The organism is Streptomyces sp. N35 (assembly GCF_016464295.1).
Taxonomy (GTDB): Bacteria; Actinomycetota; Actinomycetes; order Streptomycetales; family Streptomycetaceae; genus Streptomyces.
Genome location: NZ_JAEIMH010000068.1, coordinates 1 through 51,270 on the forward strand (window position 1 = coordinate 1; position 51,270 = coordinate 51,270).

52 protein-coding genes, 1 pseudogene and 1 riboswitch are annotated in these 51,270 nt (G+C 70.2%); of the genes and pseudogenes, 29 read left to right on the forward strand and 24 right to left on the reverse strand.

The annotated features are described in order from the left end of the window. The 3 genes from JAO81_RS30395 to JAO81_RS30405 all read left to right on the forward strand — a co-directional run. Positions 1-456 (forward strand): transporter substrate-binding domain-containing protein (locus JAO81_RS30395; protein ID WP_199551175.1); only part of this gene is annotated, 456 nt, incomplete at its 5' end. Between the two features lie 37 nt (positions 457-493). Beyond that, a complete protein-coding gene (locus JAO81_RS30400; protein WP_199551176.1) occupies positions 494-1,435 on the forward strand; it encodes an amino acid ABC transporter permease in 942 nt (313 codons plus the stop codon). Then, positions 1,432-2,199: an amino acid ABC transporter ATP-binding protein gene (locus tag JAO81_RS30405; protein ID WP_307813865.1), complete on the forward strand. Its 768-nt coding sequence runs from the start codon at positions 1,432-1,434 to the stop codon at positions 2,197-2,199. Before JAO81_RS30400 ends, JAO81_RS30405 begins: the two co-directional genes overlap by 4 nt. 124 nt (positions 2,200-2,323) lie before the next feature. On the opposite strand, the gene JAO81_RS30410 is transcribed toward JAO81_RS30405, so the two are convergent. Further along, complete coding sequence (locus tag JAO81_RS30410) at positions 2,324-3,085, reverse strand: trans-aconitate 2-methyltransferase (protein ID WP_199551177.1); 762 nt, start codon at positions 3,083-3,085, stop codon at positions 2,324-2,326. A gap of 125 nt (positions 3,086-3,210) precedes the next feature. Between JAO81_RS30410 and JAO81_RS30415 the strand changes: the two genes are divergently transcribed. Continuing rightward, positions 3,211-3,819: a CGNR zinc finger domain-containing protein gene (locus JAO81_RS30415; RefSeq protein ID WP_165335084.1), complete on the forward strand. Its 609-nt coding sequence runs from the start codon at positions 3,211-3,213 to the stop codon at positions 3,817-3,819. On the opposite strand, the gene sodX is transcribed toward JAO81_RS30415, so the two are convergent. Beyond that, positions 3,744-4,169, reverse strand: a complete 426-nt coding sequence (sodX, locus tag JAO81_RS30420) for a nickel-type superoxide dismutase maturation protease (RefSeq protein WP_199551178.1) — start codon at positions 4,167-4,169, stop codon at positions 3,744-3,746. The two genes, JAO81_RS30415 and sodX, sit on opposite strands and share 76 nt — an antisense overlap. 175 nt (positions 4,170-4,344) lie before the next feature. Here sodX and sodN point away from each other — a divergent pair, with 175 nt between their 5' ends. Beyond that, on the forward strand, positions 4,345-4,740 hold the full coding sequence (sodN, locus tag JAO81_RS30425) for a superoxide dismutase, Ni (protein ID WP_187811750.1): 396 nt from the start codon (positions 4,345-4,347) through the stop codon (positions 4,738-4,740). 119 nt (positions 4,741-4,859) lie between these two features. Here the strand turns inward: sodN and JAO81_RS30430 are convergent, their stop codons facing one another. Then, positions 4,860-5,996: a serine hydrolase domain-containing protein gene (locus JAO81_RS30430; RefSeq protein ID WP_199551179.1), complete on the reverse strand. Its 1,137-nt coding sequence runs from the start codon at positions 5,994-5,996 to the stop codon at positions 4,860-4,862. Positions 5,997-6,174: 178 nt separating this feature from the next. Here JAO81_RS30430 and JAO81_RS30435 point away from each other — a divergent pair, with 178 nt between their 5' ends. Then, positions 6,175-6,666, forward strand: coding sequence for a GNAT family N-acetyltransferase (locus tag JAO81_RS30435; protein WP_199551180.1), 492 nt, complete (start codon positions 6,175-6,177; stop codon positions 6,664-6,666). A 159-nt stretch (positions 6,667-6,825) separates the two neighbouring features. Here the strand turns inward: JAO81_RS30435 and JAO81_RS30440 are convergent, their stop codons facing one another. Then, positions 6,826-7,671: an ABC transporter permease subunit gene (locus JAO81_RS30440; RefSeq protein WP_199551181.1), complete on the reverse strand. Its 846-nt coding sequence runs from the start codon at positions 7,669-7,671 to the stop codon at positions 6,826-6,828. Beyond that, positions 7,668-8,618, reverse strand: coding sequence for an ABC transporter ATP-binding protein (locus JAO81_RS30445; protein WP_199551182.1), 951 nt, complete (start codon positions 8,616-8,618; stop codon positions 7,668-7,670). The genes JAO81_RS30440 and JAO81_RS30445 overlap by 4 nt, the downstream gene beginning before the upstream one ends. 133 nt (positions 8,619-8,751) lie before the next feature. On the opposite strand from JAO81_RS30445, the gene JAO81_RS30450 reads away from it, so the two are divergent. After that, entirely contained in the window at positions 8,752-9,975 is a 1,224-nt protein-coding gene (locus JAO81_RS30450; RefSeq protein WP_199551183.1) for a sensor histidine kinase, read from the forward strand. A gap of 50 nt (positions 9,976-10,025) precedes the next feature. Then, positions 10,026-10,646 (forward strand): response regulator transcription factor, encoded by a 621-nt coding sequence (locus JAO81_RS30455; protein ID WP_199551212.1) that lies wholly within the window; start codon positions 10,026-10,028, stop codon positions 10,644-10,646. Here the strand turns inward: JAO81_RS30455 and JAO81_RS44095 are convergent. Beyond that, positions 10,613-11,375 (reverse strand): annotated as a pseudogene (locus JAO81_RS44095) (aminoglycoside N(3)-acetyltransferase). The gene JAO81_RS30455 and the pseudogene JAO81_RS44095 overlap by 34 nt on opposite strands. 188 nt (positions 11,376-11,563) lie before the next feature. Here JAO81_RS44095 and JAO81_RS30465 point away from each other — a divergent pair. Beyond that, positions 11,564-12,406, forward strand: a complete 843-nt coding sequence (locus JAO81_RS30465) for a hypothetical protein (RefSeq protein ID WP_199551185.1) — start codon at positions 11,564-11,566, stop codon at positions 12,404-12,406. 50 nt (positions 12,407-12,456) lie between these two features. Here the strand turns inward: JAO81_RS30465 and JAO81_RS30470 are convergent, their stop codons facing one another. Continuing rightward, positions 12,457-13,608, reverse strand: coding sequence for a serine hydrolase (locus tag JAO81_RS30470; protein ID WP_199551186.1), 1,152 nt, complete (start codon positions 13,606-13,608; stop codon positions 12,457-12,459). A 207-nt stretch (positions 13,609-13,815) separates the two neighbouring features. On the opposite strand from JAO81_RS30470, the gene JAO81_RS30475 reads away from it, so the two are divergent. After that, positions 13,816-14,505, forward strand: a complete 690-nt coding sequence (locus JAO81_RS30475) for a hypothetical protein (RefSeq protein ID WP_233416135.1) — start codon at positions 13,816-13,818, stop codon at positions 14,503-14,505. A gap of 113 nt (positions 14,506-14,618) precedes the next feature. Here JAO81_RS30475 and JAO81_RS30480 read toward each other — a convergent pair whose 3' ends face one another. From JAO81_RS30480 to JAO81_RS30490, 3 genes are all read right to left on the reverse strand, one after another. Next, complete coding sequence (locus tag JAO81_RS30480) at positions 14,619-15,851, reverse strand: RNA polymerase sigma factor (protein WP_199551187.1); 1,233 nt, start codon at positions 15,849-15,851, stop codon at positions 14,619-14,621. A 49-nt stretch (positions 15,852-15,900) separates the two neighbouring features. After that, complete coding sequence (locus JAO81_RS30485) at positions 15,901-16,317, reverse strand: YciI family protein (RefSeq protein WP_199551188.1); 417 nt, start codon at positions 16,315-16,317, stop codon at positions 15,901-15,903. Positions 16,318-16,428: 111 nt separating this feature from the next. Then, positions 16,429-16,689 (reverse strand): hypothetical protein, encoded by a 261-nt coding sequence (locus tag JAO81_RS30490; protein ID WP_233416136.1) that lies wholly within the window; start codon positions 16,687-16,689, stop codon positions 16,429-16,431. Between the two features lie 97 nt (positions 16,690-16,786). On the opposite strand from JAO81_RS30490, the gene JAO81_RS30495 reads away from it, so the two are divergent. From JAO81_RS30495 to JAO81_RS30510, 4 genes are all read left to right on the forward strand, one after another. Further along, on the forward strand, positions 16,787-17,014 hold the full coding sequence (locus JAO81_RS30495) for a hypothetical protein (RefSeq protein ID WP_165335703.1): 228 nt from the start codon (positions 16,787-16,789) through the stop codon (positions 17,012-17,014). Between the two features lie 71 nt (positions 17,015-17,085). Beyond that, positions 17,086-17,319 (forward strand): hypothetical protein, encoded by a 234-nt coding sequence (locus tag JAO81_RS30500; RefSeq protein ID WP_165335702.1) that lies wholly within the window; start codon positions 17,086-17,088, stop codon positions 17,317-17,319. A gap of 190 nt (positions 17,320-17,509) precedes the next feature. After that, complete coding sequence (locus tag JAO81_RS30505; RefSeq protein WP_199551189.1) at positions 17,510-18,100, forward strand: N-acetylmuramoyl-L-alanine amidase; 591 nt, start codon at positions 17,510-17,512, stop codon at positions 18,098-18,100. 130 nt (positions 18,101-18,230) lie between these two features. Beyond that, positions 18,231-19,175 (forward strand): 1-aminocyclopropane-1-carboxylate deaminase/D-cysteine desulfhydrase, encoded by a 945-nt coding sequence (locus tag JAO81_RS30510; protein WP_374194371.1) that lies wholly within the window; start codon positions 18,231-18,233, stop codon positions 19,173-19,175. Between the two features lie 73 nt (positions 19,176-19,248). Here the strand turns inward: JAO81_RS30510 and JAO81_RS30515 are convergent, their stop codons facing one another. Next, on the reverse strand, positions 19,249-20,841 hold the full coding sequence (locus JAO81_RS30515; protein ID WP_199551190.1) for a Na+/H+ antiporter: 1,593 nt from the start codon (positions 20,839-20,841) through the stop codon (positions 19,249-19,251). Between the two features lie 63 nt (positions 20,842-20,904). Between JAO81_RS30515 and JAO81_RS30520 the strand changes: the two genes are divergently transcribed. The 6 genes from JAO81_RS30520 (at position 20,905) to JAO81_RS30545 (ending at position 25,255) form a co-directional block, all read left to right on the forward strand. Beyond that, positions 20,905-21,165: a UBP-type zinc finger domain-containing protein gene (locus JAO81_RS30520; protein WP_165335699.1), complete on the forward strand. Its 261-nt coding sequence runs from the start codon at positions 20,905-20,907 to the stop codon at positions 21,163-21,165. 352 nt (positions 21,166-21,517) lie between these two features. Next, on the forward strand, positions 21,518-21,931 hold the full coding sequence (locus tag JAO81_RS30525) for an anti-sigma regulatory factor (protein ID WP_093608316.1): 414 nt from the start codon (positions 21,518-21,520) through the stop codon (positions 21,929-21,931). Then, a complete protein-coding gene (locus JAO81_RS30530) occupies positions 21,928-23,007 on the forward strand; it encodes an RNA polymerase sigma factor SigF (RefSeq protein WP_199551191.1) in 1,080 nt (359 codons plus the stop codon). The genes JAO81_RS30525 and JAO81_RS30530 overlap by 4 nt, the downstream gene beginning before the upstream one ends. Positions 23,008-23,067: 60 nt before the next feature. Next, positions 23,068-23,571 (forward strand): hypothetical protein, encoded by a 504-nt coding sequence (locus JAO81_RS30535; protein WP_374194372.1) that lies wholly within the window; start codon positions 23,068-23,070, stop codon positions 23,569-23,571. Positions 23,572-23,712: 141 nt separating this feature from the next. Then, complete coding sequence (locus tag JAO81_RS30540; protein WP_199551192.1) at positions 23,713-24,681, forward strand: diacylglycerol kinase family protein; 969 nt, start codon at positions 23,713-23,715, stop codon at positions 24,679-24,681. A gap of 316 nt (positions 24,682-24,997) precedes the next feature. Then, on the forward strand, positions 24,998-25,255 hold the full coding sequence (locus tag JAO81_RS30545) for a WhiB family transcriptional regulator (RefSeq protein WP_052576829.1): 258 nt from the start codon (positions 24,998-25,000) through the stop codon (positions 25,253-25,255). A gap of 224 nt (positions 25,256-25,479) precedes the next feature. Here JAO81_RS30545 and JAO81_RS30550 read toward each other — a convergent pair whose 3' ends face one another. Then, complete coding sequence (locus JAO81_RS30550) at positions 25,480-26,946, reverse strand: sensor histidine kinase (protein ID WP_199551217.1); 1,467 nt, start codon at positions 26,944-26,946, stop codon at positions 25,480-25,482. Positions 26,947-27,342: 396 nt separating this feature from the next. Further along, on the reverse strand, positions 27,343-28,017 hold the full coding sequence (locus JAO81_RS30555; protein ID WP_199551193.1) for a TetR/AcrR family transcriptional regulator: 675 nt from the start codon (positions 28,015-28,017) through the stop codon (positions 27,343-27,345). Between the two features lie 93 nt (positions 28,018-28,110). Here JAO81_RS30555 and JAO81_RS30560 point away from each other — a divergent pair, with 93 nt between their 5' ends. Beyond that, positions 28,111-28,875, forward strand: a complete 765-nt coding sequence (locus tag JAO81_RS30560; protein ID WP_199551194.1) for an SDR family oxidoreductase — start codon at positions 28,111-28,113, stop codon at positions 28,873-28,875. A 25-nt stretch (positions 28,876-28,900) separates the two neighbouring features. Here JAO81_RS30560 and JAO81_RS30565 read toward each other — a convergent pair whose 3' ends face one another. Then, complete coding sequence (locus tag JAO81_RS30565; protein WP_199551195.1) at positions 28,901-29,956, reverse strand: SIS domain-containing protein; 1,056 nt, start codon at positions 29,954-29,956, stop codon at positions 28,901-28,903. Positions 29,957-30,477: 521 nt separating this feature from the next. Between JAO81_RS30565 and nagB the strand changes: the two genes are divergently transcribed. Then, on the forward strand, positions 30,478-31,263 hold the full coding sequence (gene nagB / locus JAO81_RS30570; protein ID WP_199551196.1) for a glucosamine-6-phosphate deaminase: 786 nt from the start codon (positions 30,478-30,480) through the stop codon (positions 31,261-31,263). A gap of 200 nt (positions 31,264-31,463) precedes the next feature. On the opposite strand, the gene JAO81_RS30575 is transcribed toward nagB, so the two are convergent. From JAO81_RS30575 to JAO81_RS30590, 4 genes are all read right to left on the reverse strand, one after another. After that, positions 31,464-32,939 carry a glycoside hydrolase family 3 protein gene (locus JAO81_RS30575; RefSeq protein ID WP_199551197.1) on the reverse strand — a complete coding sequence of 492 codons (1,476 nt, stop codon included), beginning with the start codon at positions 32,937-32,939 and terminating at the stop codon, positions 31,464-31,466. Positions 32,940-32,949: 10 nt separating this feature from the next. Further along, a complete protein-coding gene (locus tag JAO81_RS30580; RefSeq protein WP_165336897.1) occupies positions 32,950-33,780 on the reverse strand; it encodes a carbohydrate ABC transporter permease in 831 nt (276 codons plus the stop codon). Next, positions 33,777-34,763, reverse strand: coding sequence for a carbohydrate ABC transporter permease (locus JAO81_RS30585; RefSeq protein WP_199551198.1), 987 nt, complete (start codon positions 34,761-34,763; stop codon positions 33,777-33,779). Before JAO81_RS30585 ends, JAO81_RS30580 begins: the two co-directional genes overlap by 4 nt. Positions 34,764-34,987: 224 nt before the next feature. Then, on the reverse strand, positions 34,988-36,271 hold the full coding sequence (locus tag JAO81_RS30590) for an extracellular solute-binding protein (protein ID WP_199551199.1): 1,284 nt from the start codon (positions 36,269-36,271) through the stop codon (positions 34,988-34,990). 322 nt (positions 36,272-36,593) lie between these two features. Between JAO81_RS30590 and JAO81_RS30595 the strand changes: the two genes are divergently transcribed. The 6 genes from JAO81_RS30595 to JAO81_RS30620 all read left to right on the forward strand — a co-directional run bounded on the left by JAO81_RS30595 (position 36,594) and on the right by JAO81_RS30620 (position 43,339). Further along, entirely contained in the window at positions 36,594-37,382 is a 789-nt protein-coding gene (locus tag JAO81_RS30595; RefSeq protein WP_233416144.1) for a GntR family transcriptional regulator, read from the forward strand. A 184-nt stretch (positions 37,383-37,566) separates the two neighbouring features. Continuing rightward, entirely contained in the window at positions 37,567-39,660 is a 2,094-nt protein-coding gene (locus JAO81_RS30600) for a carbon starvation CstA family protein (protein ID WP_199551218.1), read from the forward strand. A gap of 56 nt (positions 39,661-39,716) precedes the next feature. Then, positions 39,717-39,911, forward strand: a complete 195-nt coding sequence (locus JAO81_RS30605; protein ID WP_199551201.1) for a YbdD/YjiX family protein — start codon at positions 39,717-39,719, stop codon at positions 39,909-39,911. A gap of 166 nt (positions 39,912-40,077) precedes the next feature. Further along, a complete protein-coding gene (locus JAO81_RS30610; RefSeq protein ID WP_199551202.1) occupies positions 40,078-42,291 on the forward strand; it encodes a carbon starvation CstA family protein in 2,214 nt (737 codons plus the stop codon). Further along, entirely contained in the window at positions 42,291-42,470 is a 180-nt protein-coding gene (locus JAO81_RS30615) for a YbdD/YjiX family protein (protein ID WP_199551203.1), read from the forward strand. The genes JAO81_RS30610 and JAO81_RS30615 overlap by 1 nt, the downstream gene beginning before the upstream one ends. A 128-nt stretch (positions 42,471-42,598) precedes the next feature. Further along, entirely contained in the window at positions 42,599-43,339 is a 741-nt protein-coding gene (locus tag JAO81_RS30620; RefSeq protein WP_199551204.1) for a class I SAM-dependent methyltransferase, read from the forward strand. 32 nt (positions 43,340-43,371) lie between these two features. On the opposite strand, the gene JAO81_RS30625 is transcribed toward JAO81_RS30620, so the two are convergent. The 4 genes from JAO81_RS30625 to JAO81_RS30640 form a co-directional block, all read right to left on the reverse strand. Further along, positions 43,372-44,397 (reverse strand): ribonucleotide-diphosphate reductase subunit beta, encoded by a 1,026-nt coding sequence (locus tag JAO81_RS30625; protein WP_199551205.1) that lies wholly within the window; start codon positions 44,395-44,397, stop codon positions 43,372-43,374. Further along, complete coding sequence (locus tag JAO81_RS30630) at positions 44,397-46,823, reverse strand: ribonucleoside-diphosphate reductase subunit alpha (protein WP_199551206.1); 2,427 nt, start codon at positions 46,821-46,823, stop codon at positions 44,397-44,399. Before JAO81_RS30630 ends, JAO81_RS30625 begins: the two co-directional genes overlap by 1 nt. Before the next feature lie 135 nt (positions 46,824-46,958). Then, positions 46,959-47,091, reverse strand: a riboswitch (cobalamin riboswitch). Between the two features lie 80 nt (positions 47,092-47,171). Next, entirely contained in the window at positions 47,172-47,675 is a 504-nt protein-coding gene (locus JAO81_RS30635) for a GNAT family N-acetyltransferase (RefSeq protein WP_199551207.1), read from the reverse strand. Between the two features lie 42 nt (positions 47,676-47,717). Further along, a complete protein-coding gene (locus tag JAO81_RS30640) occupies positions 47,718-47,954 on the reverse strand; it encodes a hypothetical protein (protein ID WP_199551208.1) in 237 nt (78 codons plus the stop codon). A 93-nt stretch (positions 47,955-48,047) separates the two neighbouring features. Here JAO81_RS30640 and JAO81_RS30645 point away from each other — a divergent pair, with 93 nt between their 5' ends. Next, positions 48,048-49,013: a helix-turn-helix domain-containing protein gene (locus tag JAO81_RS30645; protein WP_199551209.1), complete on the forward strand. Its 966-nt coding sequence runs from the start codon at positions 48,048-48,050 to the stop codon at positions 49,011-49,013. Positions 49,014-49,043: 30 nt separating this feature from the next. Here the strand turns inward: JAO81_RS30645 and def are convergent, their stop codons facing one another. After that, the gene (def, locus tag JAO81_RS30650; RefSeq protein WP_199551210.1) at positions 49,044-49,685 is read right to left on the reverse strand and encodes a peptide deformylase; all 642 of its coding nucleotides are present in this window, start codon (positions 49,683-49,685) and stop codon (positions 49,044-49,046) included. 90 nt (positions 49,686-49,775) lie between these two features. Next, a complete protein-coding gene (locus JAO81_RS30655) occupies positions 49,776-50,756 on the reverse strand; it encodes a hypothetical protein (protein ID WP_165335849.1) in 981 nt (326 codons plus the stop codon). Between the last annotated feature and the right edge of the window lie 514 nt (positions 50,757-51,270).

Here is a 51,270-nt window from a genome sequence, read left to right on the forward strand (position 1 = left end):
AAGGGCGAGACCCAGGGCATCAAGACCTGGGACGACCTGTGCGGCAAGACCATCGCCGTACAGCAGGCCACCTTCTCCCTGGACCTGGCCAACGACCAGGCCAAGAAGTGCAAGAAGGACGGCAAGCCGGCCCTCAAGGTCGAGGACTTCCCGACCAACCCCGAGGCCGAGACCCGGATGCGCGGCGGCGGCGCCGACGTCGTCTCCGCGGACTTCCCGATCGCCGCGTACAGCGTGAAGAACTCGGGCGGCGGCAAGAACTTCGAGATCGTCGGCGACCAGGTCGAGGCCGGCCCGTACGGCATCGCCGTGGCCAAGGGCAACGACCAGCTGCGCGACGCCCTCAAGGCCGCGCTCGACGCCGTCATCAAGAGCGGCGAGTACGACAAGATCATCTCGAAGTGGGGCGTTGCGGACGGCGCCGTCAAGGAAGCCGCCATCAACGGCGGCAAGTGACCGGTTCCGGCACCCGCTGGTTTGAAAGGCAACACCCGTGACTGCTGACGTCAACAAGACGGACGGCCCGGGCGGCGCCCGCGGCGGCGGACCGGAGGTCATCAAGGCCATCCCGGTCCGCCACCCGCTGCGCTACGTCTCGGCCCTGATCGCGCTGGGCATCCTCGTCGCGATCGTCTACGCGTTCGCCCAGTCGGACAAAATCAACTGGGGCGCGCTGCCCGACTACTTCTTCAACGACCGCATCCTCGACGGTGTCGTCGAGACGATGAAGCTGACGATCCTCGCGATGGTCATCGGCGTCGTCCTCGGTGTCCTGCTCGCCGTGATGCGGCTGTCGAAGAACCCTGTGACCAGCAGCATCGCCTGGTTCTACATCTGGTTCTTCCGCGGCACCCCGGTCCTGGTCCAGCTGTTCGTCTGGTTCAACCTGGGCCTGGTCTTCGAGTACGTCAACCTCGGTCCGTTCTACAAGGACCAGTGGTCGGACTTCATGACGCCGATGCTGACGGCGCTGCTCGGCCTGGGCCTCAACGAGGCCGCGTACATGGCGGAGATCTGCCGCGCCGGTCTGCTCTCGGTCGACGAGGGCCAGACCGAGGCGTCGCACGCGCTCGGCATGAGCCACGCCAAGACCCTGCGCCGCATCGTGATCCCGCAGTCGATGCGGGTGATCGTGCCGCCGACGGGCAACGAGGTCATCAACATGCTGAAGACCACCTCGCTGGTCTCGGCGGTGCAGTACCTCGACCTGTTCCGGGTCACCCAGCAGATCGGTGAACGCTCGACGGCCACGGTCGAGATGTACTTCCTCGCCGCCGCCTGGTACCTGGTGATGACCTCGATCCTGTCCGTGGGTCAGTACTACGTGGAGCGCTACTACGCCAAGGGCTCCACACGCTCGCTCCCGCCGACGCCGGTCCAGCGCCTGAAGGCCGCTCTGATCCCGTCGCGCAATCTGTCGGGAGGTCTCCGATGACCGCGGTTCCCATGGTCAAGGCCGAGAACGTCCACAAGTCGTTCGGCAGCGTCGAGGTCCTCAAGGGCATCGACCTCGAGGTCGCGCCGCGTGAGGTGTTCTGCCTCATCGGCCCGTCCGGTTCGGGCAAGTCGACGTTCCTGCGGTGCATCAACCACCTGGAGCAGATCTCCGGCGGCCGGCTCTCGGTCGACGGCCAGCTGGTCGGCTACCGCGAGAAGAACGGCAAGCTGTACGAGCTCAAGGACAGCGAAGTCGCCCTGCAGCGCCGGGACATCGGCATGGTCTTCCAGCGCTTCAACCTGTTCCCGCACATGACGGCGCTCGAGAACGTCATGGAGGCTCCGGTCCAGGTCAAGCGCGAGTCGAAGGCCGTGGCGCGCGAGCGCGCCCAGCGGCTGCTCGACCGCGTGGGCCTGGCCGACAAGGCCGGGAACTACCCGTCCCAGCTCTCCGGCGGCCAGCAGCAGCGCGTCGCGATCGCCCGTGCGCTCGCGATGGAGCCCAAGCTGATGCTCTTCGACGAGCCCACCTCCGCGCTCGACCCGGAGCTGGTCGGTGACGTCCTCGACGTCATGCGGGGTCTCGCCGAGGACGGTATGACGATGATCGTCGTCACCCATGAGATGGGCTTCGCCCGCGAGGTCGGCGACTCCCTGGTCTTCATGGACGAGGGCGTGGTCGTCGAGGCGGGCAACCCCCGCGACGTACTGACGAATCCGCAGCACGAGCGGACGCAGTCCTTCCTGTCGAAGGTGCTGTAGCTCTTTCCAACCGACAGGGGCGGGACGGGATTTCCCGTACCGCCCCCGTCGCTTCCCGGGTCTTCGCCCCCGCGGCATCCGAACTCCGTTCGGATCTGCTCAAACGCCGCAGGGCTGAAATCCGCTACTTGAGCGCAAGGACCAGCGCGTCCGCCGGCGAGGCCCACACCGTGCGGGCCTCGGCGAAGCCCATGTCCCGCAGTGTGCGGGCGTGCCAGTCGGCCGAGGGCATGTCGCCGTCCGCATGGTCGCCGTAGATCTCGAAGCGCTCGGCCGTCGGGGCGGCGAGGACCGGATCGGCGGCGGCGAGCTGCCACCACTCCTTCCAGTCGAGGACGCCCTCGGACTTGACCTGCCGAGCACGCGCGTTGCGGTGCGCGCTCTCCGCGGCGTTGATCCTCGGGGTCGCCGGGTCGGGCATGTGGTCGGCGTTCATGAAGACCCCGCCCGCGCGGACCAGATCCGCGATCTGCCCGTACAGGACGGCGAGTTCGGGGCTGTGCAGCCAGTGCAGGGCGGTCGCGGTGAGCACGGCGTCATAGCTGTCGTACGGGAGCTTCGCGGCCCAGTGCGGATCCTTGAGGTCCGCCCGTACGAAGGTGACGCGGCCGTCGCCCGCGAAGGTGCCCTCGGCGATGGTGAGCAGCGCCGGGTCCAGGTCCACGCCGGTGCTCTCCGCCTCGGGGAACCTCTTGAGGAGCCGGTCCGTAATACTCCCCGTACCGCATGCCAGATCCAGCACCCGCGCCTTCGGACCGACCAGGGCCTCCACCATGTCGAGCATGACCGAGAACCGCTCCTCGCGGTCCGGCAGGTACCACTGCTGCTGCCGGTCCCAGCTGTCCTGCCAGGCACGCCAGTCCGTGGTGGCGTGGGTGTCCGTCATGGTGCCCCTCCGTACGTCCGCCATGGTTCCCCTCCGTACGTAATACCCTGTACGTAAGCCCCCGAGCAGGGCTCCGCCCATTACTTCCGTACGACGAAGATAGACCGCATCCGTAAGGACTACAAGTGGAACTGACCTATTACGCGGACTACGCAGTGCGTCTCGTCAACAGCGAGGAGCCGGCCCGCGGCAAGGACGCGCTGACCAGCGTCGAGGCGGTCCGCGCGCTGTTCGGCGGCAATCAGTCGGCGGCGCGGCGCGCGACGGACGCGGACGTCACACGCTTCCGTTCGGTGCGGGGGCGGCTGCGCGCGGTCTTCGAAGCGGCCGACAGCGGGGACCAGACGCTCGCGGTCGACCTCCTGAACTCCCTGCTCCTGGAGTTCCCTGTGAGCCCGCAGATCTCCGGGCACGACCACCGCGACGACCAGGACAACCCGCTGTGGCACATGCATCTCGCCGATCACCCGTCGAACGCGACCGCGGGCTATGCGGCGATCGCCTCGATGGGGCTCGCCTTCCACCTCACCGAGCACGGCGTCGACCGCCTCGGCCTGTGCGAGGCGGCGCCCTGCCGCAACGCCTATCTCGACACCTCGACCAACCGCTCGCGCCGCTACTGCTCGGACCGCTGCGCGACCCGCGCCAATGTCGCGGCCTACCGGGCCCGCAAGCGCGAGGAGGCGGCGGCCCGCACGGACCGGGACGCGAAGACGGGACGCACCGCCGAGTAGAGCCAAAGGAGCAGCCGCCGGCCCTCGGCCCGCGGCCGGTAGCGCCCGAGCACCTTGGCGAGCACCAGCTCCTCGGGCACAGTCCCGTAATCCGTACTGTCCCCGCCGGCGAAGGAGTTGTCCCCGAGCACCCACCAGCCGCTCTCACGCCGTTCGACGGCACGCTTGACGACCAGCAGGTCCTGCTGGAACGGATGCCGGAGTACCACCACGTCACCGGGCCGGATGCGCACCCCGTACCGGATGAGCAGCTGGTCGCCGTGGTGCAGCGTGGGGACCATCGACGGCCCGTGCACCTCGGCGATCCCGAAGGGCACTCTGCCCTCGCCCACTCGCACCGACTCCCGCATCAGGCACCTCCCGCCAGCCGTGTCGCCGCCCACCTATCAGTGTGCAGTGGGATCGTCCACGGGTCCCAGGGTCACCCTGGACTTTTGACCTAAGCCGCCGGGGGCACCCGCGAATCTCACCTTCCCAGGGAGTAATCTCCCACTTGAGAAGACGATCACGAGGAAGGACAGCTACATGCTCTCCCGCCTGTTTGCCCCCAAGGTGAAGGTCAGCGCCCACTGCGACCTGCCCTGCGGTGTGTACGACCCCGCCCAGGCCCGTATCGAGGCGGAGTCCGTCAAGGCCGTCCAGGAGAAGATGGCGGCGAACGACGACGCCCACTTCCAGGCTCGCGCCGTTGTCATCAAGGAGCAGCGCGCCGAGCTCGCCAAGCACCACGTGTCGGTGCTGTGGAGCGACTACTTCAAGCCCCCGCACTTCGAGAAGTACCCGGAGCTGCACCAGCTGGTGAACGACACCCTCAAGGCCCTCTCGGCCGCGAAGGCGTCGACCGACCCGGCCACGGGCCAGAAGGCGCTGGACTACATCGCCCAGATCGACAAGATCTTCTGGGAGACCAAGAAGGCCTGATCCCAGGCCTGTTCGCCATGGTCTGCGATCGGTGCACCATCGCAGGTCGGCGGATGCACGATGCACGTGAGGGACCCGGCCGCGTCATGCGGCCTGGTCCCTTGCGTCACGGGTCCGCGTCAGGCCGGTGCTGCCCGGACCACCGAGCGCAGCAGCGCCCAGTTCTCCGGGGCCGCGCCGCCCGGGTAGGCGTACCGGCGGCGGGTGTACGCGTAGGCGTAGCCCTGACGGGGGTCGGCGAAGGCGAGGGAGCCCGACGCGCCGCTGTGGCCGAAGGCACCGGCTCCGACGGAGGCGAAGTGGTGGCCGATGCTGCTGAACCCCAGGCCGAACGACTTCGGTGAGTCGCTCACCAGGTCGGTGCCCGAGGAGTGGATCCGGGCGAACTCCGCCGCGGTGCCGGGCTTCAGAAGCGGTGCGCCCGAGCCCAGGCCGAACGCCGCCGCGGCGTACATGCCGGCCAGACCGCGCGCGGATCCCACACCGCCCACCGACGCCTGGCCCTTCGCGCGGACGAGGCGGGAGTTGGGGAAGTCGTACAGCTCGGCATGGCCGGGCGCGTGCTGGTTGTAGGCGATGCCGGCCAGGCTGTACGGGCTGTGCGCCTCGGCGTCGGCCTCGGCCCGCTGCTCCGGCGTCAGGAGCATCGGCAGGGTGGTGAGGTAGCGCGGCTCCTCGGACTCGGGCAGGCCCAGCCACAGGTCCAGGTCGTACGGGGCGCGAATCCGTTCCTCGTACCACTCCTGCAGGGTGCGCCCGGTCACGCGGAACACCACCTCTCCGACGAGTGCCCCGATCACGAAGCCGTGGTAACCGAAGAACCGGCCCGGCTGCCAGAAGGGGCGCTGCCCGGCCAACAGGGCCGCGATCGCCCGGTCGTCGGCCAGCTCCTGCGGGGTGAAGCCGGCGTCCAGACCGATCAACCCGGCCCGGTGGGACAGGAGTTCCCGCAGGGTGATCGCGCCCTTGCCCTCGGCCGCGAAGTCCGGCCAGTACGAGGCGACGGTGCGGTCCAGCTCGAGTACGCCGTCCTGGACCAGGAGGGCCGTCACCAGATACGCCGCGCCCTTGGTGGACGAGAAGACACCGAGCAGCGACTCCGCGCCGACCGAGTCCGACCACAGGTCCACCACACGCTCACCGCCCCGGTGGACCGCCAACTGGGCGCCCGGGTCGTGCTCCTCGTCCTCGAGGAAGGCGCTGAACGCCTCCCGTACGCCCTCGAAACCGGCGGCCACCGTGCCGTGGACTGCCATACACCCTCCCGGGCTGCCGTGCCGATCTTGCGTCCGCGGTGCCCATTCGACCCGTCCCCCTGCCCTTGGGCAAGCCTTTCCCGGACAGTGATCGCGAGGAGACCGCGTACCGCCCGGGGCTCGCGGATGCGCGCACGGCCATGGACCGGGGCCGGACCGGTCGGGGAGCATGGCGCGCATGGCGACCTGGAGCATCAGCGCGGAGCCCGTCACCGGTGCCGGGATCGACGAGGTGATGCGGGAGTACTTCACCGAGATGGGGCAGCGGGTCCTCGGCCGGGCGGTCAGTGCGGCCGAGATACAGGCCGTCATCGCCCGCGATCCGCACCGCGATCTCGCCCCGCCCGACGGGGAGTTCCTGGTGGCGCGGGGCGGCGAGGGCGAGCTCCTGGGCTGTGTGGGGGTGCGGCTGCTCCCGGTCAGCCCGGGCACGGCCGAGCTCAAGCGGATGTACGTACGTCCGGCCGGACGGGGAGCGGGTCTGGGCCGCGGGCTCCTGGGCGCCGTCGAGGAGGCCGCCGTGAAACTCGGCGCCACCCTGATGGTCTGCGAGACCAACACCCAGCTGACCGAGGCCCGGACGCTGTACCTGCGCAACGGTTACGAGGAGACGGCGCCCTACGTGGGCCACGGCCGCGCGGACCACTGGTTCGCCAAGGCCTTGGCCTGACCGGCCCTGTCGCTCACCGCTCCGTCTCCTCACACCCACCCACCGCTCCGTCGACTCACAGCCGCCCGCTCACCGCTCCGTCGGCTCGGACACACCCGCTCACCGCTCCGTCGGCTCACAACCGCCCGCTCACCGCTCCGTCGGCTCGGACACACCCGCTCACTGGTCCCGGCGCCGTACCGCCACCATCGCGACCACCACGGCCGCCACGGCCCATCCCGCGTACACGCTCCATGCGCCGGCCGTCGTCCAGGGAAACTCCCCCGCCGTGTAACCGGGATCGGCGAGCCGCATCCATGCCTGGTACGGCGTCGCATGGCCGAGGAGCGCCGACAAATAGCGGCCGTCGGTGAGGAACATCGGGAGGATCAGCAGGACCGTCAACGTCGCGATCATCGTGGACGCCGTCTGCCTGATCAGGGCGCCGAGCGCGAAGCCCGCGAGCGCGCAGACCGGGGCCGACAGCGCCGAGCCGAGCAGGACTTGCAGCGCCCCCGGATGGCCGATGTCGATACCCGCCTCGCGCGCGCCGAGGATCGCCTGCGTACCGAAGAAGGATGCGGTCGCGAGCAGCAGACCGAAGACCGTCGAGACCGCCGCGAGCACCGCGGCCTTCGCGGCGAGGACCGCACCACGGGCCGGGACGGCCGAGAAGGTCGTGCGGATGGTGCCGGTGCTGTACTCACCGACCACGGTGAGCGCCCCGATCGCACCGAGGGCGAGCATCATCACCACGGCGGCGTTGGAACTGAAGGCGTGCTGCAGCGGGATGCCGTCCTGGATGAACTGCGCGCGGTCGGCCGCAGTCCGCGCGGTCCAGTAGGTGTACGTGTCGTAGGCCACGCCCAGGTTGAACCCGAGGACGGCCAGCGCCGTCACCCCGTAGGCGATCGGAGTGGAGCGCAGCGAGCGGGTCTTGATCCACTCGGCGGCGGTCAGATCCCTGAAGCGGGGCCGGAATTCGGTGGCCGGGGGCACCGTGTTCAGAGAAGCGAGGGCGGTCATCGGGTCTCTCCTGCCAGGTGCCGGGCGCTGGACGCGTGCGTGAGCGCATCCATGGCGCCGTACTCGACGCTGTCCGCTGTCAGTTCCATGAACGCCCGCTCCAACGAGGCGTTCTCCGTGGCCAGGTGGTGCAACAGGATGCGGTGGTCGAGCGCGATGCGGGCGACCTCGGGAGCCGTCACCCCGGTGATCTCCAGCCTCTCCCCGTACGAGGTGACGGCGGCGTCCGCCGCGGTCAGCAGGCCGATGAGCTCGGCGGCCTGCGGGGTACGGACCGTGACATGGGCCCGGGTGCCGCGGGCCGCGAAGTCCGTGAGCGGCTCAGCGGCGATGAGTGCGCCGCGGCCGATCACGACCAGGTCGTCGGCCGTGTGCTCCATCTCGGACATCAGATGGCTGGAGACGAAGACCGTACGGCCCTCGTCGGCGAGGCGCCGGAACAAACCGCGCACCCAGCGGACACCCTCCGGGTCCAGCCCGTTGAGCGGTTCGTCGAACAGCAGCACCGGCGGATCGCCGAGCAGGGCGGACGCGATGCCCAGACGCTGCTTCATCCCGAGCGAGTAGCCACCGATCCGCCGCCGGGCGGCGTCCGTGAGCCCGACCTCCGCGAGCACCTCGTCGACGCGGCGGCGCGGGATCCGGTTGGACCGCGCGAGCGCCTCGAGCTGCGCACGGCCGCTGCGGCCGCCGTGGACGTCGTGGGCGTCGAGCAGCGAACCGACGTGCCGCAGTCCGCGCGGCCGGTCGGCGAAGGGCGTGCCGTCGACGGTCACCGTGCCGCTCGTCGGGGCGTGCAGCCCGAGGATCATGCGCAAGGTGGTCGACTTGCCGGCCCCGTTCGGACCGAGGAAGCCGGTCACGCGGCCGGGCCTGACGGTGAACGTCAGGTCGTGGACGGCGGTCTTGCCGCCGTATCGCTTGGTGAGTTCGCTGACCTCGATCATGGGGACCACGGTGCCGGGTCGAAGGCCCGCCGGTCGTCCGGCTGCCGGTGACAATCGAGGGTCCGGATGTCACCCCAGGTTGTACAGCCCCGGCCCGATGCCCCGCCGACGATCATGTCGCTACGCTCACGGGATGCACCCGACCTCTGCCCCCACCGCACCGCTCTTGCGGCGGATCCGCCCGGAGATATGGGCCGTGGTCCTCTGGTTCGCGACGCTGGGATTCGGGCTGCTCACCTTCTTCCCGCTGCCCGGAGAAGCCGTCATCGACGGCGAGCCGCGGCTCGTCTTCTCGCCCGGCCCTCTCGGCTGGACGCTGCTCGCGGTCATGGCGTGCGCGGTCACCTCGGGCGCCCGCCTGCTGCGCGGCCGGCCGCTGTTCGGATACGCGCTGTTCCTGCTCGGCCCGGCAGGAGCGGCCGGATTGCTCGGCATGAACGAGTTCGATCTGGTGTCGTTCCTCGCACCGGCCTTCGCGTTGTACCTGGTCGCGCGCATCCACCCCCGCCGCAGCAGCGTCATCGCGGCGGCCTTCGCGCTGGCCGTGCTGTTCTTCCCCTTCGGCGTCCGTGTGGCGACACGCGGCAACGTCGAAACGGCCCAGCTGCTCTCCGTCGCCCTTCTCGTGCTCGTCGCCTGGGTCGTCGGCGACTCCCACCACCAGGCCCGCGCCCACGCCGCCGCCCTCCAGACGCAGGCCGCCGCACAGGCCGTGACCGCCGAACGCCTGCGCATCGCCCGCGAGATGCACGACACGGTGGCGCACAGCATCGGCATCATCGCGCTCCAGGCGGGCGCGGCCGCACGCGTGGTGCACACCCAGCCGGACCGGGCGAGTGAGGCGATGCGCACCGTGGAGGAGGCGGGCCGCGAGACCCTGGCGGGTCTGCGCCGGATGCTGGGCGCCCTGCGCGAGCCCGAACTGTCCCCCAGCCTCTCGGCTCCGCTCGACCAGGGGGTACCCCCACCTTTGCAGGGCCTGTCGGACCTCGACCGCCTGGCCGAGTCGACCTCGGCGGCGGGCGTGCGCACTGACGTGACCTGGCAAGGTGCCCGTCGCCCGCTGCCGCCGGACATCGATCTGGCCGCGTACCGCCTCGTCCAGGAGGCCGTCACCAATGTCGTACGGCATGCGAAGACGCAGGCTTGTGAGGTGCGTGTGGAGTACGGAAACGGCGAACTCGCCCTGGAGATCACCGATCGCGGCCGGGGGCCCGGCGGCCCCGGCGGAGGGTTCGGGCTCATGGGGATGCGCGAGCGGGTGGCGCTCCTGAACGGGGAGTTCAGCGCGGGGGCCCGCACGGGCGGCGGTTTCCGGGTCGCGGCCCGGCTGCCCCTGCCCGGGGCGGCGGCGTGATCCGGGTCGCGCTGGTCGACGACCAGCCACTGGTGCGCGCCGCGCTGCAGATGGTGATCACGGACGCGGCGGATCTGGAGCTGGTAGGCGAGGCCGGCAACGGCGCGGAGGCGGTCAAGCTCGCCGTGGACGCCGCCCCCGACGTGATCGTCATGGACATCCGTATGCCGGTGATGGACGGCATCGAAGCCACCCGGCAGATCGTGGCGGGCCCGTCCGCGGCGCAGATCATCGTCCTGACGACCTTCGACGACGATGGGTACGTGTACGGCGCGCTGCGGGCCGGGGCGGCCGGCTTCCTGGTGAAGGACATGGCCCTGGAGCAGATCCTCGACGCGGTACGGGTGGTGGCGTCCGGTGACGCGCTGCTCGCCCCGGCCGTCACGCGCCGGCTGATCACGGACTTCGCGGCGGCGGGCCCCAAGAGCGCACCGGTGGGCGAACAGGCCGCCGCCGTACGCCGGTTGAACGCCATCACGGACCGCGAACGCGAGGTCCTCACCCTGATCGGCTCGGGCCTGACGAACACGGAGATCGCCGAGGAACTGACCCTCTCCCCCGCCACGGCGAAGACTTACGTGACCCGCCTGCTGTCCAAACTGGACGCCCGCGACCGCGTACAGCTGGTGATCCTGGCCTATGAGGCGGGGCTTGTGGGTCCCTCGGTCTGAGCCGCGTCCGCCAGCAGCTCCGCGAGCCGGCCGGCCGCGAACGGCACGAGGTCCGCAACGGGGAGCAGCCGGCACTCGGCCGCGCCGACCGTGACCGGTGCGATGCCCGCGTGGGCCTCGAACTCCGCGCCCACCTGGGGAAAGAACCGGCCATTGTCATTGCCGACGTCCGTCGTCTCCACCCACACCCGTTCGCCGTCGACGGCCATCGGGAAGCGGCGGACCTTCAGCCGTGGCGCGGGCGTCAGGGACTCCGCGTAGTGCAGGAAGGTGTTGCGGTCGTGCCCGACGCCGACCAGGAGGATGTGTCCGCCCAGGTCGTGCAGCCGGCCGAACGGCGAGGTGCGTCCTACGGCGAAGCCGAGGGACTGGTCGCGGACGATCTCGTGCGCCCGGTAGCGCACGCACCACTTCGGCGACGGCGCCCATCTCGGTCGTCTCCAGGCCCGGGTGGAACAGCGGCACCGCGGCACGCCGCGCGGCGGCCTCGGGTCCGGGCACCCCCGACAGCTCGGGGCAGGGGTCGGCGACCTGCCAGGTGAAGGCCGGTGTCACCAGCGTCCCGGTCGGTCCGAGCACCCGGCGCAGACTCTCCACCACGGCCGGGCCACCGCCCTCGACCGTCCCGAGGCTGGACAGCGACGCGTGCACGATCACGTGCATGCCCTCGTCCAGACCGGTCTTGCGCCAGCCGTCGGCGAGATGGTCGGTGGTCAGCGTCGTGCCCATGGTGTTCCGTTTCCTTGCCGTGGGCCGGAAGGGCCCGGCTGCCCGAAGATAACCCGGCACCACGACAGACCGGAAGATCGAATTCCGTTCCACCGGACCTGCGCAGCCCCCCTGTGGCGCGGTCCAGGGCCGGAGATAACTTGAAGCGGCACAGCCGCACCCCGTCGCCCCAAAAACCCTGGACCCTCATGCCGCCCGCCAAGCCCCGCATCCTCTACGTCACCGACCTCGCCTACCCGGCCCGCGGGCGGCGCTACTGCGACGAGGACATCGCGCTGACGGCGCGGCTGCGCGAGCACTTCGACCTCGCGCTGTGCCATCCGCTGGACGCCACCGCCCTGGCGGACGGCTTCGACGCGGTCGTCGTGCGCAACAGCGGCCCGGTGCTCAACCACCTCGCCGAGCGGGAGGCGTTCGTGCACGCCACCCTCAGGAACGGCGTCCGCGTCTACAACACCCCGGACGGCCAGGGCGACATGGCCGGCAAGGACTACCTCGTCAACCTCACCGCCGAGGGCATGCCCGTGATCTTCACCGTCGACCGGGCCGAGGACGTCCGTCTGCTGCCGGCCGCGGACGCCTACATCGTCAAGCCGAAGCTGGGCGCCGACTCGCTGGGGCTGCGCACGGTCGCCCCCGACGAGCTCGCGACGCTCCCGTACGAGGAGGGGATCCTGGTCCAGCCGAAGATCCCGTTCCAGTACGAGGTGTCCTTCTACTTCATCGACGACCTCTTCCAGTACGCCCTGTACGCCCCCGACCCGGAGCGGCGGTGGGAGCTCGTGCCGTACGAACCCACCGCCGCCGACCTGGAGTTCGCCGGGAGCTTCATCGCCTGGAACACGCTGACCTCCGGCATCCAGCGCGTCGACGCCTGCCGCGCGCCCGACGGTGCGCTGCTCCTCGTGGAGCTGGAGGACCTCAATCCGTACCTCTCCCTCGACCGGGTCGACGAGGCCACACGGGAACGGTTCGCGACGACGATGACCGCGTCGGTCCGGAGCCTGCTCCGGGAGTACGGCGCGCACTGAACGCACGACCTGCTCGTTGCATGGTCCGCCGCTCGAACGGAACGGCTCCGTCAGGCCGTAGCCGCCCGGAACACCGCCTCGCCCAGGCGCAGGTTCTCCGGCGCGGCGCCTCCCGGGAACGCCCACAGCCGCCGTGCGTACGCATAGATGAGCCCGGTCGACGGGTCCGCCCAGGCCTCCGCGCCCGCGGCGCCGCAGTGGCCGAAGGCGTCGGCGCCCAGGTACGGGTAGCGGACCTGCTGCGCCTCGAAGCCGACGAGGAAGTGCCGGTCCTCGCCGGTGACGACATCGGCGCCTTCCGTCCCGGTCCCGGTGAACTGCTCGAGCGTCTGCGGCTTGAGGAGCGCGGGCCCGCCGCCGAGTCCGGTCAGCGCGGCCGCGTACATGCCGGCCACGCCCCGCGCGTTGCCGATTCCGCCGGCCGACGCGGGGCCCTTGGCGCGCACCACGGGCGAGTTGCCGTAGACCGTGATGTCGGGCGTGCCGTCGATGTTGAACGCGGTCCGCATCGCCTGCGGCGGCGCCGACCTGCCCAGCTCGGCGGCCTGTTCCGGGGTCGGCCGCATCGGCAGCACATCACGCGTACGGGCCGCGTCCTTCTCGGGCAGGCCCAGGTGGAAGTCGAGATCGTACGGAGCCCGCAGCCGCTCCTCGTAGATCTCCTGCACGGTGCGCCCGGTGGCGCGGCGCACCACTTCGCCGACCAGCGCGCCGATCACCAGCGCGTGATAGCCGTACGCCGTGCCGGGCTGCCACAGCGGGCGCTGCCCGGCGAGACGGGCGGCGAGCGCCTGGTCGTCGGCGAGCTCCTCGACGCTCGCTCCGCCCGGGACGCCGATCACGCCGGAGCGGTGCTGGAGCAGTCCCCGCAGGGTGAGCGCACCCTTGCCCTCGGCGGCGAACTCCGGCCAGTAGTGGGCGACTTCGCGGTCCAGGTCGAGCACACCGTCCTGGACGAGCAGCGCGGTGACCAGATAGGCCGCACCCTTGGTCACCGAGTACAGCGGCGCGAGCTCGTCCCCGGTCTCCCCCGCGTCCGTCGCGGCCCACAGGTCGACCACGCGCCGCCCGCCGTGGTGGACGACGAGCTGGGCGCCGGTGTCGGCGGGCTCACGTGCCACGACGGCGGCGAACTCCTCCCGTACAGCCTCGAATCCCGCCGCGACCTCGCCCGCCACATGAGCCCGAGCCGTGTCCGCCATGTCTCCCCCTCGCTTCGTCCGCTTCGTTTCGTACGGGGTCAACTGGGCGCACGGCCTGGACATTCCCCGTCCTGTCACTCACAAGGCGCCGGCACCTTGCGCGCGGCGCCCCTCCTCTCGTACGCGAGAGGAGGGACTCAGGAGGGACTCCCTGTAACCGCGGGGAACCCCCGCACGTCCCACGGCCCGTCCCTACACTCCTGCACCATGCCGACACCGATACCCCAGCCGTCCCCGGACGCCCTTGTGGTGCGGACCACCAACAGCGCGAGCCTTGCCGTGCCGATCGCGCTGGTGGTGATCGCCGTGGGGCTGCTCGGTGTGGCGGGTGCGGTGAGCGTGATCGTCGGCGAGCAGCGCAGGCCGCCGCCCGCCGCGGGCTATGTGGGCGTCGTCCTGATGCTCGGCTTCGTCGCGCTCGGCATGCTCGCGCTGATCGCCACGTACAAGGGGCGCAACGCCCGTGCGCTCTTCGACGGGACCGGCTTCTGGTGGGACGACGGCACGGCGCGCGCCCTGATCCCGTGGGACGGCCTGACCGGTGCGGCCGTGCACTGGAGCCGCCTCGGCCGCGGCACCAAGCTGTACTCCCTGGAGCTGTACCCGCGGGGCCCGGTCGACCGGGACGATCCGGTCCTTTGGCCACTCGTACGCTGGGGGCACCCCCACGCCCTTCAGGCACAGGGGGAGGACCCGCCCGGGCCCGATCTGCCGCGGGTGCGCTATCAGTTGCCGTTCCGGGCGGGGGCGCGCGATGCGGTGATGGCGGGGCTCCGGCAGCATGCGCCCGCGCTGTGGCTCGGTGAGCTCCGCCGGCCCGCGGGCCACATCGGGCGCCCGGACCGGCGGGGGCACAGGACGCGGATGCAGGCCCGGCAGGGGCAGGGGCAGGGTTAAGAGCTGAATCCGGCAGGGGCAGGGGCAGGGGCAGGGCTAAAGCCTGAATCCGGCAGGGGCAAGGGGCAGGGTTAAAGGCTGAATCCTGCAGAGGCAGCGCCTGGGAGGGGCCCTCAAGGCAGCAGGCGGGCGGCCCTGGCCCGCAGATAGCGCCTCTCGGGCCGGCTCAGCGTCCCTTCGGCGGCGGCTCCGTAGGCGGCCCGCGCGCCGTCCGGGTCACCGGACTTCTCCAGAAGGTGCGCCCGTACCGCATGAAAGCGGTAGTGCGACCCCAACACCTCGTCCAGAGCCGCGAGTTCACCGAGTCCGGCGTCGGGCCCGCGCACCATCGCCACCGCGACCACCCGCCCCAGCTGGGCCATCGGCTCGGGCGCCTGGCGGACGAGCAGGTCGTACAGGGCGAGGATCTGCGGCCAGTCCGTGTCCTCGGCCCGCTCCGCCTCGTCGTGCAACGCGGCGACGGCGGCCTGGAGCTGGTACGGCCCCGCGGGGCCCTGCGCGAGCGCTTCCTCGACCAGTTTCAGCCCTTCGACGATCGCCGGGCGGTCCCACAGCGAACGGTCCTGCTCGTCCAGCGGGATCAGTTCGCCGTGCGGTCCGCTGCGCGCCGGGGCGCGGGCGTCGGTGAGCAGCATCAGCGCGAGCAGTCCGGTGACGGCACCCTCGACGGGCAGCAGCCTGCGGACGGCTCGCGTGAGACGGATGGCCTCGCGGGCCAGGTCGGCGCGGTGCAGTGCGGTGCCGGAGGTCGCCGTATAGCCCTCGTTGAAGATGAGATAGAGGATCTTCAGGACGGCCGCAAGACGCTGATCACGGTCCTGCGGACCGGGCTGGCGGAAGGGCGCCCCTCGTATCGTCTTCTTCGCCCGGCTGATCCGCTGCGCCATCGTCGCCTCGGGCAGCAGATGCGCCCGCGCGATCTCGGCGGTGGTCAGACCGCCGACCGCGCGCAGGGTGAGCGCGATCTGCGCGGCGGGCGACAGCTCCGGGTGGCAGCACAGGAAGAGCAGGGTGAGCGTGTCGTCCTCGGACGGCGCCCGCGACTCACCGGGCGGCGGCGCGGTCCAGGAGTCCGCCGGCGCGAGCCGCGCGGCCTCCTCCTCGCGCCGGGCCCGCGCCTGCTCGCTGCGCAGCCGGTCGGTGAGCCGGCGCGAGGCGACCCGGATCAGCCAGCCGCGCGGATTGTTGGGCGTGCCCTCGTCGGGCCACTGCTCGGCCGCCGCGAGCAGCGCCTCCTGTACGGCGTCCTCGGCGAGGTCGAAGTGCCCGTACCGCCGCACGAGCGCGCCGAGGACCTGCGGCGCGTTGGTGCGCAGCAGGTCCTCGACTCCGCGCTCCCGACTCACACATCACCTTGGGCTTGGGGTTCGGGTGTCCCGGGGTTTCCGGGGTTTCCTATACGTCGCCCCCGGCACCGGAGTCGATCGGCCGAATGACCACCGGATAGAAGGGCGCGCCCTCGGGCTGCGGACATTCGGTGATCCGCTCGGCGATCGCGGTGACCCGCTCGACCGACTCGCAGTCGAGGATCCAGAAGCCCGCGAGCAGCTCCTTCGTCTCGCTGTACGGCCCGTCGGTGACGACCACCTTGCCGTCGGCACCGCGGAAGACGGAACGCTGCTGCGCGGGCGAGGTCAGACCCTGCCCGTCGACCATCTCGCCCGACTCCGCGAGGTCGTTGTTGAGATCGGTCATGAACGCGTACATGGCCTGCAGATCCTTCTCGCTCCAGGCCGGACTGTGCTCGTTCGCCTGCCCGCTCATGGCGTCGTAGTCGGCCTTCGAGCCCTGCACCATCACGAGGTACTTCATGAGAGTCACTCCTAGTTCCCGGCCGCCCTGTCCGGGCGGCTTGCACAGGAGACGTCGGAGCGGGCGGGTGCCTCTCGACAGCCCGCCCGCATCTTTTTCAAGATTTTTCTGCTACGTGTGGTTCTCGGGCTCGGCGGCGGGCCCGGCCTCGACCTCCGCTTCGGCCGGGTCGACACCGGCCGAGCAGCGAGGGTTGTGACAGGGACCGGCCGAGTAACTGGGCACATAGGCGCCGAGCACCTTGCGGGGCTTGACGACCGTATCCACCGGCTGCTTGCAGACCGGACACTCGTCGCCGTCGCGATGCGCGCCGATGCGGCCCGTATCGCCGAGAGCGCGAGCTGCGGCCGTGCGCTCATCTCGTCTGGCCATGTTTCCAAGGTATTCCTGGGCCGGGGGTACGGCCAGAGGCCGCGGTCCGCGCGCGTCGACTCGCACAAATATTCGAACACATGATGGAATCGGATCCGTGACAGGACACCTCTTCCCCGATGACCTTCTGCAGGCCCAGATCGACTGGTACGCGGCGTGCCGACGCCTGGCGACCGCGTCCGGCAAGGACTACACGGTGCTGCGCCGCCGTCTGATCACGCTGTCCCGCCAGATCGCCGCCCACCCGTACTGGGCCACGCCCAGGGGCGCCTCGCCGGCCGCCCGCATGGCGCTGAAGCAGGCCGCGTGGGACACGGCGACGTAAGACCCGGGAACCCCAAGATCCGCCCGGACGTTGACGGAACGGAAACCGCACCACGAGACAGGAGAAACACCATGGCAGGGTTCCTGGACCGAGCCAAAGAGCAGGCGCAGCGTGGTCTCACACAGGGCAAGCAGAAGATCGACGAGGTGCAGGGCCAGCGCGCGGGCGCGGACCTCCTGAAGAAGCTCGGTGCCGCTTACTACGCGGAGCGGCAGGGCACCGGCAGCCCCCAGGCCACGCAGCAGGCACTGCAGGCGGTCGAGGCGCACGTCGCGGCGAACGGTGACGCGTTCCTGCGCAGCTGACCCCCGCGCCCACCGACGGCCCGACGTGCCCGCGCACCGACGGCCCACCACACCCGCACAGTGACCGATTCAGCTCGCTCGGGTCTCGAACAAGTCGCCTTCGCAAGGGAGTTCCGGTACAAGCGTGCGCTACGAGGCGGCGCGCAACCGGGCGCTTTCGCCGTATGCGAGCCCTATGAACGGAGGCGGCATGGCCCCACCCATGTCCGCGAGCAGACTTCTGGACGCCCTGCGGGACGAAGGACTCACCGTCGTCGAGGTCGGTGACTGGCGGCACCACAACCGCAATCACAAAGGGCCCTGGGGCCCGGTGCACGGAGTGATGATCCATCACACCGTCACGAAGGGCAGCGAGCGCACCGTCCGCATCTGCCGCGACGGATACGCCTCCCTGCCCGGCCCGCTGTGCCACGGAGTGATCACCAAGAACGGCAAGGTCCACCTGGTGGGCCACGGCCGCGCCAACCACGCGGGCCCCGGCGACGACGACGTCCTGCGCGCCGCCATCGCCGAGAAGGGCCTGCCGCCGGACAACGAGGCGAACACTGACGGAAACCGCCACTTCTACGGTTTCGAGTGCGAGAATCTCGGCGACGGCGAAGACCCCTGGCCCGCCGCCCAGTTGGAGGCGATCGAGCGGGCCGCGGCGGCGATCTGCCGCCACCACCGCTGGACGGCCCGCTCGGTGATCGGCCATCTCGAATGGCAGCCGGGCAAGGTCGACCCGCGCGGCTTCACGATGCGTGCCATGCGCGCCCGTATCGCCGAGCGGCTGAAGTAGTCCAGCTGCCGCTGAAGCAGTCCGGCAGTCCCCGGGAGACTCCCCGCACCCCGGCCCAGGCCCACGCCCGGGCCCACGCCCACGCCCACGCCCACGAGCCGACCACTCCCGCACGCCTGACAATGAGCACGTGACCGCCCCCGACGAGCACGTGACCGCCCCCGACCTCGCCGCCCTGCAGCCCCGGCTCCCCTCCCCGCTGCAGCCGCTGGCCGACGAGCGCTTCACGCGCCGTGGCGTCACCCTGCTGCTCAAGCGCGACGACCTCATCCACGAGGCCCTGCCCGGCAACAAGTGGCGCAAGCTCGCGCTCAACCTCCGCGCCGCCCGCGGACGCCCGCTGCTCACCTTCGGCGGCGCCTACTCCAACCACTTGCGCGCCGTCGCCGCCGCGGGCCGCCTCCTCGGTTTCCCCACCGTCGGTGTCGTACGGGGCGACGAGCTCGCGGGCCGTCCGCTCAACCCGTCCCTGGCGCAGTGCGCGGCCGACGGTATGCGTCTGGTGTTCATCGACAGATCGACGTACCGACAGAAACACCAGCCGGGAACCCTCGCCCGCATCCTGACCGAGGCCCGGGCGCAGGACAGCTACGTCATCCCCGAGGGCGGCTCCAACTCCCTCGCCGTACAAGGCTGTACGGACCTCGGACACGAGCTGCGCGACAAGGCCGACGTCGTGGCGATCGCCTGCGGCACGGGCGGCACCCTCGCCGGACTCGCCGCCGGACTCGCCCCCGGCCGCGAGGCCCTCGGCATCCCCGTCCTCAAGGGCGGGTTCCTCACGGCGGAGATACGCCGTCTGCAGACGGAGACCTTCGGCGCCCCGACCGCCAACTGGCGCCTCGACGACCGCTTCCACGCCGGCGGCTACGCCCGTACGACCCCGGAACTCGACGCGTTCGCCGACGACTTCGAGCAGCGCCACGCCCTGCCCCTGGAACGTCTCTATGTCGCCAAACTGCTCCACGGCCTCACCGCCCTCACGGAGGAGGGCGCCTTCCCGCACGGCACCCGCCTCGCCGCGGTGATCACCGGCCGGCCCGGCCCGGAGGCCGTCGACCGCTCCTCGCGGTAGGCCGCCCGCTCCCGGGGGCCGCCGGCTCTCCCTCGCGGTAGGCCGCCGGCTACCCCTCGCGGTAAGCCGCCGGCTAGTCCTCCCGGTAAGCCGCCGCCTCCTCCAGATCCAGCCTGCGCAGCAGCGTCCGCAGCATCTCGTCGTCGATCCGCCGCTGGTCCCGCAGTCGCACGAAGACCTCACGCTCGGCGTCGATCATCTCGCCCGCGAGCCGCCGGTACGTGTCGTCGGCGCTCTCCCCCGTCACGGCGTTGACCGTGCCCAGGCGCTCCCACACCGCGTTGCGCCGCCGCTCCAGAACGGCCCGCAGCCGGTCGGCCAGCGCGTCCGGCAGGACGTTGCGTTCATCGGCGAGGAGGGCGTCGAGCCGCTCCTGCGCGGCCCGGGAAGCCTCGCTCTGGGCCTGCGCCTCCGCCAGCGTCTCGGCCCGGGCGTCGCGCCCCGGCACCTTCAGGACCTTGATCAGACCGGGCAGGCTGAGCCCCTGTACGACCAGGGTGCCGATCACCGTCGTAAAGGTCAGGAAGAGCACGAGATTGCGCGCGGGGAAGGGCGAGCCGTCGTCCAGGACATGCGGAATCGAGAACGCGATGGCGAGCGACACCACCCCGCGCATCCCGGCCCAGCCCACGATCAGCGGCCCGGTCCATCCGGGGTCCGGCTCCCGCTCCCGGATCCGCGTGGACAGCCACCGCGGGATGTACGTCGCCGGGTACACCCAGACGAACCGGGCGACGACCACGATCACGAACAGAGCCACCGCGTACCAGGCGGCGGTCAGCCCCTCGTACTCCCCCAGTTCCTTCAGGACCACCGGCAGTTGCAGCCCGATGAGAGCGAAGACGGCGGACTCCAGGATGAACGCGACCATCTTCCAGACGGCCGCCTCCTGGAGCCTGGTCGCGAAGTCGACCTGCCATGAGCGATGCCCGAGATAGAGCGCCACGACGACCACGGCGAGCACTCCGGACGCGTGCACCTCCTCGGCCGCCGCGTAGGCGACGAAGGGGATCAGGAGCGAGAGGGTGTTCTGCAGCAGCGCCTCGTTGAGGCACTTGCGCAGCCAGTGCAGCGGCACCATCAGGATCAGGCCGACCCCCACACCGCCGAGCGCCGCGAGCGCGAACTCTCCGATACCGCCCGCCCAGCTGGCCCCCTCGCCGACCGCCGCGGCGAGCGCCACCTTGTACGCGGTGATCGCGGTGGCGTCGTTCACCAGGGACTCGCCCTGCAGGATCGTGGTGATCCGCGAGGGCAGCCCCACCCGCCGGGCGATCGCGGTCGCCGCCACCGCGTCCGGCGGCGCGATCACCGCGCCGAGCACGAGCGCGGCGGTGAGCGGCAGGTCCGGCACGATCAGATAGATCGCGTAGCCGACGACCAGGGTCGCGAACAGCACGTAGCCCACGGAAAGCAGCACCACGGGACGCCAGTTGGCCCGCAGGTCGAGATACGAGCTCTCCACCCCGGCGGTGTACAGAAGCGGCGGCAGAAGCAGCGGCAGGACGATATGCGGATCGAGTTCGTACGCGGGCACGCCCGGCAGGTACGCCACGACGAGGCCGACCGCCACCAGGAGCAGGGGCGCCGGCACCGGAGTGCGGCGCGCGACCCCGGCGATCGCGGCGCTGCCCGCGACCAGCATCAGCAGTGGCAAGACATCCATGGTGATCCCGCGCCCGTCCATGATCGTGAGCCGCAGCCCTGACCTGCGTCGTAAGCTGCAATCATGAACGAGTGCACGCACGTTGAGCTGCTGCCCCACCCGGAGCCGCCGGCGCTGAGCGAGACCTGCCTCGAATGCGAGGCCGCCGGCAGCCACCCGGTGCAGCTGCGGCTCTGTCTGACCTGCGGGCATGTGGGCTGCTGCGACTCGTCTCCGTTCCAGCACGGCACCCAGCACTTCAAGGACACCGGGCACGCCGTGATGCGCACCTTCGAGCCCGGCGAGAGCTGGCGCTGGTGCTTCGCGGACGGTGCGATCGTGTGACGCCCGCAGGCGTACGCGGGGCGCGACCGCCGGGGTTCGACCGCGCGACGCGTGGGTACGTCAACCCGGCGCACTCTGTTGGCAATTGGGCCCGCAGACCCCTAGCCACTGTCCGTACGCATAGGCTTACTATGAGTGACACCAATGGGCCCCCGGGCGTAAGGGCCCCCGGGACAGGGAGCCTCGGAGCGCGATAGCGTCACCGCTGGACCTTGCGGCGCGTTACCCGTGCGACGCTGCGTATGGCCCGCCGCCCGTCGGCGGGCCGAGAGCCCGAAGGCGCAGGCCGCCGAGGAAGACCGAAGGCGCCTGCACCCTCGGCCCGACATGTTCGACCACCTTGGAGGTGAGGGTGTCCCAGATCGCAGGCGAGCCCGCGGCCCAGGACTTCGTCGAAGTCCGGCTTCCGGCTGCCGGTGCCTACCTGTCCGTGCTGCGCACCGCCACAGCAGGACTCGCGGCCCGATTGGACTTCACCCTCGACGAGATCGAGGACTTGCGGATCGCGGTCGACGAAGCCTGCGCGATCCTGCTCCAGCAGGCCGTGCCCGGTTCGGTCCTCAGCTGCGTCTTCCGTCTGGTCGACGACTCCCTCGAGGTCACGGTCTCGGCCCCCACCACCGACGGACGCGCCCCCGCGAGGGACACCTTCGCCTGGACGGTGCTCTCCGCGCTCGCGGGCAAGGTCGAATCCACGGTGGACGACGACAAGAACGTCTCGATCAGCCTGTACAAACAGCGCGGCGCGGGACCCGGGCCGGCGTGAGGGACGGGGACGGGCCGGTGCGAGGCGATGAGCGTGGCGCATGGGGTCTGCCATCCGATGGCAGCGAATCCGGCGCGGTCACCGGCGGGAGGCCCGGTCCTGCGGGGATCCGGGGCGCCGCCGGGAACCCCGGGAATCCCGAACAGCAGGCCCGGCCGCATCCGGACACGGAGGACGCTCCGCACGCGGAGCAGCAGGTGGCACGGAGCGACAGGGGCGAGCGCGGCGCGCTCTTCGGCCAGGCCGGGCGCGGGCCGGGGACACCTCCCGGCGGCAGCCGGGGGAGGGCGGGACACATGACTGGGCATCAGCAGCACGATCCGCAGGACCGCAGCGGCGCGAAGGCGCTCTTCGTCGAACTGCGCAAACTTCCCGCGGACAGCGCGGAGTACGCGGAGCTGCGCAACCGCCTCGTCCGTCAGCACCTCCCGCTGGTCGAGCACCTGGCACGGCGCTTCCGCAACCGCGGCGAGCCGCTCGACGACCTCACCCAGGTCGCGACGATCGGCCTGATCAAGTCGGTCGACCGCTTCGACCCGGAACGCGGCGTCGAGTTCTCGACGTATGCGACACCGACCGTGGTCGGTGAGATCAAGCGCCACTTCCGCGACAAGGGCTGGGCGGTCCGCGTACCGCGCCGCCTGCAGGAGCTGCGCCTCGCCCTGACGACCGCGACGGCGGAGCTGTCCCAGCAGCACGGGCGCTCCCCCACGGTCCACGAACTGGCCGAGCGGCTCGGTATCTCCGAGGAAGAGGTCCTCGAGGGCCTGGAGTCGGCGAACGCGTACTCCACCCTCTCCCTGGACGTCCCCGACACGGACGACGAGTCCCCCGCGGTCGCGGACACTCTGGGCGCGGAGGACGAGGCGCTCGAGGGCGTCGAGTACCGCGAATCCCTGAAGCCCCTCCTGGAGGACCTCCCCCCGCGGGAGAAGCGCATCCTCCTCCTCCGCTTCTTCGGCAACATGACCCAGTCCCAGATCGCCCAGGAAGTCGGCATCTCCCAGATGCACGTCTCCCGCCTCCTGGCCCGCACGCTGGCGCAGCTGCGGGAGCGGCTGCTGGTGGAGGAGTAACCAGCCCCTGCGGCGGTAGTCAGCCCCTGCGGCGCTTGAGCAGATCCGAACGAAGTTCGGATGCGGGGTCCGGGGCGGGGGCCCGGTTTCGGGGAGGGGCGGGGCGGGGAGAAAAAACCCGCCCCGGGGCCCCCGCCCGCCCCCGGGGCCCCCCAGCAGCCCCCCCCCCCCCAGCCGCCCCGCCCCCCGCGCCTGACCGCAGCCGCGGCCCTCGCCGCCCTGGAGGGCCTCGCCCTGATCGCCGGCGGCGCCTGGATGCTGATCCAGGGCCTCGCCGGCAACGTCGGCGACGCGACGCAGGCCGAGACCGGCGGCATCACCCTGATCGTCCTCGCGGCAATCCCCTTGCTCGCCGCCCGCGGTCTCCTCAAGCTCCGCAGCTGGAGCCGGGGCCCCGCGATCATCACCCAGATCCTCGCCCTCCCCGTCGCCTGGCAACTCCTCCAGGCCGACAGCATCGCCATCCCAGCCGGCATCGCCCTGGCAGTCGTAGCGGTCACGTCCTTGACCCTCCTGCTCAACCCGACGACGACGCAGGCACTGGGGATCGGCCCGAAGGCTTAGCCCCTGCGGCAGGGGATCGGCCCGAAGGCATAGCCCCCCGCGGCGCACCACCCGCACCCCCCACCACCCCGACCCGGGACGAACCCGGCATCCCAACCCCTCGGTATGGGCCAGATCAACTCCGCTAGGTACCCTTCCCGCATGCGTGCACTCCTCGTGGTCAATCCGGCGGCAACCACCACCAGTGCCCGCACCCGTGACGTACTGATCCACGCCCTCGCCAGCGAGATGAAACTCGAGGCGGTCACGACGGAGTACCGGGGCCACGCCAGAGATCTCGGACGCCAGGCCGCGGAGAGCAAGGACATCGAGCTGGTCGTCGCCCTCGGCGGCGACGGCACCGTCAACGAAGTCGTCAACGGACTGCTTCACAACGGCCCCCGTCCGGAGTCACTTCCCGGACTCGCGGTCGTCCCCGGCGGCTCGACCAATGTCTTCGCCCGCGCCCTCGGCCTCCCGAACGACCCGGTCGAATCCACCGGCGCCCTGCTCGACGCTCTGCGTACGGGAAGTCAGCGCACTGTCGGCCTCGGTCTGGCCTCCGGCACGGAAGGCACCGAGGACGAAGGAGTGCCGGCGCGCTGGTTCACGTTCTGCGCCGGCCTCGGATTCGACGCCAGCGTCATCGGACGAGTCGAACAGCAACGGGAACGCGGCAAACGCTCGACCCATGCGCTTTACGTACGGCAGATGGTCCGCCAGTTCCTCGACGAGCCCAACCGCCGGCACGGAACGATCACGCTCAGTCGCCCCGGCGAGGACCCCGTCAGCGATCTTGTGCTGTCGATAGTCTGCAACACCTCCCCCTGGACCTACCTGGGCAATCGCCCGGTCTACGCGTCCCCGCAGGCCTCCTTCGACACCGGCCTCGACGTGCTCGGCCTGAGCAAGCTGTCGACCCCGGCGATGGCCCGCTACGCCACCCAGCTGCTCACCTCGACCCCCGAGCGCGGCCCCCATGGCAAGCACGCGGAGCTGCTGCACGATCTGACGGACTTCACCTTGCAATCAAAGGCCCCACTCCCCTTCCAGATGGACGGTGACCACTTGGGGCTTCGTACGAGCGTCACCTTCACAGGCGTACGTCGTGCACTGCGTGTGATTGTGTGAGTGGAAGGGCCCAAAGTCCTTTCACTCGAACGTTTAGACCAGGGTCCACCCCATGGAAGTACGGCTGTGAGCTAGCCGACACCGAGGAATCAAAAAAAACTTTCCAGAAGGGGTTGTATCCGCCGTCGAGGTTTGCGAATCTCTTCTTGGCGCTCGACGCGGCTCGCAACATCAGCCCCACGGAGAGCCAGAACCCCTCCTCTCTCACAGGACCTACACCAGGAAACTGGTATCGGCCCTTCACTTGCGGGGGGATTCGTGAAAGCGTTCACATTCACAAGCAACCTGCCAGCAACACCTAGGAGATGGAGCAGCCATGGACTGGCGCCACAACGCCATTTGTCGTGAGGAAGACCCTGAGCTGTTCTTCCCCATCGGCAACACCGGTCCTGCGCTGCTGCAGATCGAGGAAGCCAAGGCCGTCTGCCGTCGCTGCCCCGTCGTGGAGCAGTGCCTGCAGTGGGCGCTCGAGTCCGGCCAGGACTCCGGCGTCTGGGGTGGCCTCAGCGAGGACGAGCGTCGCGCGATGAAGCGCCGCGCCGCCCGCAACCGAGCCCGTCAGGCTTCTGCCTGACGCTCCACCCCGAACGGACCTGAGCCCGGCGGCGCGTACAGCGAGTACGCATCTCCCGCCCCCGAGCCGCAGCGCGCAGTACCCTCAACGCGCAGAGCCGTTTGAAGCTGTAAGCCCCGGACCAACAGGTTCGGGGCTTTCTGCTGCCCAAGTGCCGTACGGGCGCGGCCCCTTGCCCCTTACGAGACCATGAAGTCGTACGGGAAAAGGGGCCGTGTCCGCGTCTAGCGCTGCGGGCGCACCGGGACGTCGAGCAGCACCTGGGTGCCGCGCTCCGGCGCCGGCTTCATGTCGAAGGTGCCGCCCAACTCGCCCTCCACCAGGGTGCGGACGATCTGCAGGCCGAGGTTGCCGGCACGCTTGGGGTCGAAGCCCTCGGGCAGTCCGACGCCGTCGTCCTGGACGGTGATCAGGAGGCGGGCGTCCTTACTGGTGCCGCCGCGTACCGCGGAGACCTCGACGGTGCCGGTCTCGCCCTCGCGGAAGCCGTGCTCCAGGGCGTTCTGCAGGACTTCGGTAAGGACCATCGAGAGCGGAGTGGCGACCTCCGCGTCCAGGATGCCGAAGCGTCCCGTGCGCCGGCCGGTGACCTTGCCCGGGGAGATCTCGGCGACCATCGCGAGCACGCGGTCGGCGATCTCGTCGAACTCGACGCGCTCGTCCAGATTCTGGGACAGCGTCTCGTGGACGATCGCGATGGATCCGACGCGCCGTACCGCCTCTTCGAGCGCCTCACGGCCGCTCTGCGAGTCGATACGGCGGGCCTGCAGCCGCAACAGGGCGGCCACGGTCTGGAGGTTGTTCTTCACCCGGTGGTGGATCTCCCGGATGGTGGCGTCCTTGGTGATCAACTCGCGTTCGCGGCGGCGCAGTTCGGTGACATCGCGCAGCAGCACGAGCGAACCGATCCGCGTCCCCTTCGGCTTGAGCGGAATCGCGCGGAGCTGGATCACACAGTCATTGCCCTCGACCTCGGTCTCGCGCGGAGCCCAGCCGCTGGCCAGCTTGACCAGGGCCTCGTCCACGGGGCCGCGGGACGGGGCCAGTTCCGCCGTGGCCTTGCCCAGATGCTGGCCCACCAGGTCCGCCGCCAGGCCCAGCCGGTGGTACGCGGAGAGCGCGTTGGGCGATCCGTACTGGACGAGGCCCTCCGCGTCGAGCCTGATCAGCCCGTCGCCGACGCGCGGTGACGCATCCATGTCGACCTGCTGCCCGGGGAACGGGAAGGAACCGGCCGCGATCATCTGGGCGAGGTCGGAGGCGCTTTGCAGGTACGTCAGTTCAAGGCGGCTCGGGGTGCGCACGGTCAGCAGGTTCGTATTGCGCGCGATGACGCCGAGGACGCGTCCCTCCCTGCGTACGGGAATGGACTCGACGCGGACCGGAACCTCCTCGCGCCATTCCGGATCGCCTTCGCGCACGATCCGGCCCTCGTCGAGCGCGGCGTCCAGCATGGGCCGGCGGCCGCGCGGCACGAGGTGCCCGACCATGTCGTCCTGATACGAGGTGGGGCCGGTGTTGGGGCGCATCTGGGCGACCGACACATAGCGCGTGCCATCGCGGGTGGGGACCCACAGGACGAGGTCGGCGAAGGAGAGGTCGGAGAGCAGCTGCCACTCCGAGACCAGCAGATGCAGCCACTCGAGGTCGGTGTCCCCGAGGGCGGTGTGCTGGCGTACGAGATCGTTCATGGAGGGCACGTGTGCGAGCGTACCTGGCCGCTTTGGCGCGTGTCCGAGGCGTCGGTCGGGGGCTGGCCCCGGGGCCGGCGCATCCCGTACGGGCCCGGAAAACACCCGCGGGCCGCGGCGCCTGGGAGGGACCCTCAACCCGCCCGGCACCGCAGCCCGGAGTTGCATCGGCCACCGGGTGTGCGGACCCACGGACCGAGTGGGGGTGCGCGCGCAGTCAGGGCAGAGAGCGCTGCACCCCACTCCGCTCTTCTGTGCGGGAAGAGCGGAAGCTTGTGGTTGCGTCAGGGGCCTGGGCCCCACCCCGCATTGTGGACTAGACCATTATCCGATGTCCATGCGTCGGGAGATGTTTGTTCTCGTCTCTTTCTCCAACGTCCCGTCGCAGGAAAAAGTTCACCCCGGCACGGATTCGGTCCGTGCGCCGGCGGGCGCGGAGGGCCAGGCGCGCATGGCCAGTTGGGCGACCTGCTCCAGTTCCTCGGCGCTCGCACCGTCGCGGGCCTGCTGCGACATGCCCTGGAAAACGGCGGCGACATGGCGGGCCAGGACCCGGGCGTCCGCATCCGGCGGCAGGTGGCCGGCCGCGATATCGGCCCTGATCCGGCGTTCGAAATCGGCCACATTGGCGTTGCGCTGCGCCCGCAGGGACTCCTCGACCTCGGAGTTGGTGCAGTTGGTGGCCGCGTGGATCACCAGGCAGCCGTGCGGATGCCCCGGCTCGGTGAACGCGGTCGCCACCTCGCGCAGCATCCGCTCGAACCCGGCGCGGGCGGTGGTCTCGGCTTCGAGGGCGCGGCCGGCGACCGACCCGTGGGTGCGCCCGTACTCGACGAGGACCTCGGCGAAGAGCGACCGCTTGTCGCCGAACGCGGCGTACAGGCTGGGCGGCCCGATCCCCATGGCACGCGTGAGGTCGGAGACCGAGGTCGCCTCGTATCCCCGCTCCCAGAAGATCTGCAGCGCCTTCTCGAGCGCCGTGGCCCGGTCGAAGGAACGGGGGCGGCCGCGGGGCTTCGAGCCGGCCCTGGGGCCGTCGGCCTGCTGCTTGTCGGCGTGCTTCTCCACCATGGGGTGAATTCTATAGCGGGCACTAGAAATCTTGCGGTGGCGTGGGCTAGCTTTCTTTCTGTAGCGACCACTAGCGAAAAGAGGGACGCAGTCATGAGCGTGCTCGCAGGCAGGCTTACGGGGAAGACGGCGCTGGTCACGGGCGGCAGCCGGGGCATCGGACGCGGGATCGCGGAGCGGCTCGGGCGGGACGGTGCACGGGTGGCGGTGCACTACGGGAGCAACGAGACGGCGGCCAAGGAGACGGTCACGGCGATCGAGGAGGCCGGAGGTTCGGCCTTCGCGATACGGGCGGAGCTCGGGGTGCCGGGGGACGCGGCGGAGCTGTGGGCGGAGTTCGACCGACAGGCGGAGGGGCTGGACATTCTGGTCAACAACGCGGGGATAGGGGTGAGCGAGCCCTTCGCGACGCTCCAGGAGGAGGAGTACGAGCGGGTGTTCGCGGTGAACGCCAAGGCGCCGTTCTTCGTCACCCAGCTCGGTGCGCGGCGGCTGCGGGACGGCGGGCGGATCATCAATGTCTCGTCGGGGCTCTCCCATGCGTCGGTCATGCCGCATCTGGTCGCGTACGCGATGACGAAGGGTGCCCTCGACGTCTTCACCCGCGATCTGTCCAAGGTGCTCGGGCCGCGCGGGATCACGGTGAACGCGGTGGCGCCGGGCATCGTCGACACCGACATCAACGCCGACTGGCTGCGCACCAGCGACGAGGCGTGGGCGAACGCCGCCTCGATGTCCGCGCTCGGCCGGGTGGGAGCGCCGTCGGACATCGCGGATGTGGTGGCCTTCCTCGCGTCGGAGGACGGGAGGTGGGTGACCGGGCAGTGGATCGACGCGACGGGCGGGTCGCTGGCGTAGGAGCGATTGGGTCCCGCGCTTCGGGTCAGTGGGTTTCGGTGACCTTGGCCAAGGCGCGGGGGGCGTCCGGGTCCTGGCCGCGGGCGATCGTGACCTCGTAGGCGAGGAGTTGGAGGGGGAGGATTTCCAGGATGGGCTGGAGCTCTTCGGCCAGGCCGGCGGTGGGCAGCTCGAAGCCGGCCGAGGCGGCGGCGACCTGTTCGCGCGGGCCGATGACGACCAGATCGGCGCCGCGGCCGCGGAGGCGGTCGAGGACGGGCTGCAGGGCTTCGCCACCCTTGCCGTCCGTGACGACCGCGATCACCGGGGAGATGTTGTCGACCATGGCGAGCGGGCCGTGCAGCAGGTCCGCGCCGGAGTACGAGAGGGCGGGGATGTAGCTGGTCTCCATCAGCTTGAGGGCGGCTTCCTTGGCGGTCGGATAGCCGTAGCCGCGGGACGTGATGACCATGCGTTCGGCGAAGCGGTAGCGCGAGGCCAGTTGCTTCACCTCGTCCCCGCGGGCGAGGAGTTCGGCGGCCAGGTCGGGCAGTACGGCCGCCTCGGCGCCGTCGCCGCCGCGCAGGCCCTCGACGAAGAGGTAGAGCGAGAGGAGGGAGGCCGTATAGGTCTTCGTCGCGGGGAGCGCCTTCTCGGGGCCGGCGAGGATGTCGATGTGGTGCTCGGAGACCGCGGCCAACGGGGAGTCCGGGTTGTTGGTCACGGCGAGCGTGATCGCTCCGGCGTCGCGGGCCGCCTTGGTGGAGTCGACCAGGTCGGGTGAGCCACCGGACTGGCTGACCGTGATGACCAGGACATCACGCAGATCGGGGCGGGCGCCGTAGGCCGTCGTGGTGGACATGGAGGCGAGGCCGCAGGGCAGGCCGAGCCGGATCTCGAGGAGGTACTTGGCGTACAGGGCGGCGTTGTCGGAGGTGCCGCGGGCGGTGAGGAGCACGAAACGGGGGCTGCGGGCGGAGATCTGATCGGCGACGGCGCGGATCCTCGGTGCGCCCTGCTCCAGAATCCGCCGCAGCACGGTGGGCTGCTCCGCCATCTCGGCCGCCATGATCCGGCCGGCCTGCTCACTGAGGGGCGACATGCTGGGTTACCTTCCCGGGTTGGCCTTCCCTCAGTCTGCGCCGGGCGGCGCGGGTGTGCTGCCTGGTGGGGGCCATCGGCCGGGGTTGCGCCGCGCTGCCCGCGCCCGGCTGCGCTGCGGAGGCCGGGGCGGCGGCGGGGTTCGCGACGGCGTGGCACGGCGGGGCGCGGGACCGTGGCCACCGCCGCGCCACCGCCTTGCCGCGCTGTGTCTCGCCCCGCTCCGACCCACCTCGCCAAGCCGCGCCTCGCCCTTCGCCCGCGCCGCCCTTCGCCCCGCGCCGCCCCGCGCCCCGCCCTTCGCCCTCGCCGCCCGCCCCCCGCCCCTCCCCGCTCCGCGCCCGGCGCCCGGCGCCCCGCCCAGCCTGGCCCCCCCGCCCCGCCCGGGCTGACCCGCGCCGGATTCTGCGTGCACGAGCGGAGCAGTTCCGGGGGCGGGGCGGGGTCGGCTCTGTTAGATTGGTCTATACCACAACGTCATCTCTTCTCCCTTCGCCCACTCTCCAGATCGGCAGGCCCAGCGTGGAAGTTGTCATCGTCAAGGACGCCAAGGCAGGCGGCGAGCTCATCGCGGGGGCCATCGTGGACCTGCTGGCCCGCAAGCCCGACGCGCTGCTCGGCGTGGCCACCGGCTCCACCCCGCTGCCCATCTACGACGCGCTGATCGCCCAGGTGAACGCCGGTGCGGTGGACGCCTCGAAGGCGCGGATCTGCCAGCTCGACGAGTACGTGGGGCTGCCCGCGGGACACCCCGAGTCGTACCGCGCGACCGTGCTCCGCCAGGTCGTCGAGCCGCTCGGGCTGCCCGAGACGCAGTTCATGGGCCCCGACGGCAGCGCCGAGGACGTGCAGGCCGCGTGTGACGCGTATGACGAGGCGCTGGCCTCGGCTGGTGGCGTGGATCTCCAGATCCTCGGGATCGGCACCGATGGGCACATCGGGTTCAACGAGCCCTGCTCGTCGCTCGCTTCGCGTACGCGGATCAAGACGCTGATCGAGCAGACCCGGATCGACAATGCGCGGTTCTTCGACAACGACATCGACCAGGTCCCGCACCACGTGATCACCCAGGGCATCGGCACCATCCTCGACGCCCGCCACCTGGTGCTGCTCGCGACCGGCGAGGGCAAGGCCGACGCCGTGGCACAGACCGTGGAGGGCCCGATCTCCTCGCTGGTGCCCGCCTCCGCGCTGCAGCTGCACCGGCATGCGACGGTCGTGGTCGACGAGGCCGCCGCCTCCAAGCTGAAGCTGGCGGACTACTTCCGCCACGCGTTCGACAACAAGCCGGACTGGCAGGGCATTTAAGGGACGTCCCGGGCCCGGCCCCTCTCAGGGCTGGGCCCCCGGGCCTCGCTTCGGGCTCCGCCCGGCCGCCCGCCACCCCGCACTCTGGACATACGAAGTGGGCCCCCTCCGCACCGGAGGGGGCCCGCCCCCCCCCCCCCCCCCCGCGCCGGGCCCCCCGCGCCGGGGGCCCGGGCTTTTGCCGTCGAGGACGCGGGCGGTCAGGCGCCGGTGAGCACTTCCGCCGCGGCGACCCCGCACACCCGGGCCGCGCCGTACGTCGCCACGTGCAGCGCACCGCGGGGCTCGGACTGCGGCACGCCCATCTCGACCACAACGGTGTCGGGCCGTGCGGCGATCAGCGCATCAAGGGCTGAGGCCATCCACGCGTGCCGGTGCTCGTCGCGGACCACGGCCACGATGCGGCGCGAGCCCGCGGCCGCGAGCAGCGCGTCGGCCGACACCCCGTCCCCGTAGGAGCCGGTCTCCGTGCCCGGGAGCCGGCGGCCCAGTTCGGCCGCCACGCCCCAGGGCGTCTCGTCGCCGACCGCGATGTTGGCCATCGGCGTGAAGGCCGCCACGTAGGCCGGAGCGTCGAGCAGCGGACCGGAGCCCGTCACCGTGAGCGCCCGGCGGGCGGCGACCAGGCCGATGTCCGTCTGCGGCGCGCGGTCCTCCCGTACCGAAGAAGCCGTCCACTCCCCCAGCGCTCGGACCCGGGCGGCCGCGTCCGCGAGGCGCTCCTCGGGGAGTTCGCCGCTGCGGACCGCCGCGATGAGCGCGTCCCGCAGGCGCAGCACCGTGTCCTCGTCCGCGAGACCGCCGCCCACGCAGATCGCGTCGGCGCCGGCGGCGATGGCGAGGACGCTGCCGCGTTCGATGCCGTACGTCGCGGAGATGGCCTGCATCTCCATGCCGTCCGTGACGATCAGACCGTCGAAGCCCAGCTCCTCGCGCAGCAGTCCGGTGAGGATGCGGCGCGAGAGCGTGGCGGGACGTTCGGAATCCAGCGTTGGCAGCAGGATGTGCGCGCTCATGACGGCCTTGGTGCCGGCGGCGATCGCGGCGCGGAACGGCGCCAACTCCCGTTCCCGCAGCACCTCGACCGACACGTCGATGCTCGGCAGCGCGTGGTGCGAGTCGACGCTCGTGTCGCCGTGGCCCGGGAAGTGCTTGGTGCAGGCCGCGACACCGGAGGACTGCAGGCCCCGGACGTACGCGGCCGTGTGCCGGGCCACCGACGACGGATCCGCGCCGAAGGAGCGGACGCCGATGACGGGGTTGTCGGCGTTGGAGTTGACGTCCGCCGAGGGCGCCCAGTTGAGGTTGACGCCGCAGGCCGCGAGACGGCGGCCGAGCTCGGCCGCGACGTCATGGGTCAGATCGGCGTCGTCGACCGCGCCGAGCGCATGGTTGCCGGGGAACGACGAGCCGCTGCGCACCTCGAGGCGGGTGACGTCGCCGCCCTCCTCGTCGATGGCGACGAGGACTCCGTCGCGTTCGGCCCGCAACTGGGCGGTGAGCGCGGCGAGTTGCTCCGGCGTATGGATGTTGCGGCCGAACAGGCCGACCGAGTGAAGGCCTTCACCGATCCGGCGAAGCAGCCAGTCCGGGGCGCTGGTCCCGACGAAGCCGGGCTGCAGGACGGCAAGGGCGTCACGGGTCAACGTGTCGGTGCCGTGGGCGAGTGTCGTCATGTGCGGGTGTTCATCCCTTCACGGCGCCTGAGGTCAGACCGCTGACGGCCCGGCGCTGCAGGAAGACGAAGAGGATCAGGATCGGGATCGCGAACAGTGAGGACGCTGCCATGGTGGCACCCCAGTCGTCACCGAAGTTGGTCTGGAAGCGCTGCAGCCAGATCGGCAGGGTCTGCGCCTCGGCCTGCTTGTTGAGGACAAGGACGAGCGGGAACTCGTTCCAGGCCGTGATGAAGCCGAACAGCGAGGTGGCCATCAGACCGGGCGCGAGCAACGGGAAGATCACCTTGCGGAAGGCCTGCATCCGCGAGCAGCCGTCCACCATCGCCGACTCCTCCAGCTCCTTCGGAATGGCGGCGACGAAGCCGCGCAGCGTCAGGATCGTGAAGGGCAGCACCATCATCATGTAGAAGAGGGTGAGCGGGATCAGGCTGTTGAGCATGTCGGAATCGCGGACGAGGAAGTAGATCGCGATGACCATGACTTCCCAGGGCGCCATCTGCGCGACCATGAAGCCGATGATGAAGCCGCGCCGTCCCTTGAACCGCATCCGCGCCAGGGCGAACGAGCCGGCCAGCGCGATGAGCAGCGAGAAGACCACCGCGCCGACGGTGACGGTGAGCGAGTTGCGCACCAGGGTCCAGAAGTTGGGTGCGCCGAGCGCCGTGTTGAAGTGCTCGAAGGTGAAGTCGACGGGGAACCAGACCGGGTTCTCGCTGATGATGTCGATCGTCGGCTTGAAGGACGTCGCGAACATCCAGTAGACGGGGAACACGAGCCCGAGGAACAGGATGAAGGCGACCACATTGGGCCATGCGCGGCCGAACAGTGAGCGCTTCACAGCTCGTCCTCCTCTTGCTTGAGCACCAGACGCAGGTAGTACGAGGTCAGACCCAGCAGGACCAGGATCGTGAGCAGCGAGATGGCCGCGCCCACTCCGTAGTGCTGGTTGCCGACGCCCTCGATGAAGGCGTACACGGGAAGGATCTCCGTCATCCGGTCGGGGCCGCCCTCATTGATGGCGAAGACCTGGGCGAACGCCTTGAAGATCCAGATGACTTCGAGGAACGTCGTCGCGAACAGAAACGGACGCAGCGTCGGGAACGTGACGTTCGTGAAGCTCTTCCAGGCGCCGGCGCCGTCGAGCGACGCGGCCTCGTAGAGCTCCTTGGGGATGGTGGTCGTCGCGGCGTAGAGGTTGATCGCGACGAACGGTATGGACTGCCAGACGAGCAGGATCACCAGGACGGTGAAGGTGGACATCTGGCTGCCGAACCAGTTGTAGTCCGCCATGCCCTCGAAGCCCAGCTTCGCGAGGACCCAGTTGACCACCCCGTACCGGGAGGCGAAGAGCCACTGGAAGACGGTGGTGGCCGCGATGGTCGGCATGGCCCAGGCGAGCACGAGGCCCAGCAGGAGCAGCAGCCGCATCTTCTTGCCGAGCCGCGCGAGCAGCAGACCGACGAGCGTGCCGACGATCATGATCAGTACGACGTTGACGGCCGTGAACACGATCGAGCGGCCGGTGACCCGCCAGAAGTCGTCGCTGCCGAGGATCTCGGTGTAGTTCTCGACGCCGTTCCACTCGGTGAGGTGCTGGATGAGCTGGCGCATATTGAGGTTCTGGAACGACAGCAAGCCGTTCTTGACCAGCGGCCAGCCGAGCAGCACCAGGGTGGCTGCGAGGGCGGGGAGAAGCAGGAGGTACGGGGCGAGTCTGGCGCTGCGGGCACGCTTGCTCTCCTGAGTGCGCGGCCCCCCTCCCCCGTCCGACTTATGGACCTCTACCGGGCCCGTTCCCGGGCGGTCGGTCTGCACGGTCATGCTCGCCATCTCTTTCGTGGGGCGTACCGAAAGCATGCGCGTCCTGCGGGTGCGCGCACAGCGTGCCGGGGGCCGGGCCGGCGAACGGCCGGCCCCCGGCTGCGACTTACCGCTGCACTGCGGCGTCGGAGTTACTGCTCGGCGGAGCTCCGCGGTGCCGGTGCCGATGACTTCTCATCCGCACACCCGCTCACCGCGGAGACCGCGTGTCCGGCGATCCGGCGTTACTGCTTCTGCGCGAGGCGCTTGTTGAACTCTTCCTCGACCGACTTGGCGGCTTCCTCATGCGACTTTCCGTTGAGGAAGGCGGTCATGTAGGTCTTGATCGGGTTCGGGGCGTTCTCCACCGCGGCCCACTCCGCGATCAGCGGGGTGGTGCCACCGACGGCGGCGGCCGGAGCGGCGGCCTCGGCGGCCGGGTTGCCCGTCAGGTTGGACTGCAGCGACTCCTTGTTCGGGATGACGCCGTTGAGCTTGGCCAGCTGGCCCTCGAACTTGTCGGAGAGGGCGATCTTCAGGAACTCCTTCGCGAGCTCCTGCTTCTCGCTGCCCTCGGCGACCGCGAGGTTGGAGCCACCGAGGAAGACGCTCTCCGGCTTGTCGGCGGTCTCACCCGGGATGGTGAAGTAGCCGATCTCCTTCTCGATCGCCGGGTTGGCCTTGATGGCGATGCCGGCTTCCCAGCCCATGCCGATGAAGGCGCCGACCTTGCCCTTGGCGAAGACCTCACCCTGCTGCGGGGTGGCCTCGTCCTTGTCCTTGGGGGCCTTGGAGTAGTCCGCGTACTTCTTGTAGAGCTCCATGGCCTCGCCGACCTTGGGGTCGCCCAGGTTGGAGACCCACTTGTCGCCGTCCTTCTTCACGAGCTCGGCACCCTTGCCGATGGTGAGCCCGTCGAAGAAGTACCAGTTCTGGCCGGGCAGGTAGAGCGGCTCGGCCTTGCCCTTGGCCTTGATCTTGTCGAGGGCCGCGAAGAACTCGTCGCGGGTCTTGGGGACCTCGGTGACGCCGGCCTCCTTGAAGACCGCCTTGTTGTACAGGACGACGCGGTTGGCGAAGTACCACGGGGCGCCGTACTGCTTGCCGTCGAAGACCGAGGACTTGTTGAGCGACTCGGCCCACTCGCCGCCGATCTCGCTCTTGAGGTCACCGAGGTCGGCCAGGCCGCCGGTCTGGGCGTACGCCGGGGTCTGGGTGTTGCCGATCTCGAAGACGTCGGGCGGGTTCTCCTCGGAGAGCGCCGTGGTCAGCTTCTGCTGGATGCCGTTCCACTGCTGGACTTCGACCTTCAGCTTGGCGCCGGTCTTCTTCTCGAACTCGGCCGTGAGGTCCTTGACCCAGGCGTCCGGCGTGGAGCCGTCCATCGCCCAGAACGTCAGGGTCTGGCCCTTGAAGCTGTCGGGGCCTTTCTTGCCTTCGCTGCCCTTGTCGCCGCTGTCGTCCCCGCATGCGGCAATGGACATCATCATCGCTGCGACACCCGCAGCCGCAATCAGCTTGCGCTTCACGTCACCCTCCTCAGGGATCTGCCCACCCCCCTGCCCACTGCGGTGACATACGCCAAGTACTCCCGTGGGGCTGGGACCTGGTCTTTAATGGTGTAGACCAGTACGGGGAGCTTGGCCTAGACCTTTGGGGGTGTCAAGGGTGTATAAGAGGGGTCCCACATCCCGTTACCGGACCGACACCTGAGCTACAGCGACAGGCCGGGACAGGGCCGTGTCACGATGTGAGCCGCGATTAACGGAGGAGCCGGTGACGGCAGCAGCACAGGAGCCGCGCAAGAGCGTCACACTCGGCGGCCAGGAGACGGGCGGGACGGGCGGACGTATGGGCACCGAGGCGGGCGACCCCAAGAGCACACAGCGGGGCACCGCGGCGGCCGAGCCGACGAGCACCGGGCGGGCCGCCCGCGTCCCCAAGTACTACCGCCTGAAGCGGCACTTGCTCGATATGACGGAGACGCTGCCGCCGGGCACGCCCGTACCGCCGGAGCGCACGCTCGCGGCCGAGTTCGACACCTCGCGCACCACCGTGCGCCAGGCGCTGCAGGAACTGGTGGTCGAGGGCCGGCTCGAGCGGATCCAGGGCAAGGGGACCTTCGTCGCCAAGCCCAAGGTCTCCCAGTCGCTCCAACTCACCTCGTACACCGAGGACATGCGGGCCCAGGGCCTCGAACCCACCTCGCAGCTCCTCGACATCGGCTACATCACCGCCGACGACCGGCTCGCCGAACTGCTCGACATCACCACCGGCGGCCGCGTCCTGCGCATCCAGCGGCTGCGGCTCGCGAACGCGGAGCCGATGGCCATCGAGACCACGCATCTGTCGGCCAAGCGCTTCCCTGCGCTGCGCCGCTCGCTGGTCAAGTACACCTCGCTGTACACCGCGCTCGCCGAGGTCTACGACGTGCATCTCGCCGAGGCCGAGGAGACCATCGAGACCTCCCTGGCCACGCCGACCGAGGCGGCCATGCTCGGCACGGACGTGGGCCTGCCGATGCTGATGCTGTCGCGCCACTCGGTGGACGCGGAGGGCAAGCCGGTGGAGTGGGTGCGCTCGGTGTACCGCGGCGACCGGTACAAGTTCGTGGCGCGCCTGAAGCGGCCGCAGGACTAAGGCAGTTGGGCCTCTTCCGTCGCGCGGTGTAGCGCAGATCACATTCCTGCTCTACCGTCCTCCCGTCGCCGCATGAACGGGAGGGACGCCCGTGTCGACCGCAGTCACCGGCAGCAGCCCCAACAAGACCCGCTCCATCGTCATCTGGACCGTCGTCGCCCTCGTGGGCGCGGCGGGCTGGACCATGCTCGCCCTGTCGCGCGGCGAGGAGGTGTCGGCCGCCTGGATGGTGGCCGCCGCGCTCGGCTCGTACGCGATCGGTTACCGCTTCTACTCGAAGTTCATCGCGTACAAAGTCCTGAAGGTCGACAAGACGCGGGCCACTCCCGCCGAACGGCTCGACAACGGGATCGACTACCAGCCCACCGACCGCCGGGTGCTCTTCGGGCACCACTTCGCCGCGATCTCCGGCGCGGGTCCGCTGGTCGGCCCGGTGCTCGCCGCACAGATGGGCTATCTGCCCGGCACCATCTGGATCATCGCCGGCGTGATCTTCGCCGGCGCCGTCCAGGACATGGTGGTCCTGTTCTTCTCGACCCGCCGCAACGGCCGTTCGCTCGGCCAGATGGCGCGTGAGGAGATCGGCCCGGTGGGTGGCGCGGCCGCGCTGCTCGCGGTCTTCGCCATCATGATCATCCTGCTCGCGGTGCTCGCGCTCGTGGTCGTGAACGCGCTTGCCGAGTCCCCGTGGGGCACTTTCTCCATCGGGATGACCGTCCCGATCGCCCTGTTCATGGGCTTCTACCTGCGGGTGATCAGGCCCGGGCGGATCGCAGAGGTCTCGCTGATCGGCGTGGCCCTGCTGCTGCTCGCGCTGATCGCGGGCCGCTGGGTGGCCAAGTCCTCCTGGGCCGAGGCCTTCACGCTGAGCAAGGAGTCGCTGGTCATCTGGCTGGTGGCATACGCGTTCATCGCCTCCGTGCTGCCGGTGTGGATGCTGCTCGCGCCGCGCGACTATCTGTCGACCTTCATGAAGCTCGGCACCATCGGACTGCTCTTCATCGGCGTCGTGGTCGCCGCGCCCACCCTGAAGATGGACGCGGTCACGGACTTCGCCACCCAGGGCACGGGACCGGTCTTCGCCGGCTCACTCTTCCCCTTCGTGTTCATCACCATCGCCTGCGGTGCCCTGTCCGGCTTCCACTCGCTGATCTCCTCGGGCACGACGCCGAAGATGGTCGAGAAGGAGACCCAGGTCCGCATGATCGGGTACGGCTCCATGCTGTTGGAGTCGTCCGTGGCGATCATGGCCATGATCGCGGCCTGTGTGCTCGACCCGGGGCTCTACTTCGGGATGAACTCGGCGCCCGCGGTGCTCGGCGAGACCGCCCAGGACTGGGTGAACACCATCCAGGGCTGGGGCTTCAGCCTCACCGAGGCCGATATGGCGGCCTATGCGAAATCGGTCGAGGAGGCCTCGCTCTGGGGCCGAACGGGAGGGGCGCCGACCTTCGCGATCGGAGTGGCGGACATCTTCGCTTCGGTGACCGGCGACGGGATGAAGGCGTTCTGGTACCACTTCGCGATCATGTTCGAGGCGCTGTTCATCCTCACCGCCCTGGACGCCGGCACCCGCGTGGGCCGGTTCATGCTGCAGGACACCCTCGGCAATGTGTACAAGCCGCTCAAGCGCGTGAGCTGGTGGCCGGGCCTGATCGTCTGCAGCGCGATCGTGTGCGGCCTGTGGGGCTACTTCCTGTGGGTCGGCGTACGCGATCCGCTCGGCGGGATCAACCAGCTCTTCCCGCTCTTCGGCATCTCCAACCAGCTGCTCGGCGCGGTCGCCCTCACGGTCTGCACGACGCTGCTCATCAAGTCCGGGCGGCTCAAGTGGGCCTGGGTGACGGGGGTTCCGCTGATCTGGGTGGCGGTGACGACGCTCACCGCCAGCTGGCAGAAGGTGTTCTCCGGCGATCCGCGCGTCGGCTTCTTCGCGCAGGGCGACAAGGCGCAGGCGGCGATCGACAGCGGACAGCTGGAGGGCAAGGCCCTTCAGGACGCCGAGACGATCGTCACCAACACCACGGTGGACGGCGTGCTTTCGGCGCTCTTCGCGGTCCTCGTCGTCGTGGTCATCGCCGACGCGGCCCGGGTATGCATCAAGGCGATCCGTCATCCGGAGACGGTCGTCTCGCACGAGGAGCCGTACCTGGAGTCCAAGTACGTGGCTCCGGCGCAGCTGTTCCCGACCAAGGAGGAGAAGGCCGAGCTGGCGGCGGCCGGCCTCGGGTCGGGTGGCGGGCGCACCGACGGGCCGCGAGAAGAAGTGGCCCCATGACCCTGAAGGTGGCCCCAAGATCCTGAAGGTGGCCCCATGACCCTGAAGGTGACTCCATGACCGTGAAGTCCGCTACCTCCAAGATCTGGTGGTACGTACGGGAGTTGACCGGCGAGACGGCGTACGAACGCTATGTCGCTCACGTACGCAAAGACCATCCGGACGCTCCCGTGCAGAGCCGCCGCGCGTTCGAGCGGGAGCGCACCGACCAGCAGGAGGCGGATCCCCGGCAGGGGTTCCGCTGCTGCTGAGGCCGGATCCTCCGTCGCCGAGGCGGGGTCTCCACCGGCAGGCTGTTCACATACGTGGGTAAAGCCCCTGTCCGCAGACCGATATGCGGACAGGGGCTTCCGTATCCCGGTCCGGCACCCCTAGATTTCGGCCGAGTTACACGGTGATCAAGGGGACGGAGCCACCATGCCGGAGCCGGCGACGGACACAGCAAGACCACAACGGAAGATAAGCACCAAATCGGTCGTCATCTGGACGCTCGTCGGGCTGGTCGGCGCCACCGGCTGGGGAGTGCTCGCCCTCTCGCGCGGTGAGGAGATCTCGGCGGCGTGGCTGCTCGCGGCGGCCCTCGGCTCGTATGCGATCGCGTACCGCTTCTACTCGAAGTTCATCGCCAACCGGGTCCTGAAGGTCGACAAGAAGCGCGCCACCCCGGCCGAGCGCCTCGACAACGGTGTCGACTTCCACCCCACCGACCGCCGCGTGCTCTTCGGCCACCATTTCGCGGCCGTCGCGGGCGCGGGTCCGCTGGTCGGCCCGGTGCTCGCCGCACAGATGGGTTATCTGCCGGGCACCATCTGGATCGTGGCCGGCGTGATCTTCGCCGGCGCCGTCCAGGACATGGTGGTCCTGTTCTTCTCGACCCGCCGCAACGGCCGTTCGCTCGGCCAGATGGCGCGGGACGAGATCGGCCCGTTCGGCGGTGCGGCCGCGCTCGTCGCCGTATTCGCCATCATGATCATCCTGCTCGCGGTGCTCGCCCTGGTGATCGTGAACGCGCTCGTCGGCTCGCCCTGGGGTGTCTTCTCCATCGCGATGACCATCCCGATCGCCCTGTTCATGGGCGTCTACCTGCGGGTCCTGCGCCCCGGCCGGGTCACCGAGGTCTCGGTCATCGGCGTCGCACTGCTGCTCTTCGCCATCGTCGCGGGCCGTTGGGTCGCCGAATCCTCGCTCGCCGAGGCGTTCACGCTGTCCAAGGGCTCGCTGGTCATCTGGATGGTCGTCTACGGCTTCCTGGCCTCCGTACTGCCCGTATGGATGCTGCTCGCGCCGCGCGACTACCTCTCGACCTTCATGAAGGTCGGCACGATCGTGCTGCTCGCGCTCGGCGTCGTCATCGCGATGCCGACGATGAAGATGGACGCGGTCACCGACTTCGCGACCAACGGCGCGGGGCCGGTCTTCGCCGGATCGATGTTCCCGTTCGTGTTCATCACCATCGCCTGCGGTGCGCTCTCCGGCTTCCACGCCCTGGTCTCCTCCGGTACGACGCCGAAGATGATCCAGAAGGAGACGCAGGTCAGGCTCGTCGGCTACGGCTCGATGCTCACCGAGTCGTTCGTCGCGATCATGGCCGTGATCTGCGCCTGCATCCTGGAGCCGGGGCTGTACTTCGCGGTCAACTCCCCCGCGGGCGCGCTCGGTCCGACGCTCGAGTCCGCCTCCCAGTTCGTGACCGGACTCGGCTTCTCCATCACGCCCGACCAGCTCGCGCTGGCGGCGAAGGAGGTCGGCGAGCCCGCCATCACGGCCAAGACCGGTGGCGCGCCCACCTTCGCGCTCGGTATGTCGGAGATCTTCTCCGCGGTGGTCGGCGGCGCCGGGATGAAGGCGTTCTGGTACCACTTCGCGATCATGTTCGAGGCCCTGTTCATCCTCACGACCGTCGACGCCGGTACGCGCGTGGGCCGCTTCATGCTCCAGGACACCCTCGGCAACGTGTGGAAGCCGCTGCGGGACGTCTCCTGGAAGCCGGGCGTCTGGCTGACGAGCGCCGTCGTGGTCGGCGGCTGGGGCTACTTCCTGTGGGTCGGTGTGCACGACCCGCTGGGCGGCATCAACCAGCTGTTCCCGCTCTTCGGTATCGCCAACCAGCTGCTCGCGGCGGTCGCCCTCGCCGTCTGCACGACCCTGCTCATCAAGTCGGGCCGCCTCAAGTGGGCCTGGGTGACCGGCATTCCGCTCGCGTGGGACGCGGCGGTCACGCTGACCGCGAGCTGGCAGAAGGTGTTCTCGGACGATGTGAAGGTCGGCTTCTTCGCCCAGCGCAACGAGTACCAGGAAGCACTCGACAAGGGCCTCACGAAGTACAAGACGGCGCAGAGCCGGGACGCCATGGAGACGGTCGTCACCAACTCCACCGTGGACGGCGTCCTCGCCGCGATCTTCGCGATCCTGATCATCATCGTCCTGGCCGACGCGACCCGCGTCTGCATCAAGGCGATCCGCAACCCGGGTACGGCGGAACTCAAGGAAGCCGAGTACGTCGAGTCCAAGATCGTGGCACCGGCGGGTCTGTGGCCGACGGCCGAGGAGAAGGCGGAGCTTGCGGCGGCGGGCGCCACAGGCGCTGACAAGGACTCCGGCGGTACGCCGGTGGCGGCCGGGAAGCCCTGATGACGCTCCTCAAGGAGATCCGCTACTGGTGGCGCGAGCTGTCGGGCGAATCGGTGTACGACCGGTACGCAGCCCACGCCCGCTCCCACGGCCAAGTCCCCAAGTCCCGGCGTGAGTTCGAACGGGACCGGACGGACGCCAGGGAGGCGGACCCGCGGGAGGGGTTCCGGTGCTGCTGAGCAGCGCGTAAGGGGGTGGCCCCCGGTGCGAGAGGTTCGCGCACCGGGGCCGCTGCCGTTGCCGGACGGCCCGTACGGCCGGGTAAATCCGTCGACAACGCCCCCGGTGCCCGGCAAGGTGGTCGCCCGTGACCAGCAGTGAACTGTGGACCCGCGCGACCGCCGAACGCTACGACGCCGAAGAGACCGGGATGTCCTCGGCCGCCGTACTCGGACCGACCCTCGACTTCCTCGCCGAACTCGCCGGAGACGGCCGGGCGTTGGAGTTCGCCATCGGGACGGGACGCGTCGGCGTCCCGCTCAGCGAGCGCGGCGTACCGGTGGCGGGCATCGAGCTGTCCGAGCCCATGGCAGCGGTACTGCGCCGCAAGGCCGACGAGGAGACCCTCCCGGTGACCATGGGAGACATGGCCACCACCGTCGTCCCCGGCGCGTTCTCCCTGGTCTACCTCGTCTACAACACGATCACGAACCTGCTCACCCAGGACGAGCAGGTCGCATGCTTCCGCAACGCGGCCCGCCATCTCGCGCCCGGCGGCCGTTTCGTCATCGAACTGGGCGTGCCGCCGCTGCGCTTCCTGCCACCGGGCCAGGTCGCGGTGCCGTTCGACGTCTCCGAACGCCATCTCGGCTTCGACACCTTCGACCTGGTCGAGCAGATCCTCGTCTCGCACCACTTCACCCGGGACGGCGACGACGGCCGCTACCGGCGCGAGAACTCCCGCCACCGGTACGCCTGGCCGGCCGAACTCGACCTGATGGCCAAGCTCGCCGGCCTGGAACTGGAGAAGCGCGTCGCGGACTGGAACGGATCCCCGTTCACCCAGGAGTCCGCGAAGCACATCTCCGTCTGGCGCAAGCCGGCTTGAACGGCATCCGCCTCCGTCGGCGCCCCCGCCGACTAGAACTCGTCGTCGAACGACACCGAGCCCTCCACCGCCACCTGGTACGCCGACGGCCGGCGCTCGAAGAAGTTGGTCAGCTCCTGGACGCCCTGGAGTTCCATGAAGGAGAAGGGGTTCTCGGAACCGTAGACAGGGGCCAGCCCCAGGCGGCGCAGGCGGTCGTCCGCCACGCACTCCAGGTACTGACGCATCGAGTCCGTGTTCATCCCGGGGAGCCCGTCGCCGCACAGGTCGCGGCCGAACTGCAGCTCGGCGTCCACGGCCTCGGCCAGCATCGCGCGGATCTCGTCTTCGAGCTGCTCGTCAAAGAGCTCCGGCTCTTCCTTGCGGACCGTGTCGACCACTTCGAAGGCGAAGCTCATGTGGCAGGTTTCGTCCCGGAACACCCAGTTGGTCCCCGTGGCGAGCCCATGCAGCAGCCCCCGCGAGCGGAACCAGTACACGTACGCGAAAGCCCCGTAGAAGAAGAGCCCCTCGATGCAGGCCGCGAAGCAGATCAGGTTGAGGAGGAAGCGGCGGCGGTCGGCCTTGGACTCCAGGCGGTCGATCGATTCGACCGAGTCCATCCACTTGAAACAGAACTCCGCCTTCTCCTTGATCGAGGGAATGTTCTCGACCGCCGCGAAGGCCGCCGCCCGGTCCTCCGGATCGGGCAGGTAGGTGTCCAGGAGCGTCAAGTAGAACTGGACGTGCACGGCCTCCTCGAAGAGCTGGCGCGAGAGATAGAGCCGCGCCTCCGGGGAGTTGATGTGCTTGTAGAGCGTCAGGACCAGGTTGTTCGCCACGATCGAGTCGCCCGTCGCGAAGAACGCGACAAGGCGGCCGATCATGTGCTGCTCGCCGGGCGAGAGCTTCGCGAGGTCGGAGACGTCGGAGTGGAGGTCGACCTCCTCGACGGTCCAGGTGTTCTTGATCGCGTCCCGGTAGCGCTCGTAGAAGTCCGGGTAGCGCATGGGGCGGAGGGTCAGTTCGAAGCCCGGGTCGAGCAGGTTCTTGACGGCGGATTCGGGTGCGGTGGTCATTACTGGCAGGCCTCGCAGGACTCGGGGTTCTCCAGGGAGCAGGCGAGCGCTTCTTCGTCGGTCGTCTGCTGAGCTGGCGTTTGCTGGACGGGCGTCTGCTGGACGGGCAGAGGGGCGGCCTCCGTACGGACGCCGCCGGCCGCGCGGGCGATCCTCGTCGCCGGGCGCGAGCGCAGGTAGTACGTGGTCTTCAGGCCCTGCTTCCAGGCGTACGCGTACATCGAGCTCAACTTGCCGATGGTGGGCGTCTCGAGGAAGAGGTTCAGGGACTGCGACTGGTCGAGGAAGGGGGTGCGGGCGGCGGCCATGTCGATCAGACCGCGCTGCGGGATCTCCCAGGCGGTGCGGTAGAGGGCGCGTACGTCCGCGGGGATCCGATTCAGGCCCTGGACCGAGCCGTTGGACTCGCGCAGCGCCTCGCGGGTCTGGGCGTCCCAGATGCCGAGCGCCTTCAGCTCGTCGACCAAGTAGGCGTTGACCTGGAGGAATTCGCCGCTCAGCGTCTCGCGCTTGAAGAGGTTGGAGACCTGGGGCTCGATGCACTCGTAGACGCCGGCGATGGAGGCGATGGTGGCGGTCGGTGCGATGGCCAGGAGGAGGGAGTTGCGCATGCCGGTCGACGCGATGCGCTCGCGCAGGGCCGCCCAGCGCTCGGGCCACTGCGGTGAGACGTCGTAGTGGTCGGGGTGCAGGACTCCACGGGCGGCGCGGGTCTTGTCCCAGGCGGGCAGCGGGCCTTCGCGTTCGGCGAGGTCGCAGGAGGCCTCGTAGGCCGCGAGCATGATGCGTTCGGCGATACGGGTGGACAGGGCGCGCGCCTCGGGTGAGTCGAAGGGCAGGCGGAGCTTGAAGAAGACGTCCTGCAGTCCCATCGCGCCGAGGCCGACGGGGCGCCAGCGGGCGTTGGAGCGGCCGGCCTGCTCCGTCGGGTAGAAGTTGATGTCGACTACCCGGTCGAGGAAGGTGACGGCCGTGCGGACGGTCTCGTCGAGCCGGTCCCAGTCCAGGTCGCCGGACGCGAGCACGAACGAGCCGAGGTTGACCGAGCCCAGGTTGCAGACGGCCGTCTCCCCGTCGTCCGTCACCTCAAGGATCTCGGTGCACAGGTTCGAGGAGTGGACGGTGTGGCCGGGCTCCGCGGTCTGGTTGGCGGTGCGGTTGGCGGCGTCCTTGAAGGTCATCCAGCCGTTGCCGGTCTGCGCGAGGGTGCGCATCATGCGCCCGTACAAGTCGCGGGCCGGAATGGTCTTCTGGGCCAGTCCTGCGGCCTCCGCCTTCCGGTACGCGGCGTCGAACCCGTCGCCCCACAGGTCCACGAGCTCGGGCACGTCGGCCGGCGAGAACAGCGACCAGTCGCCGCCGGACTCGACGCGGCGCATGAACTCGTCGGGGATCCAGTGCGCGAGGTTGAGGTTGTGGGTGCGGCGGGCGTCCTCGCCGGTGTTGTCGCGCAGTTCGAGGAACTCCTCGATGTCCGCGTGCCAGGTCTCCAGGTAGACGGCCGCGGCGCCCTTGCGCCGGCCGCCCTGGTTCACGGCGGCGACGGAGGCGTCGAGGGTCTTGAGGAACGGGACGATGCCGTTGGAGTGCCCGTTCGTGCCGCGGATCAGTGAACCGCGGGCGCGGATACGGGAGTACGCGAGCCCGATGCCGCCGGCGTGCTTGGAGAGGCGGGCCACCTGGTGGTAGCGGTCGTAGATCGAGTCGAGCTCGTCGAGGGGCGAGTCGAGCAGGTAGCAGGAGGACATCTGCGGGTGGCGGGTGCCGGAGTTGAAGAGGGTCGGCGAGGACGGCAGGTAGTCCAGGCGGCTCATCAGGCCGTACAGGGCGGCCACTTCGTCCACGGCGCCGGCCGACTCGTCGGCGGCGAGTCCGGCGGCCACCCGCAGCATGAAGTGCTGGGGGGTCTCGATGACCTTGCGGGTGATCGGGTGGCGCAGGAGGTAGCGGGAGTAGACCGTGCGCAGGCCGAAGTAGCCGAAGCGGTCGTCGGCGTCCGCGTCGATCAGTGCGTCGAGGCGGGCGTGGTGGGTCCAGGTGAACTCGGCGGTCCGGTCGGCGATCAGGCCTTCGCGGTGGCCGGCCGAGACGGACTCGGTGAAGGTGCGTACCCCCTGCGAGGCGGCTTCGGCGGCGATGGTGAGCGTGAGCAGGCGGGCGGCGAGCCGGGAGTACGCGGGGTCGTCGGCGATCAGTCCGGCGGCCGCTTCCGTGGCCAGTTCCCGCAGTTCGGCCTCGTCGGCCCGGGTGCTGCGGCCGCGGAGCGCGGCGGCGGCGACCCGGCCGGGGTCGGCGGCGGGGAGGTCGGCGGTCAGCTCGGTGAGGGTCCGCAGCAGGGCTGTGCCGGGCTGGTCGGCTGCTTCCTGTGCGCTCTGCTCACCGGCTTCGGCCCGGACGGTGGCGGGATCCACGGGCGCGATGGTCACGGGGGTGCACTCCTCGCTCGGCTCTGGGCCGTACGGCGAGGGGGGCGTGCACGAGGCGTGCGCGGGCAGGGCGCACCACTCCGCGTCCACCGGCCCATTCCGCGAGGCCCGGACGTCAACGGCACCCGGACCGGTCGGCTCGGGTGCGCTCTCGGCAGGTGCTCGGACTCACGGGGCGCCCTGTGCGGACGCCTCGTTCACCGTTGCGGGACAGTTCCGGACTTGCACCGGATTCCCCTGCGACGACAGCGAGGTTGAGCATACATGTTGTGGTGGCCGTCTTCGGTAAGCCCACATGTTGTGTTGGCGGCGGGGCCTTCTCGTCGCCCGGTTGCGGGCCTTCGCGACTCAGAGCGTCAGCACGTACGTGATCAGCATCAGGTCGTCACGGTCCGCGAGCGGATTCCAGTCCCGCTCCGGCGTCCGTACGAAGCCGAGCCGTTCGTAGATGCGGTGGGCGCTGTGCATCATGTGCTGGGTCGAGAGCGCGACGCCGGTGCAGCCGGCCGCCCGTGCCCGGTCGACGCAGGCCCGCACCAGGGCCTCGCCCGCGCCGCGCCCGCGCCCGAAGGGGGCGATGGCCAGCGCACGGAACTCCGCCTCGCCCGGCCGGGAGACCTGGGCTTGCGGAGTTCCGTACAGCGCGAAGGTGACGCCGCCGAGCAGCCGGTCGCCGTCGACCGCGACCAGGACCTCGGAGGTCGCGGCGCGGCCCGCCACGTCGCGCAGGGTCGGGATGTACGGGTCTTCCTCGCCGTAGTCGAGCAGGCCGTCGGCCAGGTAGACCTGGACGGTGAGGTCGCCGAGCGGGGCGTACTCCTCGGGCAGCGCGGGCCTGATGGTGAAGTCCATGGCCGCATTCTGCCGTCCTGGGAGCGGGGCGGATCAATCGGATTACGCGGCCCAGGAGTGCGCGGCACGGGAGTGCGCGGCACGGGAGTGCGCGGCACGCTCCGCGCCGTGGCGCGCGGGGAGCAGGTGGATGCGGGCGGATCGGGGCGCCTGCTGCCCGGCCCGCTTCAACTGCCGGTCGATACGGCGGTCTTGGATGTGGCCGAGGAGCGAGGGCGCCGTGAGGAGGGCGAAGAGGACGAGGACGGTGAACCAGTCGAGGAGGGCGTTTGTGTTCATGTCTCTACGATCCCGCGTTCGGCCGGCCGCGAGCAGTGGCAGGACCGTCATACACCCTCGATTTCCTGCCAGTTACGCGACACACTGGCAGACATGCTGAAAAACGTTGCCGCAGTGCTGCTCGACGGAGTGCATCCCTTCGAACTCGGCGTGGTCTGCGAGGTGTTCGGCCTCGACCGCAGCGACGAAGGGCTGCCGGTGTACGACTTCGCGGTGGCCTCCGCGGACGGCCCCGAGCTGTCCACGCACGCCGGGTTCACGATCACCGTGGCGCACGGCCTGGAGCGGCTCGAAGAGGCCGATCTGATCGCGATACCGGCGGGGCAGGCGTATGTGAACCGGGAGTTCCCCGAGGAGCTGATCGCCGCGCTGCACAGGGCGATCGACCGGGGAGCGCGGATCCTCTCCGTCTGCTCGGGGGTCTTCGTGCTCGGCGCCGCGGGGCTGCTGGACGGGCGCGGCTGCGCGGTGCACTGGAAGCATGCGCAGGAGCTGGCGATCCGCTATCCGCGAGCGCGGGTCGAGCCCGATGTCCTGTACGTGGACGACGGCCCGGTGATCACCTCGGCCGGTACGGCGGCCGGGATCGACGCGTGCCTGCACATCGTGCGCCAGGAGCACGGCACGGAGGTCGCCAACGCGATCGCCCGGCGCATGGTCGTACCGCCTCATCGGGACGGCGGCCAGGCGCAGTTCGTGTCCCGCCCCCTGCCGCGTACGGCCTGCGACACGGTGGGCGGCGTCCTGGCGTGGATGGAGCGGCATCTCGACGAGGAGATCACCGTCGAGCAGCTCGCGGAGCGGGCGCTGATGTCGCCGCGGACCTTCGCGCGGCGCTTCAAGGAGGAGACCGGTACGACGCCGTACCGGTGGCTGCTTCGCCAACGGCTGCTGCTTGCCCAGGAGTTGCTGGAGGGCTCGGCGGAGACGGTGGACGCGGTCGCGGGGCGCGCCGGCTTCGGGAACGCGGCGGCGCTGCGCCATCAGTTCCTGCGCGCGCTGGGCACGACGCCGCACGCGTACCGGCGGACGTTCCAGGGGCCGGCCCGCGCTGCCTGAACTCCCTTCAGGCAGCGCGGACTTCAGGAGTCACTCGTTGGGGACGACCGGGTAGCGGGGCGTGCCCTCTTCCATCTGGCGCAGGGCGTCCTTGCGGTCGCGCTTCGACAGCCGGTCGATGTACAGGTAGCCGTACAGGTGATCCGTCTCGTGCTGCAGACAGCGCGCGAAGTAGCCGGTGCCGCGGACCTTGATCGGGTTGCCCTTCTCGTCCTGGCCCGTGACCTCGGCGTAGTCGGGGCGGGCGAGGGAGACATAGGCCGTCGGTACGGAGAGGCAGCCCTCGTTGGCGTCGTCGAGCACGCGGCGGGCCGCCGGGGGCTCGACGGGCACGGGGTTGGCGGCGGCGCCGGTGGGGCGGGCGGCCTGGGCCGCGGGGCAGGCGTAGACGAAGACCTTCTTGTCGACGCCGATCTGGTTGGCGGCCAGGCCCACGCCCTCGGCCGTGCGCTGGCTGGCGAACATGTCGTCGACCAGCTGCGCCAGCTCGTCGTCGAACTCCGTGACGTCCTTGCACTCCTTGTGCAGCACGGGGTTGCCGACCACCGTGATCGGGCGGGACGTACCCCGCTCCCGGTAGGCGGTCTCGCGCTCCTCGCAGTCCTCCGAGTCGATGACGTATCCCTCGTCGTCGACAGGGAGCACGCCGCCCGCCTGCTGCTGTTCGGTCATTCCGCCGTATGCCTTCCTCGACAGTCCACGTGATGCCCCAAGCCTACGGGCACCCCACGGTGCCGCGTCAGCAGACCTCTGCGGCCGGGATCAACAGACCTCTTCGAGATCCCGCCAGTCCCGGGAGTCCGGGCTGTCCGCGACCCAGCCGTCGAGCAGGCCCCGTACGAGACCGGGAGGCGCCGCGATACCGCACTCGCGCTCAGGCACCCACAGGGCGCCGGCGGTGCGATGGCCGAGCGGTCCGGGGTGGCCGGGCTCGCTGTGGTCGTGCGGGTCGAGGTGCTCGCCGTCGCCCTCGTCGGAGGGCATCCGGGACTCGGAGCACATGCGGCAGAGCAGCCGTACGGAGGAGGACCAGTCCTCGGCGGCGAACCCGGCGTCGGCGGCCAGCTTCTCCAGGGCGTCGCGGTCGGCCTCGGTGGCGGCCTCGAGCAGCACGACCCAGGTGGGTACGGGGGACGGCGCCCAGAGCTCGATCTCGTCGAACACGGGGAAGGACTGGCCGGCCGCCGTGGTGCGCTCGCCGTGGGGTACGCCGTCGTGCAGGACGACCTCGCCCCAGCGGCGGCCGCTGCTGGGCAGCGGGATGGACAGGACCTCGATCCGTGCCGGGTCGAGCCGGCGTCCCCAGACGACCTCGGCCTCGCCCTCGGGCGAGAGGCGTACGGCGGCGCTGCCCAGCTCCATGCCGAGCGGTTCGCCCGAGCCCACGGCGCCGCCGGGGACCTTCAGGCCGTACGCCTGCCAGGCGCGGCGGGCCAGGGGCCAGTCCTGGAGTGCGGTGGCGGCGATGCCGACGTTCCACCAGTCGGGGGCGCCGGTCTCGCGGTCGAGGAGGGCCACGGCGCGCAGTCCCGCGGCGCGGGCCTGTTCCCAGTCGTGGCGGAACTTGTGCAGCAGCGCGAGGTTGAACCAGGACTCGGACAGCCAGGGCTCGAGGTCGGCGGCGCGTGTCAGGAGCGCGCCGGCGTCCTCGTACCGGCCGTCGCCGATGAGCGTGAACGCGCGGTCGGTGGCCTGCCGCCATGAGGCGGAGGGCCGGTGCCGTCCCTTGCCGAAGATCCTCACGATTCCCGCCTGCGGTCGGTGTCCCTGGCGCGCCCCGTCGCGGCCGTGTCCGTCGTGCTGCCTTGCCGTCTTGCGTACATTCGCATCCAACCATGCCGGGTTGGAAGGCCGCTCATTACCCATGGGTTACCCGTCCCTCGGGGCCCGCACCCGTACGGTGCCCGTCTCCGGCGGGGCTACGCCCCTCGCTTGCTGCTCCGTCACTTCTCGACGGGTGGGATACGGCACGTATCGGTCACCCTTGGTTGCCTCGTCCTGCGGTAGCTGGTGGTTGCTTCGCCTCCTGGGCGTCGGTCGCGCGGCGCGTGCGGTTCGTTATGGGGTCGGGGTGGCGCGCTTGCTCCCCTGCCCCCCTGCTCGTCGCGCATGTGGTTTCGTCTGGGGGCGGGGCCGGGATGGGGTGGTTGCTCCCCCGCCCCTGCTCGCGCGCCTGCGGTTTCGTTGTGGGTCGGGGCCGGGGTGGGGTGCTTGCTCATTCGGGCAATGGCACCGTTCCCGCGAAGGGTCACCGCCG

Excerpts from the sequence above, each read along its gene's own strand:
- JAO81_RS30405 (WP_307813865.1), top strand. The coding sequence starts at position 1,432 with ATGACCGCGGTTCCCATGGTCAAGGCCGAGAACGTCCACAAGTCGTTC.
- JAO81_RS30410 (WP_199551177.1), bottom strand. The coding sequence starts at position 3,085 with ATGACGGACACCCACGCCACCACGGACTGGCGTGCCTGGCAGGACAGC.
- sodX (WP_199551178.1), bottom strand. The coding sequence starts at position 4,169 with ATGCGGGAGTCGGTGCGAGTGGGCGAGGGCAGAGTGCCCTTCGGGATC.
- sodN (WP_187811750.1), top strand. The coding sequence starts at position 4,345 with ATGCTCTCCCGCCTGTTTGCCCCCAAGGTGAAGGTCAGCGCCCACTGC.
- JAO81_RS30430 (WP_199551179.1), bottom strand. The coding sequence starts at position 5,996 with ATGGCAGTCCACGGCACGGTGGCCGCCGGTTTCGAGGGCGTACGGGAG.
- JAO81_RS30435 (WP_199551180.1), top strand. The coding sequence starts at position 6,175 with ATGGCGACCTGGAGCATCAGCGCGGAGCCCGTCACCGGTGCCGGGATC.
- JAO81_RS30440 (WP_199551181.1), bottom strand. The coding sequence starts at position 7,671 with ATGACCGCCCTCGCTTCTCTGAACACGGTGCCCCCGGCCACCGAATTC.
- JAO81_RS30445 (WP_199551182.1), bottom strand. The coding sequence starts at position 8,618 with ATGATCGAGGTCAGCGAACTCACCAAGCGATACGGCGGCAAGACCGCC.
- JAO81_RS30450 (WP_199551183.1), top strand. The coding sequence starts at position 8,752 with ATGCACCCGACCTCTGCCCCCACCGCACCGCTCTTGCGGCGGATCCGC.
- JAO81_RS30455 (WP_199551212.1), top strand. The coding sequence starts at position 10,026 with ATGGTGATCACGGACGCGGCGGATCTGGAGCTGGTAGGCGAGGCCGGC.
- JAO81_RS30465 (WP_199551185.1), top strand. The coding sequence starts at position 11,564 with ATGCCGCCCGCCAAGCCCCGCATCCTCTACGTCACCGACCTCGCCTAC.
- JAO81_RS30470 (WP_199551186.1), bottom strand. The coding sequence starts at position 13,608 with ATGGCGGACACGGCTCGGGCTCATGTGGCGGGCGAGGTCGCGGCGGGA.
- JAO81_RS30475 (WP_233416135.1), top strand. The coding sequence starts at position 13,816 with ATGCCGACACCGATACCCCAGCCGTCCCCGGACGCCCTTGTGGTGCGG.
- JAO81_RS30485 (WP_199551188.1), bottom strand. The coding sequence starts at position 16,317 with ATGAAGTACCTCGTGATGGTGCAGGGCTCGAAGGCCGACTACGACGCC.
- JAO81_RS30490 (WP_233416136.1), bottom strand. The coding sequence starts at position 16,689 with ATGGCCAGACGAGATGAGCGCACGGCCGCAGCTCGCGCTCTCGGCGAT.
- JAO81_RS30500 (WP_165335702.1), top strand. The coding sequence starts at position 17,086 with ATGGCAGGGTTCCTGGACCGAGCCAAAGAGCAGGCGCAGCGTGGTCTC.
- JAO81_RS30505 (WP_199551189.1), top strand. The coding sequence starts at position 17,510 with ATGGCCCCACCCATGTCCGCGAGCAGACTTCTGGACGCCCTGCGGGAC.
- JAO81_RS30515 (WP_199551190.1), bottom strand. The coding sequence starts at position 20,841 with ATGGATGTCTTGCCACTGCTGATGCTGGTCGCGGGCAGCGCCGCGATC.
- JAO81_RS30520 (WP_165335699.1), top strand. The coding sequence starts at position 20,905 with ATGAACGAGTGCACGCACGTTGAGCTGCTGCCCCACCCGGAGCCGCCG.
- JAO81_RS30535 (WP_374194372.1), top strand. The coding sequence starts at position 23,068 with ATGCGGGGTCCGGGGCGGGGGCCCGGTTTCGGGGAGGGGCGGGGCGGG.
- JAO81_RS30540 (WP_199551192.1), top strand. The coding sequence starts at position 23,713 with ATGCGTGCACTCCTCGTGGTCAATCCGGCGGCAACCACCACCAGTGCC.
- JAO81_RS30545 (WP_052576829.1), top strand. The coding sequence starts at position 24,998 with ATGGACTGGCGCCACAACGCCATTTGTCGTGAGGAAGACCCTGAGCTG.
- JAO81_RS30550 (WP_199551217.1), bottom strand. The coding sequence starts at position 26,946 with ATGAACGATCTCGTACGCCAGCACACCGCCCTCGGGGACACCGACCTC.
- JAO81_RS30555 (WP_199551193.1), bottom strand. The coding sequence starts at position 28,017 with ATGGTGGAGAAGCACGCCGACAAGCAGCAGGCCGACGGCCCCAGGGCC.
- JAO81_RS30560 (WP_199551194.1), top strand. The coding sequence starts at position 28,111 with ATGAGCGTGCTCGCAGGCAGGCTTACGGGGAAGACGGCGCTGGTCACG.
- JAO81_RS30565 (WP_199551195.1), bottom strand. The coding sequence starts at position 29,956 with ATGTCGCCCCTCAGTGAGCAGGCCGGCCGGATCATGGCGGCCGAGATG.
- JAO81_RS30575 (WP_199551197.1), bottom strand. The coding sequence starts at position 32,939 with ATGACGACACTCGCCCACGGCACCGACACGTTGACCCGTGACGCCCTT.
- JAO81_RS30585 (WP_199551198.1), bottom strand. The coding sequence starts at position 34,763 with ATGACCGTGCAGACCGACCGCCCGGGAACGGGCCCGGTAGAGGTCCAT.
- JAO81_RS30595 (WP_233416144.1), top strand. The coding sequence starts at position 36,594 with ATGGGCACCGAGGCGGGCGACCCCAAGAGCACACAGCGGGGCACCGCG.
- JAO81_RS30600 (WP_199551218.1), top strand. The coding sequence starts at position 37,567 with ATGCTCGCCCTGTCGCGCGGCGAGGAGGTGTCGGCCGCCTGGATGGTG.
- JAO81_RS30605 (WP_199551201.1), top strand. The coding sequence starts at position 39,717 with ATGACCGTGAAGTCCGCTACCTCCAAGATCTGGTGGTACGTACGGGAG.
- JAO81_RS30610 (WP_199551202.1), top strand. The coding sequence starts at position 40,078 with ATGCCGGAGCCGGCGACGGACACAGCAAGACCACAACGGAAGATAAGC.
- JAO81_RS30615 (WP_199551203.1), top strand. The coding sequence starts at position 42,291 with ATGACGCTCCTCAAGGAGATCCGCTACTGGTGGCGCGAGCTGTCGGGC.
- JAO81_RS30625 (WP_199551205.1), bottom strand. The coding sequence starts at position 44,397 with ATGACCACCGCACCCGAATCCGCCGTCAAGAACCTGCTCGACCCGGGC.
- JAO81_RS30635 (WP_199551207.1), bottom strand. The coding sequence starts at position 47,675 with ATGGACTTCACCATCAGGCCCGCGCTGCCCGAGGAGTACGCCCCGCTC.
- JAO81_RS30640 (WP_199551208.1), bottom strand. The coding sequence starts at position 47,954 with ATGAACACAAACGCCCTCCTCGACTGGTTCACCGTCCTCGTCCTCTTC.
- JAO81_RS30645 (WP_199551209.1), top strand. The coding sequence starts at position 48,048 with ATGCTGAAAAACGTTGCCGCAGTGCTGCTCGACGGAGTGCATCCCTTC.
- def (WP_199551210.1), bottom strand. The coding sequence starts at position 49,685 with ATGACCGAACAGCAGCAGGCGGGCGGCGTGCTCCCTGTCGACGACGAG.